General features: G+C 41.4%; 54 protein-coding genes. 20 read left to right on the forward strand and 34 right to left on the reverse strand.

What is annotated here, in order from left to right; translation table 11 throughout:
• Positions 1-311 precede the first annotated feature (311 nt).
• Genes AC3WVG_RS02770 through AC3WVG_RS02785 form a run of 4 tightly spaced genes read left to right on the forward strand, consistent with a single transcriptional unit; the run spans position 312 to position 1,348 of the window.
• Positions 312-695: a thermonuclease family protein gene (locus tag AC3WVG_RS02770; protein ID WP_488796652.1), complete on the forward strand. Its 384-nt coding sequence runs from the start codon at positions 312-314 to the stop codon at positions 693-695.
• On the forward strand, positions 628-792 hold the full coding sequence (locus AC3WVG_RS02775; RefSeq protein ID WP_488796653.1) for a thermonuclease family protein: 165 nt from the start codon (positions 628-630) through the stop codon (positions 790-792). Before AC3WVG_RS02770 ends, AC3WVG_RS02775 begins: the two co-directional genes overlap by 68 nt.
• Positions 793-809: 17 nt before the next feature.
• Entirely contained in the window at positions 810-1,025 is a 216-nt protein-coding gene (locus tag AC3WVG_RS02780) for a hypothetical protein (RefSeq protein ID WP_488796654.1), read from the forward strand.
• Between the two features lie 38 nt (positions 1,026-1,063).
• Positions 1,064-1,348, forward strand: a complete 285-nt coding sequence (locus tag AC3WVG_RS02785) for a hypothetical protein (RefSeq protein WP_488796655.1) — start codon at positions 1,064-1,066, stop codon at positions 1,346-1,348.
• 226 nt (positions 1,349-1,574) lie between these two features.
• Here the strand turns inward: AC3WVG_RS02785 and AC3WVG_RS02790 are convergent, their stop codons facing one another.
• Positions 1,575-2,975, reverse strand: a complete 1,401-nt coding sequence (locus tag AC3WVG_RS02790) for an ATP-binding protein (RefSeq protein ID WP_488796656.1) — start codon at positions 2,973-2,975, stop codon at positions 1,575-1,577.
• Positions 2,976-3,187: 212 nt separating this feature from the next.
• Between AC3WVG_RS02790 and AC3WVG_RS02795 the strand changes: the two genes are divergently transcribed.
• From AC3WVG_RS02795 to AC3WVG_RS02825, 7 genes are all read left to right on the forward strand, one after another.
• Positions 3,188-3,376 carry a hypothetical protein gene (locus AC3WVG_RS02795; RefSeq protein WP_488796657.1) on the forward strand — a complete coding sequence of 63 codons (189 nt, stop codon included), beginning with the start codon at positions 3,188-3,190 and terminating at the stop codon, positions 3,374-3,376.
• Between the two features lie 323 nt (positions 3,377-3,699).
• Positions 3,700-3,819, forward strand: a complete 120-nt coding sequence (locus AC3WVG_RS02800) for an ATP-binding protein (protein ID WP_488796658.1) — start codon at positions 3,700-3,702, stop codon at positions 3,817-3,819.
• Positions 3,820-4,002: 183 nt separating this feature from the next.
• A complete protein-coding gene (locus AC3WVG_RS02805) occupies positions 4,003-4,506 on the forward strand; it encodes a hypothetical protein (RefSeq protein WP_488796659.1) in 504 nt (167 codons plus the stop codon).
• Positions 4,460-4,744 (forward strand): hypothetical protein, encoded by a 285-nt coding sequence (locus AC3WVG_RS02810; RefSeq protein ID WP_488796660.1) that lies wholly within the window; start codon positions 4,460-4,462, stop codon positions 4,742-4,744. The genes AC3WVG_RS02805 and AC3WVG_RS02810 overlap by 47 nt, the downstream gene beginning before the upstream one ends.
• 734 nt (positions 4,745-5,478) lie before the next feature.
• Positions 5,479-6,444: an ABC transporter substrate-binding protein gene (locus tag AC3WVG_RS02815; RefSeq protein ID WP_488796661.1), complete on the forward strand. Its 966-nt coding sequence runs from the start codon at positions 5,479-5,481 to the stop codon at positions 6,442-6,444.
• 118 nt (positions 6,445-6,562) lie between these two features.
• Positions 6,563-7,450: an ABC transporter permease gene (locus AC3WVG_RS02820; protein ID WP_488796662.1), complete on the forward strand. Its 888-nt coding sequence runs from the start codon at positions 6,563-6,565 to the stop codon at positions 7,448-7,450.
• Entirely contained in the window at positions 7,447-8,241 is a 795-nt protein-coding gene (locus AC3WVG_RS02825) for an ABC transporter ATP-binding protein (protein ID WP_488796663.1), read from the forward strand. Before AC3WVG_RS02820 ends, AC3WVG_RS02825 begins: the two co-directional genes overlap by 4 nt.
• Positions 8,242-8,484: 243 nt before the next feature.
• Here AC3WVG_RS02825 and AC3WVG_RS02830 read toward each other — a convergent pair whose 3' ends face one another.
• From AC3WVG_RS02830 to AC3WVG_RS02870, 9 genes are all read right to left on the reverse strand, one after another.
• Positions 8,485-8,652: a hypothetical protein gene (locus tag AC3WVG_RS02830; protein WP_488796664.1), complete on the reverse strand. Its 168-nt coding sequence runs from the start codon at positions 8,650-8,652 to the stop codon at positions 8,485-8,487.
• A gap of 203 nt (positions 8,653-8,855) precedes the next feature.
• Positions 8,856-9,701: a putative beta-lysine N-acetyltransferase gene (ablB, locus tag AC3WVG_RS02835; protein ID WP_488796665.1), complete on the reverse strand. Its 846-nt coding sequence runs from the start codon at positions 9,699-9,701 to the stop codon at positions 8,856-8,858.
• Positions 9,691-11,010, reverse strand: coding sequence for a lysine 2,3-aminomutase (gene kamA, locus AC3WVG_RS02840; protein ID WP_488796666.1), 1,320 nt, complete (start codon positions 11,008-11,010; stop codon positions 9,691-9,693). Before kamA ends, ablB begins: the two co-directional genes overlap by 11 nt.
• Positions 11,011-11,033: 23 nt before the next feature.
• Positions 11,034-11,756, reverse strand: a complete 723-nt coding sequence (locus tag AC3WVG_RS02845) for an amino acid ABC transporter ATP-binding protein (protein WP_488796667.1) — start codon at positions 11,754-11,756, stop codon at positions 11,034-11,036.
• A 183-nt stretch (positions 11,757-11,939) separates the two neighbouring features.
• Positions 11,940-12,593: an amino acid ABC transporter permease gene (locus AC3WVG_RS02850; RefSeq protein ID WP_488796668.1), complete on the reverse strand. Its 654-nt coding sequence runs from the start codon at positions 12,591-12,593 to the stop codon at positions 11,940-11,942.
• Positions 12,594-12,858: 265 nt separating this feature from the next.
• Entirely contained in the window at positions 12,859-13,656 is a 798-nt protein-coding gene (locus AC3WVG_RS02855) for an ABC transporter substrate-binding protein (protein WP_488796669.1), read from the reverse strand.
• 1,642 nt (positions 13,657-15,298) lie between these two features.
• Positions 15,299-17,107, reverse strand: coding sequence for an excinuclease ABC subunit UvrC (gene uvrC / locus AC3WVG_RS02860; RefSeq protein ID WP_488796670.1), 1,809 nt, complete (start codon positions 17,105-17,107; stop codon positions 15,299-15,301).
• Positions 17,085-17,858: a hypothetical protein gene (locus AC3WVG_RS02865; protein ID WP_488796671.1), complete on the reverse strand. Its 774-nt coding sequence runs from the start codon at positions 17,856-17,858 to the stop codon at positions 17,085-17,087. The genes uvrC and AC3WVG_RS02865 overlap by 23 nt, the downstream gene beginning before the upstream one ends.
• 226 nt (positions 17,859-18,084) lie before the next feature.
• Positions 18,085-18,294, reverse strand: coding sequence for a hypothetical protein (locus AC3WVG_RS02870; protein WP_488796672.1), 210 nt, complete (start codon positions 18,292-18,294; stop codon positions 18,085-18,087).
• Positions 18,295-18,392: 98 nt separating this feature from the next.
• Here AC3WVG_RS02870 and AC3WVG_RS02875 point away from each other — a divergent pair, with 98 nt between their 5' ends.
• Positions 18,393-19,034: a site-2 protease family protein gene (locus AC3WVG_RS02875; protein WP_488796673.1), complete on the forward strand. Its 642-nt coding sequence runs from the start codon at positions 18,393-18,395 to the stop codon at positions 19,032-19,034.
• A gap of 92 nt (positions 19,035-19,126) precedes the next feature.
• The gene (trpS, locus tag AC3WVG_RS02880; RefSeq protein WP_488796674.1) at positions 19,127-20,116 is read left to right on the forward strand and encodes a tryptophan--tRNA ligase; all 990 of its coding nucleotides are present in this window, start codon (positions 19,127-19,129) and stop codon (positions 20,114-20,116) included.
• Between the two features lie 133 nt (positions 20,117-20,249).
• Here the strand turns inward: trpS and AC3WVG_RS02885 are convergent, their stop codons facing one another.
• The 6 genes from AC3WVG_RS02885 to AC3WVG_RS02910 form a co-directional block, all read right to left on the reverse strand.
• Positions 20,250-20,921 carry a M48 family metallopeptidase gene (locus AC3WVG_RS02885; protein ID WP_488796675.1) on the reverse strand — a complete coding sequence of 224 codons (672 nt, stop codon included), beginning with the start codon at positions 20,919-20,921 and terminating at the stop codon, positions 20,250-20,252.
• Between the two features lie 82 nt (positions 20,922-21,003).
• Positions 21,004-23,412 carry a DNA internalization-related competence protein ComEC/Rec2 gene (locus AC3WVG_RS02890; protein WP_488796676.1) on the reverse strand — a complete coding sequence of 803 codons (2,409 nt, stop codon included), beginning with the start codon at positions 23,410-23,412 and terminating at the stop codon, positions 21,004-21,006.
• 209 nt (positions 23,413-23,621) lie between these two features.
• Positions 23,622-25,784, reverse strand: coding sequence for a DNA translocase FtsK (locus AC3WVG_RS02895; protein WP_488796677.1), 2,163 nt, complete (start codon positions 25,782-25,784; stop codon positions 23,622-23,624).
• Positions 25,785-25,864: 80 nt separating this feature from the next.
• Positions 25,865-26,425, reverse strand: coding sequence for an elongation factor P (efp, locus tag AC3WVG_RS02900; RefSeq protein ID WP_488796678.1), 561 nt, complete (start codon positions 26,423-26,425; stop codon positions 25,865-25,867).
• A gap of 134 nt (positions 26,426-26,559) precedes the next feature.
• Positions 26,560-27,015, reverse strand: coding sequence for a type II 3-dehydroquinate dehydratase (locus tag AC3WVG_RS02905; protein ID WP_488796679.1), 456 nt, complete (start codon positions 27,013-27,015; stop codon positions 26,560-26,562).
• A 29-nt stretch (positions 27,016-27,044) separates the two neighbouring features.
• Positions 27,045-27,863 carry a hypothetical protein gene (locus tag AC3WVG_RS02910; RefSeq protein WP_488796680.1) on the reverse strand — a complete coding sequence of 273 codons (819 nt, stop codon included), beginning with the start codon at positions 27,861-27,863 and terminating at the stop codon, positions 27,045-27,047.
• Positions 27,864-28,074: 211 nt separating this feature from the next.
• Between AC3WVG_RS02910 and yihA the strand changes: the two genes are divergently transcribed.
• A complete protein-coding gene (gene yihA, locus AC3WVG_RS02915; protein ID WP_488796681.1) occupies positions 28,075-28,662 on the forward strand; it encodes a ribosome biogenesis GTP-binding protein YihA/YsxC in 588 nt (195 codons plus the stop codon).
• A 70-nt stretch (positions 28,663-28,732) separates the two neighbouring features.
• On the opposite strand, the gene AC3WVG_RS02920 is transcribed toward yihA, so the two are convergent.
• From AC3WVG_RS02920 to AC3WVG_RS02930, 3 genes are all read right to left on the reverse strand, one after another.
• Positions 28,733-29,800, reverse strand: a complete 1,068-nt coding sequence (locus AC3WVG_RS02920) for an LptF/LptG family permease (RefSeq protein ID WP_488796682.1) — start codon at positions 29,798-29,800, stop codon at positions 28,733-28,735.
• Positions 29,801-30,033: 233 nt separating this feature from the next.
• Positions 30,034-31,179 carry an LPS export ABC transporter permease LptF gene (gene lptF, locus AC3WVG_RS02925; RefSeq protein ID WP_488796683.1) on the reverse strand — a complete coding sequence of 382 codons (1,146 nt, stop codon included), beginning with the start codon at positions 31,177-31,179 and terminating at the stop codon, positions 30,034-30,036.
• A gap of 5 nt (positions 31,180-31,184) precedes the next feature.
• Positions 31,185-31,367, reverse strand: coding sequence for a hypothetical protein (locus AC3WVG_RS02930; protein WP_252379511.1), 183 nt, complete (start codon positions 31,365-31,367; stop codon positions 31,185-31,187).
• A gap of 181 nt (positions 31,368-31,548) precedes the next feature.
• Between AC3WVG_RS02930 and AC3WVG_RS02935 the strand changes: the two genes are divergently transcribed.
• The 4 genes from AC3WVG_RS02935 to AC3WVG_RS02950 are packed head-to-tail and all read left to right on the forward strand — an operon-like array spanning position 31,549 to position 34,974.
• Positions 31,549-32,346 carry an amino acid ABC transporter substrate-binding protein gene (locus tag AC3WVG_RS02935; protein ID WP_488796684.1) on the forward strand — a complete coding sequence of 266 codons (798 nt, stop codon included), beginning with the start codon at positions 31,549-31,551 and terminating at the stop codon, positions 32,344-32,346.
• On the forward strand, positions 32,346-33,392 hold the full coding sequence (locus tag AC3WVG_RS02940) for an ABC transporter permease subunit (RefSeq protein ID WP_488796685.1): 1,047 nt from the start codon (positions 32,346-32,348) through the stop codon (positions 33,390-33,392). The genes AC3WVG_RS02935 and AC3WVG_RS02940 overlap by 1 nt, the downstream gene beginning before the upstream one ends.
• Before the next feature lie 2 nt (positions 33,393-33,394).
• On the forward strand, positions 33,395-34,162 hold the full coding sequence (locus AC3WVG_RS02945) for an amino acid ABC transporter ATP-binding protein (RefSeq protein WP_488796686.1): 768 nt from the start codon (positions 33,395-33,397) through the stop codon (positions 34,160-34,162).
• Positions 34,163-34,176: 14 nt separating this feature from the next.
• The gene (locus AC3WVG_RS02950) at positions 34,177-34,974 is read left to right on the forward strand and encodes an undecaprenyl-diphosphate phosphatase (RefSeq protein WP_488796687.1); all 798 of its coding nucleotides are present in this window, start codon (positions 34,177-34,179) and stop codon (positions 34,972-34,974) included.
• A 151-nt stretch (positions 34,975-35,125) separates the two neighbouring features.
• Here AC3WVG_RS02950 and AC3WVG_RS02955 read toward each other — a convergent pair whose 3' ends face one another.
• Positions 35,126-37,594 (reverse strand): heavy metal translocating P-type ATPase, encoded by a 2,469-nt coding sequence (locus tag AC3WVG_RS02955; protein ID WP_488796688.1) that lies wholly within the window; start codon positions 37,592-37,594, stop codon positions 35,126-35,128.
• Between the two features lie 393 nt (positions 37,595-37,987).
• Here AC3WVG_RS02955 and AC3WVG_RS02960 point away from each other — a divergent pair, with 393 nt between their 5' ends.
• Positions 37,988-38,437 carry a CBS domain-containing protein gene (locus AC3WVG_RS02960; RefSeq protein WP_488796689.1) on the forward strand — a complete coding sequence of 150 codons (450 nt, stop codon included), beginning with the start codon at positions 37,988-37,990 and terminating at the stop codon, positions 38,435-38,437.
• A gap of 34 nt (positions 38,438-38,471) precedes the next feature.
• Positions 38,472-39,533 carry an RNA 3'-terminal phosphate cyclase gene (gene rtcA / locus AC3WVG_RS02965; protein ID WP_488796690.1) on the forward strand — a complete coding sequence of 354 codons (1,062 nt, stop codon included), beginning with the start codon at positions 38,472-38,474 and terminating at the stop codon, positions 39,531-39,533.
• A gap of 49 nt (positions 39,534-39,582) precedes the next feature.
• On the opposite strand, the gene AC3WVG_RS02970 is transcribed toward rtcA, so the two are convergent.
• The 14 genes from AC3WVG_RS02970 to AC3WVG_RS03035 form a co-directional block, all read right to left on the reverse strand.
• Positions 39,583-41,535, reverse strand: a complete 1,953-nt coding sequence (locus AC3WVG_RS02970; protein ID WP_488796691.1) for a site-specific DNA-methyltransferase — start codon at positions 41,533-41,535, stop codon at positions 39,583-39,585.
• A 66-nt stretch (positions 41,536-41,601) separates the two neighbouring features.
• A complete protein-coding gene (locus AC3WVG_RS02975) occupies positions 41,602-43,038 on the reverse strand; it encodes a cobyrinic acid a,c-diamide synthase CobB (protein ID WP_488796692.1) in 1,437 nt (478 codons plus the stop codon).
• Positions 43,039-43,189: 151 nt separating this feature from the next.
• Positions 43,190-43,432 (reverse strand): dissimilatory sulfite reductase D family protein, encoded by a 243-nt coding sequence (locus AC3WVG_RS02980; RefSeq protein ID WP_488796703.1) that lies wholly within the window; start codon positions 43,430-43,432, stop codon positions 43,190-43,192.
• 67 nt (positions 43,433-43,499) lie between these two features.
• The gene (gene dsrB, locus AC3WVG_RS02985; RefSeq protein WP_488796693.1) at positions 43,500-44,663 is read right to left on the reverse strand and encodes a dissimilatory-type sulfite reductase subunit beta; all 1,164 of its coding nucleotides are present in this window, start codon (positions 44,661-44,663) and stop codon (positions 43,500-43,502) included.
• A 12-nt stretch (positions 44,664-44,675) separates the two neighbouring features.
• Positions 44,676-45,989, reverse strand: coding sequence for a dissimilatory-type sulfite reductase subunit alpha (dsrA, locus tag AC3WVG_RS02990; protein ID WP_488796694.1), 1,314 nt, complete (start codon positions 45,987-45,989; stop codon positions 44,676-44,678).
• A 378-nt stretch (positions 45,990-46,367) separates the two neighbouring features.
• The gene (locus tag AC3WVG_RS02995) at positions 46,368-46,997 is read right to left on the reverse strand and encodes a tetratricopeptide repeat protein (protein WP_488796695.1); all 630 of its coding nucleotides are present in this window, start codon (positions 46,995-46,997) and stop codon (positions 46,368-46,370) included.
• 482 nt (positions 46,998-47,479) lie between these two features.
• Entirely contained in the window at positions 47,480-47,839 is a 360-nt protein-coding gene (locus tag AC3WVG_RS03000; RefSeq protein WP_488796696.1) for a hypothetical protein, read from the reverse strand.
• On the reverse strand, positions 47,840-48,550 hold the full coding sequence (locus AC3WVG_RS03005; RefSeq protein ID WP_488796697.1) for a YkgJ family cysteine cluster protein: 711 nt from the start codon (positions 48,548-48,550) through the stop codon (positions 47,840-47,842).
• A 163-nt stretch (positions 48,551-48,713) separates the two neighbouring features.
• A complete protein-coding gene (locus tag AC3WVG_RS03010) occupies positions 48,714-48,902 on the reverse strand; it encodes a ferredoxin (protein WP_252379495.1) in 189 nt (62 codons plus the stop codon).
• A gap of 332 nt (positions 48,903-49,234) precedes the next feature.
• Positions 49,235-50,392, reverse strand: a complete 1,158-nt coding sequence (gene dsrP / locus AC3WVG_RS03015) for a sulfate reduction electron transfer complex DsrMKJOP subunit DsrP (protein ID WP_488796698.1) — start codon at positions 50,390-50,392, stop codon at positions 49,235-49,237.
• A gap of 10 nt (positions 50,393-50,402) precedes the next feature.
• Positions 50,403-51,152 (reverse strand): sulfate reduction electron transfer complex DsrMKJOP subunit DsrO, encoded by a 750-nt coding sequence (dsrO, locus tag AC3WVG_RS03020; protein ID WP_488796699.1) that lies wholly within the window; start codon positions 51,150-51,152, stop codon positions 50,403-50,405.
• Positions 51,152-51,535, reverse strand: a complete 384-nt coding sequence (gene dsrJ, locus AC3WVG_RS03025; protein WP_488796700.1) for a sulfate reduction electron transfer complex DsrMKJOP subunit DsrJ — start codon at positions 51,533-51,535, stop codon at positions 51,152-51,154. The genes dsrO and dsrJ overlap by 1 nt, the downstream gene beginning before the upstream one ends.
• Positions 51,536-53,167, reverse strand: coding sequence for a sulfate reduction electron transfer complex DsrMKJOP subunit DsrK (gene dsrK, locus AC3WVG_RS03030; RefSeq protein WP_488796701.1), 1,632 nt, complete (start codon positions 53,165-53,167; stop codon positions 51,536-51,538).
• Between the two features lie 5 nt (positions 53,168-53,172).
• On the reverse strand, positions 53,173-53,653 hold a 481-nt coding region (locus AC3WVG_RS03035), incomplete at its 5' end, for a respiratory nitrate reductase subunit gamma (RefSeq protein WP_488796702.1).

The following is a 53,653-nucleotide window of genomic DNA, read 5'->3' on the forward strand; positions in this document are numbered from 1 at the left end:
CCCGGCAGAACCGGTCGTGGTTCCAGTAGCCCCGCTTGAGGGTGCCGTAGACGAATAACGTTGTCATTATCATTAATGTTGTTTCCCCCTCTGTGCCAAGAAAGATGCCGCATTAACTGATTAAGTTTTGACTAAGTTCGTTTGTAATTGCGAACTGCAAGACAAAAAGCAAAATGCACAAAATATTAATGTTCTGCCTAATTTCAACTTTTTTCTTTCCTGATCTACATTTTTCCCCTTTTAAAGGGAATTTTTATTTGATTTTGTAAAAAAAGTAATTTATTTTTAATTTTAAGTCAATTAAATGGAAAATGGTGACTAGAAAGATATTTTTTATACTCATTTTATTGTTATTTTGTTTTACAAATCTGGCCTTTGCCTGGCCTGGTAAAGTAGTTCGTGTGCTGGATGGCGATAGGATAGTTGTCCTGAATAACAAGAAGCAGCAAGTCAAAATTCGCCTCTATGGTATAGATACCCCCGAAAAGCGGCAGGCTTTTGGCAAGGCAGCCAAGATGTTCACGGCCAGTCTTGTAGGCAATAAAGAACTTGAAGTTAAATCTATCACCCAAGATAGATATAACCGGACAGTAGCAATTTTATATTTCGGGAATAAATGTCTGAACCATGAACTGGTATCAAAACAATTACGCCTGGGTTTATCGGCGTTACTGTACTTCCAGAAGGCTCTGTAAGAGATGGTTGCAGGCTGAATCTGAGGCCAGGAAATTAAGGCGGGGCCTTTGGAGTGATCCTAATCCAGTGCCGCCGTGGAAATGGAGGCGAAAATAAAGATTTGGGAGATAAAAATGGAAAGCTTAATTCCTTTGCTATTTTTTTTATTCTTATTTTTAGGTGTTATGTTCATATCTATAAAAAGCTATAAAAAACAAGCAGAAGCATTAAAAGCAGTAGATAAGTCCTTTGAATATCAAAAGAAAATGATAAAGCTTTTGGAAGAAAATAATAATCTTTTGAAAGAGCTACTAGAGATTTTTAAAAAAGCTAAAATAAAAAAAGGTTAATACTCTTTATTTTTATGAAATTTTTATTGACGTTCTTTTTGTTTTGCCTTTTGGCCTGCACCCAATCCGCAACAGATGAGATCAACTACTGCCACGATCCTGAAGCAAATGCTGAGTGGGATAGACTGTTAGCCAAACATCCAGATGACATGGAGATACAGGCTCTCCATGCACTCAGGGTTGGTCTTTGTCAGAAGGTAGATGAAGGACATCTGTCTATTGAACAGGCGACAAATATCTTTGAGGCCATGAGGATGGCTTTGGTCAAAAAAAGAGAACTCGAGCGCCAGATGGATGCAATGAACAAAAAAAAGGCACTGTAAACAGGTTGGGAAAAGGGTTGGAAAAGGCATTAAGAAGTGAGGAATTTTAAAAAGGTTCGCTTCGGCTCTTTTGGATAACTATTGGAAATGTTAAGCTTTTTCCTTTCAATCTTTTGTAATATTATGCCTTTTTCCTGTATTCATTCTTCCTCTCCATATTCGATTCCCAGTTTTTCAAAAAAAATAAGGCGAAATTAGGCCGCCTTATTCTTGCCTTATTTTTGCCTTATTCAGCCCTTCTTTTCATGCACCAAACGGCTCCCCGTCCGAATCCTTTTAATTCTATCAAGCCCAAACGTTTGAGATGAATAAGGTCTTCCCGTAAGGTTCTGTCTGGCGGAGGATTATTAATAGCTTCACGTATTTCGCGAAATGCAAGATAAGGCGATGTGGCAAGCACCTGCAGGATAGTCCGCTGCCGTTCTGTCAGATCATGGGCTATCCTATGCGGCGCAATGTAGCCGCTTGGCAGAAATCTCACCCACACCGCTCCTGCTTGCTCTCCAAATTCAGGTTCAGGGTGTCCGGCTTTGACACAAAGTTCAACGATTTTCTGAGTGCCACGGCCCCAGCGCTCAATAATGCCTCGAAGATAAAAAATTTTGGCAATCAGCGGATTGCGTGGCCTGGATGGATGCTCCCTCTTCAAATCTTCAGGCTTCAAGCCAAACGGCAAAGTTCCGTCGCTCCATATTTCCAAACGATCATCAAAAATGGCCAGACTGACCGCACCGCCAATAGAAGTGTAGTCGCGATGACAAAAGGCATTAACCAATGCCTCTCTCAATGCTTCCAATGGGAAAAGAGGTTCATCTTCTCGTTCAAAAAGGCCGGGCACGATACGGCCAGCCACAGGCAGATGACGGCGAAGAAACAACATTGCTTCTTTAAGCAGAAAAAAAGCATGACCTTCTATTTGACGCTGATCTAAAAATTCCGATTTATCGATACCCCGAAATCTGGCCATACGCAGCTGACATTGGGGATAATCAGGCATGAACCTTGTACCAAACAGAACAACAGCAGCATTATTGAGTCTGGTTTCTCTCAACAATCCTAATCGCCGCAAAATATCAGCAACATTCTTTTCGCTGGATTCAGGCAGGCGGCCAGCAGCAATACCAAGTCGCACTGTACGAAGAATTTCTTCATGATCCAGGTCAGAAATAGCATAGTCTTCTGCTGACTGATTTTCCCAGCGGGTTCGGCTGTGTGTCCGTTCAATTAGGAGTTGTTGATAGCTTTCTTGAGGCATAACAGAAGTTGTTGAACTCACCCGTTGATAGGGACGACCATCAAATACATACGGACGCGACTCTGGATTGGGAATAGCTTTTAATACCAGAACTTCTTTTCCAGCCCCAATATTAATGCGATTTTGTAAAATAGTAGCGGGAGGTTCAAAATGACTCTGTATTTCTGCCACCTCTCGCATGGTTTTATCTGAAATCTCCTGTCCGAGAATACGACCGTTCGGAGTAACGCCAATCAGGACACAGCCACCATTGCCGTTAAGCATCCCACAAAGAGTTTCAGCCGCTCTACGTAGTTGAGCCGTGGATTTCTTGAATTCTAGAATATCAGATTCACCTGCCCGAACAAGTTTTTCTATTTCTTTAACTGTCATAAACTTAGAAATAAATTACTCTTTTCACAAAATCAAATACTAATGCCTTTACAAAAAAGAAAATATATAAGTAAAAAGAGAATAAGTTGAAATTGAGCAGGATGATACTTAGTGAATTTTGCTTCTTGAGCCACATCCAACAGCCCCAGACAGATGAGGTCAACCAATCCCATAATCCCGAAACAAATGCTAAATAGGATAATCTTCTGGCAATGCATCCTGATGACATGAAAATTCAGGCTCTTCACGCATTGCGAATTGGTCTATGCCAAAAATTTGATGAAGAACATCTAACCATTGAGCAGACAACTAAAATCTTTGAGGCCATGAGGATGGCTTTGGTCAAAAAAAGAGAGCTTGAGCGAAAACTGGACGATATGGATAAGGAGAAAATATTGTGAAATTTAGGTTGGAAAAAGGTTGGAAACGAGGTGAAAAAGACGTTGAGAAGTGTAAAATTTTAGAGAAGGTTCACTTCGGCTCTTTCAGTTAACCATCGGAAATGTTAGACTTTTTCCTTTTAATCTTTTATAATATCATGCCTTTCACGCCGGTAACGGGGGTTCAAATCCCCCTGGGGACGCCAAAAAAGACGATAAAAGGGTTTAGGTAAAATTACCTAAACCCTTTTTTATTACCTCAAGCTTCTACAAACTTATCCCAAGCTACTTTTTTATCCTTCTATTTTTAAAGACAAAAAATGATGCGAATTTGCACATAATTTTTGTCCCCCCTATCGAATTGGCATAGCCATTACAAATATCCAACCATGGCTGATGCAGTCCTGGATGGCATGGTCCATGACTCATACCGCATAAAGCTGAAAGAAGAATCTATGCTTTAAAAAACTTCTCCCTTGACCTAGTCCGGACACCTTGACAAACTAATCTAATCCAGCGCCGCTTCCACCAAAAATGGCTGTTTAAAATTGTATCCGGTACCCAAAAAAAGTAAATTACATCCAGATAGTTATGCAACCTGGATGTAATTCAAAGGGCTGAGTCTCCAACCATAGAAAGGGGGTAAGATGCAAGAAGAATTTTCTCTTCTCATTGATGAATCCATTCAACTTGAGCATAATGTTGCTAAACTATACAGTATATTCCATGCTACATTCCCAGAGGATGCTGATTTCTGGTGGCAATTGGTGATCGAAGAAAAGACCCATGCTGCCTTAATACGGGCAGGGAAAGAAAGTTTTGCCCCTATAGGCAAATTTCCTGTAGAATTGCTGTCTTCATCACTTCAAAAACTGAGGGAAGCTAACAAGAAAGCAGTTACACTTACCAGAAAATATCTAGACACTCCTCCATCAAGAGAAGAAGCTTTTAATATAGCTCTTGAATTTGAACAATCAGCTGGAGAAATCCATTTTCAGCACTTCATGGAGAAAAAAGCAGATACACAAGTTATTAAAATTTTTCAGAAGTTGAATAAAGATGACAAAGATCATGCTATAAGACTTCGTTCTTATATGGAAAAGCATGGTATTCGAATTAGAAAAATTAATGATGGAGCTTTTAGGCAGTAAGCATGCCGGTTACGGCTACCGCAAGAATTTGCTAAGGCACTCCAGCTTGCATGCAGTTGCTGAATACTTGAAATTGAGCGGTCAAGATATTATTTGGGCGACAGGTATTGCAGTCTGGCGGTTACAAAATCTTGGGCACATAACCAAGCAAAACGCAACAGTACTTCAATACGAAAGAAGAGATAGCGGCTTAGCCTCGGCTTCTGAGCCTGTGGCCAAACCCTATCTTAAGCGCTGATTGAAAGTCTTGGTTTCTGAAATGCATTACAAACGGCTTTTGATTAGTACCTACAAGGTCGCTAGATCGAAGCCTTGGCCAAACATATAGTTATGGGAGCAGTCCCAAGCGAAAAACCTGATGAAAAGCAAAAGGAAGTCAGGTGGACACATCCGCAACACAGATTTTTGAGAAGCCTTAATTTTGGCACTGCAGCTGTTGATTGTTTTCTTTTTTTTGTTCCTTTTAGCAAAATTTTGTCATGATTAAGGAATCAAACCTGGCAGATACTTGTGCTGTGATAATAATCGAGAATCCGGCGACAATCAGGGAAAAATTCTACTACGGAATCCCATATCCGCTGACCATCCTACCTAGTCAACCACTCACCTATTCAACTACTCAACCAAAGTGTAGCCATCGGATGCACCCAGTCAAGCTCCATTTAAACCTAAAAGCTGCTAAAAAAATAAACGTAAAAGCGCCTGGAGAAATCTTGAAACCGGCTGATAAGGTCTACGAGTAAGAGAGTCCGTAAAGAATCATAAAAAACTACTTGGGACGAACAGCACTTCGCTTCTACGTTGCCACCAGATAAAAATGTTAAAATTACAAGCTGTTAATCACTTAAACCATTTATATCCCCCCTAATTTAACAGGTTTACGCTTTTAAAAATCTGTTGTAGATATTGCTAGTTCGCTCGCTTGAGGAAGCGAACTAGCAAGTCAACTTTTTCATAATAAAGGAGATAGATATGAAAAAAATACTGGTATTACTCACTTTAGTCTTAATTCTTGCCTCACCATCCCTGGCCCAGGCCAGAACGTACACTATTTCTGTTAACCAGTTCGTGGAACACCCCGCCCTGGATGCCGTTCTCAAAGGGTTTCAAGACTACCTCAAGGAACAAAATATCAAGGTAAAATATAATATCCATAATGCCCAGGGCAACATGGCGACAGCCAATCAGATTGCTCAGCAGATTGCAGATGAAGATCCGGATTTGGTTTTGGCCATTGCCACTCCGTCTGCCCAGGCCTGTGCACAAGCCATCAAAAAATCTCCCAAGCTGCAAAACACCCCACTCTTGTTCTCGGCCATAACAGACCCTGTAGGAGCAGGACTGGTAAAAGACCTGAACCGGCCAGGCAAAAACATCACCGGTGTTTCGGATCTATTACCTATAGACCAACATCTGAAAATGGTTAAGATATTCTACCCTAATCTTAAGCGACTCGGGGTTATTTATAATTCCGGTGAAGCCAACTCCAAAACCCTCGTTCGTCTCATCCACGAACAAGCCCAAAAAATGGGTTTCAAGGTAGAGGAAGCCACTGCCTCTAAAACCAGTGAGGTCTACCAGGCAGCCAAAGGGCTTGTTGGTCGCGTAGATGCTATTTATATCCCCACAGACAATACAGTTATCTCCGCAATAGAATCAGTTGTCAAAGTCTGCATCGAGAACAAAATCCCTCTGTTTGCCGGTGATGTGGATTCCGTGGCCCGGGGTGCTGTTGCAGCCATGGGTTTTGATTATTATCAACATGGTCGCCAGACCGGTGCCATGGCCAAGCGTATCTTTATGGGGGCTATCCCAGGTGAAACACCTGTTGAAACACAAAAGGAGCTCAAGCTTCATTTAAACCTAAAAGCTGCTAAAAAAATGAACGTAAAAGTGCCAGAAGAAATATTGAAAGCAGCTGATAAGATTTACGAGTAAGAGAGTCCATAAAAAATCATAAAAAACACTAGGGGCGAACAGCACTTCGCCCCTTTATAGTTTTTACCATAATTTAGGGAACCTAACATTAACCACAACCACCCAACACTAATTTAATATGACCTGGTACGCATTTATCGGAGCCATTGAACAAGGCTTTGTTTATGGAATAATGGTCCTGGGGGTCTACCTGACCTTTAGGATTCTGGACTTTCCGGATCTGACAGTTGACGGGAGCCTCCCCCTGGGAGCTTCGATCTCTGCTGTTGCTATTACCCATGGAGTAAACCCTTTTTTCTCCCTGGCTCTAGCAATGGGTGCAGGGTTTCTCGCCGGAATGGTCACAGCCATCCTGAACACCAAGCTGAAAATTCTGCACCTTTTGGCATCTATCCTGACAATGATTTCCCTCTATTCCATAAATATCCGTATTATGGATGGTCCCAATGTTTCCTTACTTGGAGTAAACACTATCCTGGATCCGTTTATCTCCATGGGAATCCCCGGATATCTGGCCGCCCCTATAATCTTTGGGGTAATTTCCATCTCAATCACTCTGCTTATCATCCTATTCATGTATACCGAACTCGGCCAAACCATGCTCGCTACCGGAGACAACCCGAAGATGATCACCAGCCAGGGAGTGAACACGCATTCGATCATAATCCTTGGTGTAGGACTTTCCAACGCCCTCGTTGCTCTAAGCGGGGCTCTCATAGCTCAAAACCAGGGTGCAGCCGATGTTAATATGGGGGTTGGCACCATTGTAGCTGGTCTTGCCTCGGTCATAGTCGGAGAAACCGTGTTTGGAAGCAAATCCATTCCACGAGCCTGTTTTGCGGCCCTGATCGGTTCAATTATCTACCGTTTGGCCATTGCCCTTGCCTTGGGACTTAAATTGGGCAATTTTTCCTTTGCCCCAAGTGATCTCAACCTGATCACAGCTATCTTAGTCGTACTGTCTCTGACCACCCCACAGCTCAAAAAAAGATTAATCAAAAAATGATAGTCCTTAAAAACATCACCAAATACTTTCATCGGGGAAGCATCAATCAAGTTCTGGCCCTGAACAATATAGACCTACAGATAAACAAAGGGGATTTTATCACTATTATCGGCTCCAATGGAGCCGGGAAATCCACCCTGCTCAACTGCCTAGCAGGAAGTTTTTTTCCGGACCATGGAAAGATAGTTCTCGATAATCAAGACATCACCCAATGGCCAGAATACAAGCGAGCCAAATTTATTGGTCGTGTCTTTCAAGATCCCTTACTTGGGACCTGTGCATCCATGAGTATTGAACAAAACATGGCCCTTGCCCTTAGAAGGGGCAAGCCACGTACACTAAGCCTTGGCGTAAAGGATAGGGACAGAGAACTGTTCCGGGAACAACTGAAGAAAATTGGACTCGGTCTGGAAGAAAGATTGCAGGACAAAGTTGGGCTACTGTCAGGCGGCCAACGACAGGCACTGACCATGCTCATGGCCACCATGGTCAGGCCTGAGTTACTTCTCCTGGACGAGCATACAGCAGCCCTGGATCCTAAAACCGCGCAACAGATCCTGGAACTGACAGAAGAAATTGTTAACACCCAGCACCTGACGACCCTGATGGTCACCCACAATATGAACCAGGCCTTACGCCTTGGAAACCGCTTGATTATGCTCCACAGAGGAGAAATCATCCTGGACATTCAGGGAGAAGAGAAACAAAATCTCACGGTGAACGATCTTTTAGCAAGGTTCTATGATCTAAGGGGTGAAGAATTCTCTTCGGACAAGATGCTACTGGTTTAGTTCCAATAAAGACACTTCCACACAATAGACTCTCTACTAAGTTACAAAACAATTACACGTTTATTTGGAAAATTGAAGAATTTACTAATAGGCAGATAACTAAAGACTTACAGAAAATGTCAGAGCGACTTTGAGCATTAGAGCAGCATAATAGTGTACATACTATAACTTCGAAATAAATCGGCTACTTTAATAACGTCAATCCTATTTGCTCCAAAAGTTCAAAAAGTATTTCCTAATTTTTTAGTCTTTTCCAGTCAGAGCTGATCTTTTGAAGAAGTAATACCAATCATCCTTGTATTCTTGATTATATGCAGCAAGACGTTTTTGAATAAACTTCCAGGATCTTGTAACTATACTAAAGAAACAAGAAGTTAAAATAAGTCCTGTGAAAAATAACCCTATTTCCATTTTACCCTCCCTCCGTACTTCACTTAAAATTTACTCTTAACCTTGAGTGTGTATTTTCATAATAAACCTCTTTCACAAAAAATCAACCCTAAACCTTTAGTTATTTATTTCACATAACCTTCATCGCCTATTGAAATTTTCTCTCCAAATATAAAGTCCAATATTCTTGTTTTCAGCAAAGGAAGGAGTGTAATAAAATAGTTTCATACTGATGCAAGATGTTTATACCACACATTCATGCTCTCCAGGGTACCGGCAATATTAGTATTGTTCACCAATGTACCCCCAAAATCATAACCTGATTTGGCAAAGGCTATATTCATCCCAAAGGACACAGACCTGGCAATAGTAAATGCTGTCTTTATATCAAACTTGTGTATTTCTCTTTCCATATATTGAAGGAGAAACCGGGCAAAGCCCTTGCCCCGATATTGTGGAAGTGTAGCAAAATCCGTCATCTCAGCATTTTTGCCAGACATATCCATTTCAGCAGAGGATAGTGCAACAAGCTTCTGGCCGTCTCTTATCCCATAATAACGCACATTGCTGTGCATTGTCTCCCGAATATAATTTGGGTCAAAAATGGGAAATGGATATGTGGCAAAGACTTGTTTGTACAGCTTAGACATCTCATCAGCATCTTTTTCTCGCATCAAAGTACAGTAGAACTTAGAGGGAATAGGTTTACCATGAGCCTCTCTTGATCTAGCCTGTGCCGTTTTCAAAACTTCGTTTATCCTTTCCTCATCCCGAGGTATTTTTCTATGTTTGGCAAAATACTTACCCATAAAGTAAATATCTTTCTGGCCACAATAAAAACGTGGCACAAAGGCCTCCGCTAGAAAGCCAAATTCTAAAAAAGTATCTTTCGCATAATCTGGTACTTTGGCAATAATTTTTGTGTATCCTCTCTTCTTGGCAAGTCTGTCTATCTCATCAACTATCCAAGGAAGATCCTCTTGAGTTAGCTTGATAAGATAGACTCGGTTGCTCAAAGGACCATGATGAACAAGTGACTTTCCAATAGTTGATATTTGATCAACCGTCATGGCTTCTCCGCATTATTCTTTCATTATTTTCCGGAATGAGGCTACATGTCTCGTCCCAATCAGAGATAAGCTTTTCAATCCCAATAGCCTTATGTTCCTTAGCGTCATCAAACTTAAGCTGCAGATTACAGCTTTCACAATCCAGGTTGCAATCTGTTGTTTTGAAATGTTTTGGCTCCGTGTAGGTGGTAATAACACCTTCATAATTACGTAAGACCACCGTATTGATCCCCCAGGAGATAATGTAATTGGGCATGATCGGAATTTTACCTCCGCCACCTGGTGCATCAATAACATAGGTTGGCACTGCAAAACCGCTGGTATGCCCCACAAGACTCTCAATAATTTCTATTCCTTTGCCCACGGGGGTACGAAAATGGGAAAGTCCTTCAGACAGGTCGCATTGATACATATAATAAGGCCTTACTCGATTTTGAACCAACTTGTGAACGAGTTTCTTTATCAATCGAGGGCAATCGTTTACACCTGCCAAAAGTACGGTCTGATTACCTAGCGGTATACCTGCGTCAGCAAGTTTTGCCAGGGCCCGCCTGGATGATTGGGTAATTTCTCGCGGGTGGTTAAAGTGAGTATTAATCCACACCGGAGTGTGTTTTTTTAATATATCCACCAAATCGTCCGTAATCCTATAGGGTAACACCACAGGTATTCTGGTCCCAATTCGAACAACTTCCACATGTGGAATTCGCTGGATCTCTGTCAGAAGCCAGTCGATTTGCTTATCAGGGAGCATCAATGGATCTCCACCGGAGAGAAGCACGTCCCTCACCTCTGGTGTATTTGCAATATAATCTATCCCCTTTTGCAACTCTTTTCGTCCGGGCACGTAATCGCTATCTCCCACCTTGCGTTTTCTGGTACAATGACGGCAATACATAGCACAGGTATTGCTTACATGAAAAAGCACTCTGTCCGGATAGCGATGGGTAATTCCTTGCACCGGGCTATCCTTATCCTCGTGCAAAGGGTCGGCCATGTCATATTTTCCAATTTCCAACTCCCGTGGGGATGGAAAAGCCTGCCTGAAAATAGGGTCATTGGCATAGTCCTCCACATCGATAAGAGAAAGGTAATAAGGAGTTATCGAAAGAGGAAATTTCTCAACTGTTTTTTCGTACTGTTTCTTTTCATCTTCGCCAAAGGAAATCTCCAAAAGTTTTTCGACTGTATCAATATCTTTGATTGAATGAGTCAGATGCCATTTCCAATCTGTCCAATTAGATTTATTACTCTCCTTATTAATCTTCTCTGCAATTTTTTGTTGTTGATCTGTATATATTTTTCTCATTTTTCCTTCTCCATTGCTTATAATTATAAGATTTGGCTTAAAAACTCCCGGGTGCGTTTTTCCTTGGGTGATTCAAAGATTTCAGAGGGAGGGCCCTGTTCCACGATTTCACCTTCGTCGATAAAGATCACTGTATCAGCAACTTCACGGGCAAAACCCATTTCATGTGTAACCACGATCATTGTCATCCCCTCTTCAGCAAGGTCACGCATGACCTTCAACACCTCACCCACAAGCTCCGGGTCCAAAGCGGATGTGGGTTCGTCAAAAAGCATAACAGCAGGCTCCATAGCCAAGGATCTTGCTATGGCTACTCGCTGCTTCTGTCCTCCAGAAAGCTTACTTGGGTATACTTTTTCCTTCTCGCTGAGGCCAACTTTATCCAAATAATACCTCCCTAGCTCTATTGCCTGGGCCTTAGGTATTTTTTTTACTTGGGTAGGCCCTTCTATAACATTACCAAGTACGGTCATGTGAGGGAATAGATTAAAATGCTGAAAAACCATTCCGACTTTTGTACGCATGGCATTAATCATTTTCTCATCATTCTCGATAACCTGACCATTTATTTCAACAATACCTTTTTGGAAAGGCTCCAAAAAATTAATGCAACGCAAAAAAGTGCTTTTTCCAGAGCCACTTGGACCGATTATAACCACAACATCAGACTTCTCGACCTCCAGGTCTAAGCCTTTTAATACATGGTGTTTTCCAAACCATTTATGTAAATTTTGTACCCTAATCATTTTCTTCCTCCTTGACTTGATGCGAACGTAAAAAATCGCATCTCTAACTTTCTGACTATATTAATTCCTGGATTTTCACTAATGATGACATAACGAGTCACAACTAAGATAGGTCTCAAAGCATGTAATAATAATTGGAGCGTCTATTCACAAAAAATTTACTTTTTGCATAGGCATCATGATTTAGTTACTTACGTTCAGACGAGTTTCTATCTTGTGAAAAAGCCAAGAAAAAAGTCCAGTGTACAAGAGATAAAAGAATGCAGCTATAGACAACATTTCCATCATCATGAAATTCGATGATGCCAACTGCTGTGATTTGAGCAAAAGTTCATTAATGGTGATTGTACTGGCCAAAGAGGAATCTTTCAAAGCGATAATGAATTGATTTCCAAGCGGAGGTACGGCCCTTTTAAAGGCTTGAGGTAAAATTATACGTACCATCGCCCTGGCGTGAGTCATACCTAAAGAACGAGCTGCTTCCATTTGTCCATTTGAAATGGATAAGATGGCACCCCGAAAAATCTCCGCAATATACGCTCCGTTGTGAATACCTAAAGCTAGAACTGCAGATGTAATAGCTTCAAGACCAAGCACTCTTCTCATTCCATAATATATAAACAATAATTGAAGTAAAAGAGGAGTACCTCGAATAAGGTAAATATATGCTTTGGCGGGCATGCTGAAAATTATACTTTTTGATATACGGGCAAAAGCAGTGCCAAGTCCAAGAATTAAACCAAGTAAAATACCTAGTACAGTCACTTCAAGGGTCATTAGTGCTGCAGGTAAAAAGTAAGGAAAGTATTTAAAGAATACTGAAAAGTCAAAATACATAATGACTAGCCTTTATTTTGATAATTTTTACAGATTGAAAGACGAATAAATATATTCTTACAAGGATGGAAATGTGGTTTGGCTTAAAAAATACGCCAAGATGAGACCCCTTCGGGGTATGTATGGGGGAAATCCCTCGCATTCAGGCGAAGGCTTTAGAGGGCCCTGAAGGGGCCTATAGCGGCGTGTATGCCGAACAAACTCGGTTTTCATTACTGCTGTTAACAGACCATGCCGCCCAGCGGCATGGTCAGCGTCAAAAACTTTACTTGGTAGTAACATCAACATTAAGCCACTTTTTACTTATTTTGGACAAGGTACCATCTTTATGCATTTCTGAAATAATTTCATCAACGGCCGACAGGAGCGCCTTATCATCTTTACGAAAAGCTACCGCAATATCTTCGCTGCGTAATGGACTTCCCAAAAGCCTGATATTGAATTTTCCACTATTCATGGCCGTAACCCCAACAACTCTGTCAGTTATAACCGCATCGATAACACCATTATTCAACTCTAACAATGTCTGAGTGTCATCTTTGTAAAGCTTAACATCTGCGGCTCCTAACTTTTTGGCATCGTTCTCGAATGTCGTTCCGGTTACTACTCCAATAATCTTCCCTTTCAATTCCTGAGGTGAAGTAAAAGTAGAGTCCTTTCTTACCAAAAGCTGTGCCCCGGAATAATAATATGGAGTAGAAAAATTCACTACTTTTAGACGTTCCTCTGTAATAGCCATGCTTCCAAGAATACCATCAAAAGCACCTGACCGAAGACCTTCTATAATACCGCTCCACTCAGTAGTTACTGGCTTGAGTTTTACTCCCAGACGATTAGCAACTTCTCTTGCTACATCAACATCAAAGCCAACTAATTCATTTTTATCATTAAAAAAATTAAATGGTGGATATCCACCACTCATTGCAAAACTAATTTCTCCCTTTTCTTTAACTCGACTTAGCGAGTCTTTTTTCTTTTCTGTACAACCATAAAAAAAGAAACTCGAGACTAGAAACGAAGCTAGCAACAAATAAACCAATTTATTATGAATAATCTTATTCATAGTACACCCTTCTTCTATTTTAAATTTATTTAAAATAAATAATTCTACGATCTTTATTCAAAAATGAAATCATGACTGACTCATGACAGCATCAACAAAAAAATCTCATGATTTTTGTTTATACCACTCCAATAGCAATCACCTCCCTTTTTACAAAAACAAACAACATTATTACAAAGACAAACAACAATTATCATAGCTATAACCATTTTTGCTGCCTGCCCAGGAATGACACTCCTTAAATTTGACAACATGAGAAAGGTCATGCCTGTAAAGAATCTGACTCAACTTATTGTTTTTTATGTGCAAATACTAACTTCAACCCCATTAGACACAGACAAAACCGCTGTGAAAGATTCAACCAAAAGTAAAGCTAAACTTAAACTGATATTTTTAAAAACAAAAAAAGTAAAACCAAAACTATTAACGGTATTTTCTATATAATTTTAGAAAATTAATATTCTTAATATAAAAACTACAAAATAAAAAATATTTTAGATAACAAACATTACAACCTAATTTTCATAGTCAGTTTATTTTATCTTATTTTATTTGGTTATTTAAAAAAAGCTTAACATTTACCCCCTTTTCGGGAGATAAAACTATATTCCACAAACCATAAATTTTGTCAAGCCTTCCTCATTTTATGTAATAAATGTATTAGATATTGTTAATTCAAGAGTGTTATTTAAAACTTTTAATTTAAAAATAAATTACTATATCGAGTTTAATGCAACAATTAATTTTAAAAATATTTTACTATGCATTAAAAATAAATTACCTATATTTAGGCGGAGCATTTTAAGACAAAAAATCATATTATTTCAACTGGTTACCTCAAAAAACAGCGAGATATGTAGTAACTTTATATACTAGAGTCTGTGGCCAAACCTTACGGATGCATCCGATGGCTGCACTTGGGTTGAGTAGTTGAGCAGTTGAGTGATTGACTAGGGTAGGATGGTCAGTGGATATGGGATTCCGCAGTAGAATTTTCCCCTGATTACCGCCAGATTCTTGATTATTACTGCTGCACAGAGAAGCTGCACAGGTTTGATTACTTAATTACGACAGTGCTAAATATGAACGAAAAAATAAAACAGATACAATGCCAAAATTTAGGCTCCTCAAAAATCAGTACTAATAGCGGATGCGCCCCTTGTTCACATTTATTGAAAACCTGGGATATTTTTTTCTGCTAAATACTCCAATCCAAAAACATTTTTCACTACTCGTCATTCTGAGGGAGCGAAACGACCGAAGAATCTCCAACGTAGCGAACCAGATTCTTCGCTTCGCTCAGAATGACGTAATTAGAGGGGCGCATTCGCTAGCTGCACCTACCACGTCAAATGTGGGAAAATTGTGAAATAATATGATAAAATTTTAGCATAAAAAGCTAAGCCGGGCTCATCTAACAGAAAATAATAAGGCTCATGTGGGAGAAAATTTGGTGGCGGTGCAGACTGCGAATGCACGCTAATTAGAATAACTGGCGGGTGCATCCCATACTTGCTTCAGAAACGAAATTTCGGCGTATAGACGATTTTTTTCAAAAAATATAACATGATACAGGGGTTGAAGAAGCTAATGATAAGGAACTCTGATAAATCTAGAAACTGATTTTACACGAATCTTAAAATCACGAAACATGACTCTGAAGTGCTGAAAATATTTTCCGGGCCTTTTTTGGGCCAAACCCGGGCAGCTTGGCTAGTTCATCCTCACTGGCTGCATAAATAGCCTCCAGACTCTGAAAATGGGTCCATAACAGTCTGGCTGTTTTAGGACCTATACCTGGTAAATTTTCCAGCTCGCTTTTAAGCATATTTTTTTTGCCCGCCCGCCGTAAGCTGGATAAAACAAAACGGTGTGCTTCATCTCTGATTTGTTGTAAAAATAATAGCTCTCTACTTCCCGGGGAAAGAGCCAAAGGATTTTTGCGACCAGGAACAAAAATCTGGTCAAAGAGTTCTCCTGCTCTGCGGGTTGGTCCTTTGGCAATAGCGGCAATACTGAACAACCCATCACTGTCATGTTTTTGCAGGGCAGTTAGCACTGCTTTTAATTGTCCCTTTCCCCCATCAATAAGCAAAAGATCAGGCCAAGGAGGTCCGGAGTTTATTCTTCGTTCTATAAATCTGGCCAGGGCGAGATAGTCATCATTGGTCCCTTCCAGTTCCGGAAATTTGTATACCCGGTATTCATCTCTTTTGGGGCGACCATATTCAAAGACAACCATACCGACGCGCATGCCCTGCCCGGATAGATGAGATGCATCAATGCATTCTATACGTTCAGGCTCAAATCTTAACCCAAAAATTTCGGCCAGCCCGGGAGATAACTCAGCTGCTTTTTTCCTGTCCACGGCCTCGATACAATTCTGCCTGGCCATGTTTATAAGTTGTTTAAGTTTTTTATCTTTAGCACTTACTAAGCGTACTTCTTTCCCTTTAAGTTCAGTCAACAGTTTTTTTATGGATTTATCCTTAACTACTACAGGCAAAACAATTTTATCGGGAATAAACCTTGTGGGCCCATAAAACTGGATTAAAAAACTAGTTAAAACGGCCTCTATCTCCTCCTGCTCAAACTCAAAATCCGGCCAATAAAAACTTCTGCTGTCCAAAACCCGGCCCTGACGAACAAACAGCACGCCTATCCCCAGGCCTGTTTCATGAGGAACCAAGGCAAAAACATCAAAATCTCCTCCCTCAGGCAGAACGACCACCTGCTGCTCAATAGTCTTCTGAACAGCGCGGATCTGGTCTCGTAGCTCAGCTGCCTTCTCAAAATTTAACTCTTCAGCCGCCTTATGCATCTCCAATTCCAGGCTCTTAAGTAAGTCATGTGACTTTCCAAACAAAAATAGCTCTACCTGACGAACAGCCCGGGCATATTTTTCAGGAGATACTGGCAAACAACAAGGGGCCAAACAACGGCCGATATGATATTGCAGGCAGGGTCTAACCCTATTTTTAAAAGTCCTGTCCGCGCATTTGCGCAGCTTAAATAATTTATTGATAACATTTAGAGTCTGGCGGGCTGAACGGGCAGAAGTAAACGGGCCAAAGTATGTTGCACCATCCCGGCCTACCTTGCGCGTCAACCTGAGGGTGGGAAAAGCGTGTTCTTTATCCAGTTTAAAGAGGATATATTGTTTGTCGTCACGTAAAACAATATTGTACCGAGGCCGATGCTTTTTGATAAGGCTTGCCTCAAGCAGCAAGGCCTCCTTTTCCGTATTGGTACATAAAAAATCAATGTTTTTGAGCTTGGCCATCATAACCCTGGTCTTAATAGGCAATTGCTCAGGGTCTCTAAAGTATGAACTCAATCTTTTACGGATATTTTTGGCCTTGCCTACATATATAATTTTGTTCCGGGCATCCTTCATCAAATAGACACCCGGACAGGCGGGAAAATCATTATTTTGAAAACTCTCGGGCATATTTGCTTATTTCTTCTAATATCCTCTTTATTTCCTGTTTATTTCTTTTAACAAGATCACGGGCAAATCTCTTTACCAGCTTAATAGTTTTATCATCACGTGCGAGATCCGGATATCTTTTTAGTTTATAATCTGAAAAAATCAGTTTATCTAAGAGCAGGTCTTTATCAAGACTGTATTTCATTGGGGCCCCAGCAATCCTTTCCTTTTCTATTTCCTCTACATGCAACTTCTTGACAAATTGTAGTACATCACTGGGCTTTTGATAATAATTAATTTTCTCTATCTTTTCATTTATTTCACTGGCCCATCTTTGTAAAAAATTATAATTGACGGTCACCAATTTTCGGCCTTTAATCACGGTATCTTCCACATGCCTTCCATAAGTGTACTCTTCAATCGCCTTCGCCAAAGTTTGGTACACGTACACCAAAAGTTTTGCATATCTGGACTTGATGGTCAGGCCGGCAGGAATGGTAATCCCTAATCGCCAGTCCGGGTCATAGTCCAAAGGGAATTCAATGTTTAAATACCTCCAAAAATTTTCTACTTCTTTTCCTTTTAAAAGAAGGAAGTTTAAACTCTTGGCTGCCTGCTCAATCCTTTGAGCCAACGGCCTTAGTTCACGGACCTTTTGTTCAAATAGACTGATCTCATGCTCTATACCCTTTCTACGCCCAAAAAAGGTGTCTGCGGCTTCCTTTAAGGTATCTTCAATAAGTTCGTCTGCTAACCGACTGATTTTTTTCATAAAATTACAAGGGTTGAAAATTAAGGCTTTTCATGTTTGACACATATTTTTTGTTAATGACATTGCCTGAGCAAGTATGTCTACAAATAAGTAAAAACAAGTCAGGGGACAAGCTAAATGCCCTGATATCCAGCACACAATTTTAAAAGAAAATTGGTACCAAAAACTTTTTGCCAGTCACAACCAGAATACTAACGACATAAAATTTTGAAGTGTAAGCCAATGTTTAAGTCATCTTTTTTAAGTCCACAAACAAAGATAAAATGTAAAGCCTGTCACCAGCCCCTAATCGTCCGCCATACCTGACAGGAAATAATTCTCTATTGCAGGTCATGCAATAAAAAATTTTCCATCCAGGAATACAGTGATGAACTGGATGATTTTTTTGAAGAATATCTGGCCAATATCCCCTGCAACAGGATTTAATCTTTTTCATCCAAAGATGCCTCAGCTTGAACAAGGATGGACGCGTAAAAAGTAAAAGTCAACAAATTTTCTTGCCCAAATCAAAGGATGATGATAGCTCCGTAAACCATGTTTGATATATCTATTATAATTAAAGAATTAGCGATTTTCTCTGTCCCACTGCTTTTGGGGATAACGTGTCATGAAGTGGCTCATGGGTACGTGGCCTATCTATTAGGTGACCCTACAGCTAAAAATGCCGGGAGGCTCACTCTCAATCCCTTAAAGCATCTGGACCCCATTGGCACATTAGTTTTGATTTTGACCAGAAGAATCGGTTGGGCCAAGCCAGTGCCTATAAATCCCGCTTACTTCAAAAATCTTCGACGGGATATTCTTTTAGTCTCCCTGGCCGGACCGGCGGCCAACCTTGTTTTAGCCGTAATATTTTTTCTTTTATTCAAACTGGTTAACTTTTTGTCCCCATTCTTTTCTACACAGCTTAACCAGGTTGTGTTTGCTCCCATGGGATTTATTTTCAGCGCTGGCACTCTGGTAAATGTTATCCTGGCCGCCTTCAATCTTATTCCTATCCCCCCGTTAGATGGAAGTAAAATTATTGCTTCGTTTCTTCCCTCATCCATAGCTGATAAATATATGGGTTTGGAAAAATTTGGTTTTCTCATTTTAATTATTCTTGTTTTCACAGGTGTTTTCCAAAAAATGTTCAGTGTAATCGTCACCTTCGTTTATACCCTGATTTTTTCATAAAGTTTGAATTTTTGAGTTATGAGCTGTGATCGGTTGAAACAGCCTATTCCATTTACTTCTCAGCCACTCAAACAAGGTAAGGACAAAGTACTATGGAAAAGAAAAGAATAGTTTCAGGAATGAGACCCACAGGGCCTTTACACCTCGGACATTATTTTGGGGTGCTCAAAAATTGGGTCAAGTTGCAAGAAGAGTTTCATTGTTACTTTTTTGTAGCCGACTGGCATGCCCTGACCAGCGAATATGCTGATCCGAAAAAAATTAAAGGATTTGTCCCGGAATTAATCAAGGACTGGTTTGCTTCCGGACTCGACCCTGATAAATGTACCATATTTCTTCAGTCTCAAATCAAAGAACATGCCGAGCTGCACCTGATCCTCTCCATGATCACTCCCCTGGGCTGGCTTGAGAGAAACCCCACTTATAAAGAAGTAAAACAAGAACTGATTAGTAAGGATCTAAATACCTATGGATTTTTAGGTTATCCTGTTCTCATGGCCGCAGACATACTCATGTACAGACCCCATTTTGTCCCTGTCGGTCAAGATCAGCTACCCCACCTGGAATTAACAAGGGAAATTGCCCGCAGGTTCAACTTTCTCTACGGTGACTTTTTCCCCGAACCCCAGGCCAAATTGACCGAAGCTGCCAAACTGCCAGGACTAGACGGTCGCAAGATGAGTAAAAGCTATGGGAATTCTATCTATTTAAGTGAAGATATGGACTCTATCACCAAAAAAGTCATGTCCATGCTTACAGACACCAACCGCAAGCGCAAAAAAGATCCCGGCGATCCTAATGTATGCAACCTCTATCCTTACCACCGATTAATGACACCGGAAGATACACGTGCGGAAATCAAGGAAAATTGCACCAAAGCTTTGTGGGGTTGTGTCGACTGTAAAAAGGTTCTTTTAAAATATCTGCAAGAGTTTCTGGAACCCATTCAAAAACGCAGGCAGGAACTGGATAAAAACCCGGAAATGGTCACTGAAATTTTAGACAAGGGCTATGCCCAGGCTAAAATGGCCGCGCAGGAAAATATAGGCCTTATTCGAGAAAAATTAAACCTCAATTATTAAGCTATTTATCCTTTTTTTAACAGCAATTTTAACCCCACCGAAAATTAAATTCCGTATCAATGGACAGGCTCTAAGCCGTCGGTTTAGAGCCTGTCACCTCTATGCCACAAACTGCAAAATCGACCTGTTGCAATCACAACCTCAAAAGATAAGAATTTTTCTTTAGCCAGTCTTTATGCTTCTCATAACCTGGCATGATAACTTTTACTTTATCCCAAAATTTCTTTGAATGATTTCTCTCCTCCAAATGAACCAACTCATGCACCACTACATAATCAATAACAGGAAGCGGGGCCATGACCAACCGCCATGAAAAATTTAAATTCCCTATAGAACTACATGACCCCCACCTTTGTTGAGCATTGGTGATGTTTACTTTATTATATTTGAACCCTTGCTTAGGAGCATACCATTCAACTCGCTCACTGATTTTCTGGTATGCCTGTTGCTTATACCACTCGATAAATACCTTTCTGGCAACTGGCAGGTATTTTCCGGACAAAAAAAATCCACTTTTGAACACGAGAGGAGGATGGGGCTCATCAACTATCGTTAATTTATAAGACCGCCCCAGATAGAAAAATTCTTCACCGTCGACAAATTTTTTGGGAGTGAAATTAAGATTCCTGGCCTCAATTTCCTTTTTCTTCTTCTCAATCCATTTTTTATGCTTTTCTACTACCTTTTGAAGGACCTCTTCCCCTACTCCATAAGGCGCCCTCACTACCAGAGTTGCATCCTCTGTTACTTGCAGGGCAATGGTTTTTCGCCGGCTACGGATTATTTTCTTAATGTGGATAGGCATCAATTCCTCTTTTTTGTTATATCCAGCATTGTAGGGACACGATGCATCGTGCCCCCACGGTCTTTACCAATCAACCATTTAACTACTTAGCCAAACGCAACCAGGAGACTTGCGCCGGTTTATTCCAGCCTGACCATAAAATCTGGATTTCACCATGCGTTGCCGTATTCAAAACGCGACAACCCATTCTTTTTAAATAGTTGACCACCTTTTTATGCGGCAGGTGAAACCTGTTCAAAAAACCAGCAGAAACCAGGACAATTTCAGGATTGACCCGTCTGTAAAATTCCGCTGAAAAACTGGCCCGGCTGCCATGATGAGGCCAAATCAGCACCTCTGACTGTAACGCGTCATTATGGCGTAAAAGGTGCTTAATACCTTTCCGTTCAATATCTCCTGGAATCAAGGCCAACCTCCTATTTTTCCAGGTTAGAAGCAAAACCAAAGAACGATTATTGTTCTTTGAATCAACAAAGTCTTTAGTCGGGTGTAAAATATGTAATTTTATATCCCGACCCAAATCCCAGACATCACCACGGGCTGTCACCCTAACCTTTTCCCCTCCATGGGCTAAAGCCCTCGTCAAAAGCTCTTTATCCTGCCCCCGAGGCCATACGCCGTTAAAAATAAACTCATCCACCATTAAATTGCTAAGCGGATAATAAAGACCGCGCAAATGATCTGCATCAGAATGGGTCAGAAATACCTTGTCGATCTGCGGCCATGCTTTCCAGGTTATGGCCGGAGTAATAATATATTTTCCCAGATCAAATCTGAGACTCCATGAGCCTCCCCCATCAATCAAAACACGCTTACCCCCGGGCAATTCACACAGTATGCTCTGTCCCTGGCCCACATCCAGCAACCTCAACTTTACCCCGTTAAAATTATTAAAGGTCACAGGGATAAAATTGATGATAAGAATTAAAGCCATCCCCAGATAAAGATTCATCCTGCGCTGCCAAAGCTTAGTCCAGTAAATAAAAGCCAGGAAGACAAAGCAATAGGTAAGCATATGCTCCCATCCGGGCCTGAAAGTAACTATTGGATGAAGTAAATCGTGAGCATCAAGAAAATCCAAGACAACAATCAGCCCTTTTAAAACAAGGCCCATTAAATAAAATAAATATGGTCCCAAATTTTCCAGCAAGGGAAAGAATAAAAATAAAACTCCAACAAATCCCAAAGGCAAAACTAAAAAGCCTAAGACAGGCAACCAGAGCAAATTCAGATAAATATGCGGGGTAAGATAACCAAAGGCCCAAGTTTGCGCTGGGAGCAAGGTTAGATTGGCTATCAAGGTTACTGAGGTTAACATTAGGAAATATTTAACTATTTTTATCCAACCGGTAGACAAAAAAGATCTGTCAAAAATAGTTTTTAAATAAGGATATGTCAGGCCAAGGCCTAGGACAGCTATAAAAGAAAGCTGCAAGCTTAGATCAAATATGGATAGTGGATCTACAAGGAGGATAACCAACAAGGCGTAAAAAAGGCCATCAATAATGAAGCGGTTTCTATTTTTTAGGTATAGAAAGGCCCAACAAAAAAACATTATGGAGGCTCGCACGAGCGAGACCGGAGCCTGACCAAGCCAAAGATAGATAATGACCAGAGGTATAGATAAAATTATACTTAGCTTTGGCCGAGGAATATAAAGATAAATATTGGGACAGACAAAACCTGCAGCATAACTCAAAACCCAACCCAAAAAAACAACCAGGCCAAGATGCAAACCAGAAAGGGCAAGGGTATGTCCCAATGAACTTAACCGGATTTTATCGACAAATTCGCTGCTTAAAAAATACCTGTCATTCATGAGCAGGGCCAGGACAAGTCCTTTAATCCGTGGCTCATCTCCAAAATATTTGTCCAGAACATGGATAACTTTCTGCCGCAAGTTAAGACGTAGGTGAAACAAAAAATTCCGTGGACAAGGGTCCATGCTTAACTGCCTGTCCCGAGCATAAGCCCGAAAAAACACTTTTTGCCTATGCCAGTAAAACTCGCTATCCCAGCCCCCCTCATTAACTGTCCCGTGCACGGGTTTAATTCTTAATTTGCCTTTAATGTATTGCTCAGGCCAAGGTATGGAGGGGGGATTTTCCCAGGTCAAGAGCAGATACCCGGGCAAAGTCCAGGTCCTGCCTTTATCCTCAATCTGAACATTTTCAATAAACAGTTTTAGTTTATGATTAGGAGCAGTTCTTATCTTCTCAATTTTTCCATGAAAATCGACCTTGTGCGCATGTGAAACAGGCCGGGGAACTTTTGAAGGAGATAGATGGGGAGTAAAAATAAACCCGATACCGAGTCCTGAGAGAAAAAATAATATTAAAAGAAAGCTGTTAAATAACTTTCTGGGGGCTAAAAAGATAAATGCGAGGCAAAAAGTACTCAGGCCGGGGACAAAAAATTTATAAGTCCATAGTCCCAGAACAAGGGCCAGAAGGCATCTTTGCCAGAATAAAAGTGGCGTTTCCTGTTTCACACATCTTGTTTAAGATTTAGGGTTTGAGGTAAAAAAGATTAAGAGGCAAAAAGTTTAAGAAAGTTGTAAAGAGATAAAAACCAGTTAATCCTTTTAGCCTTTTTGAGTCTGTGGCCAAACCCCATTTTGACCACCAGAATTGAAAAAAATTATGAAAAATTTGTCCCCTGAGTAGGGTTTGGCCACAGACTCTTTTACCTCTTTACCTTCTACCCCTTTCTTAAGACCCGCCTTGGCTTGCTGCCCTCTGCAGGCCCTAAAATCCCGTCGCGCTCCATCTGTTCAACAAACAAGGCCGCTTTGTTATAGCCAATACGGAATCTGCGCTGGATCATGGAAATAGAAGCTTTGCCTTGTTCAAGGACAAATTCAACTGCCTGAGCATATTTGGGGTCATCGATAATTGGATCATCCCCGTTTCCAGGGCCAGAACTATTTTCTTTCTGGGATTTCCACTCGGAAAAATCCAGTTCAAAGCTGGGAGTTGATCTGGTTTTCCAAAAATCAACCACATCCGATATCTCCTGGTCACCAACATACGCACCGTGTATGCGCATTAGCTGACCTCCGCTGGCTTTAAAAAGCATGTCGCCCTGGCCCAGGAGATACTCTGCTCCTATCGCATCCAGAATAGTCCGGGAATCGTGTTTGGAACTAACCTGAAAAGCTATCCTGGAAGGAAAGTTAGCTTTAATAATGCCTGTAACCACATCCACGGAAGGTCTTTGAGTAGCTAAAATAAGATGAACGCCAGCAGCTCTGGCCAACTGGGCCAGACGAACAATACTTACTTCTACCTCTTTGGCAGCGGTAAGCATCAGATCAGCCAGTTCATCAATAATTACTACCAGGTACGGTATTGGTTTAAGATCCTTGAATTGCTCGGGAAGACCTTGCCCGAAAGAAGCCAACTTCTGGTTATATCCTTCGATATTGCGCACTCCTAAAGTAGCCATGGCCTCATAACGCCTTTCCATTTCATATACAGCCCAGTCCAGAGCGGTTTTGGCCAAACTCATGTCTGTAACCACAGGGTGCACCAGATGAGGCAGATCATTATAGACTGATAGTTCTATCCGTTTAGGATCAACCAATAATAATTGGACTTCGTCAGGAGCATATTTAAATAGCAGGCTTAAAATCAGGCTATTCAGGCAAACGCTTTTTCCAGCCCCGGTTGCACCGGCAACTAGAAGGTGGGGCATTTTGGCCAGATCCGCCACCTTGGGTTGTCCCTGAATATCCTTACCAAGAGCCAGAGGGAGCTTGGCTCTACCCTGAGTATAAACCTTTGACTCAATGATTTCGCGCAAAAAAACAGTTTGACGATGAACATTGGGGATTTCTATTCCCACAGTATCTCTACCCGGCAAAGGAGCAACAATACGGACCGATGACGCCTTAAGGGCTAAAGCCAAATCATCATTTAGACTGGCAATCCTGCTTATTTTTATCCCGGGAGCCGGCTTAAACTCCAGCATGGTAATCACGGGCCCGGGCTGAACTTTTTGCACCTCTCCCTGGATAGAGAAGTCAGCTAAACAGGACTGAACCTTCTCTGCGAGATCTTTCAGATAAGACTCATCAACATTTATTTCTTGCTCTTCAGGTAAACTGAGAAGATCAACAGGAGGCAAGGAATGGCATTTAAAATCTTTTGGTTTAGGTGAAGATTTTTTGCTTGAATGGGCTTTTTTTTGCTTAACCTTTACATCAGTCTCTTTTTCTTTCACTTCCAGCACAGAAGAGTTATTTTGTTTTTTATGCTCTTTACGCTTTCGAAAAAACGATTTGATTTTCTTTTTTCTAGACCTTCTCTCTTTAATCTTAGTCCAAAAATCTGCGCACTTAAAAAGCAATTTTTGACCCACAACTTCCCAAGAAAAGCCAAAAGTCAACTGAAAACTGAGTAAAGAGGTAAACAGGGTAACCAGGATTGTTCCCCATAAACGCAAATATTTATAGGTTAAACTAAATATTATTTTTCCTAGGAATCCCCCACCACAAACTTTTAAAAAACTAACCTGCTTAAACCAGGGAAACTCCAGCCAGGTCAGAAGAGAAAGATAGAGTAAAATTATTCCCAGCCAGTTCCACCACTTAAGCTTGGGCCTAGACCTGAACAAGATAAGAGCCAGATACAAAAAAAGAAAAATCCATAAAAAGGAGCCCAAACCAAAAAGGTCCACGAAGAGGCCGGCCAGATAAGCTCCAATCAGGCCAGCCTGATTATGGACCTTTGCGCCAGGACCAGGAAAGCTGTTAAAACCTGGATCACTGGGCCAAAAAGTAAATAGGCTGATACTTAAAAGGAGGGTAAGAAACAGAAAAAAAAAGGCCAGGATTTCTCGGAATAATTTGTTACCGTTCAATTTATATCTCGTAAAATGTTCAATGTTTTCTGCTTCTCTTCTTATCCTCTTATTTTCTTATCTTGCAATCTTCTTTCAACCTAGCTCTCTCTTCCAAGATATTCTTTAGTTCGTGTGTCTACCTTTATTTTATCACCAGTATTTATAAAAAGTGGCACATTGACCACAAGACCTGTTTCAAGGGTAGCCGGCTTAGTCGCTCCTGACACTGTATCGCCTTTTAATCCTGGTTCGGTCTCTGTTACCTCCAAAATAACCGCTGCCGGCAAATCCATATCAATGGGTTGACCATTATAAACCAGGACTCTTACTTCTTGACCATCCTTTAAAAATCCACCTTTCTCCTTTAAGGTTTCATCAGGAACATTTATTTGCTCATAGGTAGTAAGATCCATAAACACATAACCAGAACCATCATGATAAAGATACTGCATTTCTCTGGTTTCCAAATCTGGCTTGCTTACTTTTTCTCCGGAGCGAAATGTCTGGTCAACTACTCCCCCGGTAAGCAAATTTCTAAGCTTGGTACGAACAAATGCACCACCTTTACCGGGTTTGACGTGGAGAAAATCAACAATTTCATAAGGGGTACCATCAATTTCAATTTTTAATCCTCGACGAAAATCTGTTGTGGAAAGCATCTAACCTCCCTTATAGCCTTGGAATCACGCTCGGGCGAGATTACAAGACGTTTTCAGTTTTAAATCTTATTTCAACAAATTGGACCAAATACCTCATCGAGAAAATTGCAAATTCTGTTTTTTTACACAACCATCTATTTTTTTTGTAAATGTTCCAACAAAGCCTCAATGGCAAGAACATAGCTCATAAGTCCAAAACCAGCAATAACCCCAAGACTGTTCTGGGCGAGTAAACTCTGATGTCTAAAACTCTCGCGAGCCAGAATATTACTTAAATGCACTTCCACGTAAGGAATTTTAATCCAGGCCAGACAATCAGCAATGGCCAGGCTGGTATGTGTATATGCCCCGGCATTGACCACCAACCCGTCCACCTTATCTTTCCATGCCTGTTCCAGGCGGTCAATAATCTGTCCTTCGCCATTAGCCTGAAATATGCTTAACTCAACCAACTGTTTAAAGTCCGGGTGTTTTTTCTCAAGCATCGCTTCCAATGAAGACATGCCTTGAGACCCATAGATCTCAGGTTGTCTTTGCCCCAGGTAACCAAGATTTGGGCCGTTGACGATCAAAAATTTAAATTCGGGCATAACCTCTCCTTATAGTATACGATTTCAAGCTACTTACTCTCCAGAGGCAGAGGTTCCTCTTCAATGAACTTAGGCTCAACCACAACCTCATTAGTATCATTTGTTATCTGTTTTTTTGTCTGAGGTTCAGGTTTAGCCCAAGCCTTGACCGTAACTAAAAATATCAAATCCCCCGGTAAAACTTCTTGAGTTGTCTCCAAGATTTTCCCCTGGGCCAAAGTTCCACTATGTTTATCATCTATTTTGGCTCTGGCCACAGATCCCAAGGCCTGAATCAGTTTGCCCGTCCCAATAATGCTGACCAAATGGTTATTCTCTTCTTCAACCCTCTTACCAATTAAAAAATAGGCCGGGGTTTTTAAAGGATAATAGTCAAACAAAACCACCAAAACTCTGTCCGAATTTCCGGCAATATATCTATCTTCTTCTATTTTCTTGATCTGACCGCCCAATTTCCAGTCAGGAATAAATGAAAGTTCAAAGCTAAAGTTTTGGATTAAATCGTTTGTTACAGGCAGCTTGGAAGGAGAAACCTGTCCTATTTTCTGAAAAAAATGAATATCCTCCGGAGGGGGCACCTGTCCGATTGACCCTTTGACCAGGATATGTTTTTGTATAAGCTTACGCATAAGCAATTCGATGCCTTTGTGAGTGGCTTTATCCCAAAAAGCAGTTTTCACATCCTCGTAACTGGCAATTTCCTGCTCTGTAAGAGTGACTTCGAAATTAACCTTCTCAATTATAGGATTAGACCCAAGGTTTGGATCAAAAAAATTACCAACAGGCTTGACCTGAATACAGGAAATAAGAAAAAAAAGACATGTTGATACACATAAATACCTAAACATGGCCCTCTCCGTTTAAAAATTAAAGGTTTAAATTATAGCGCAAAGTATCGCTGCAAACCAAAAAACAGTAAGTACATTTTTCTGGGCGGATCCGCTCGCTTACACTTTACACTTTGTATTTACACATATAAACTCAAAGCTCAATCATCTCAAGAAAGCAAGAGACAATTTTTTTTTTCACAACAACTTACAACACTTAAAACTCAAAACAATGCACACTCAACTTAGTCTCATAAAAACCATTTATACTCTTGATCAGCTTGAAGTCATGCCTAAGCCCCAAATTGCCCTGGCTGGAAGGTCTAACGTGGGCAAATCATCCTTGATCAATTGCCTCGCTGGCAGAAAAGGACTGGCCAAAACCAGCTCCACCCCAGGGAAAACGCGCAGTTTAAATTTTTATCTGGTCCAACCCGAAGAGTTCTATCTAGTAGATTTACCTGGATATGGTTATGCTCGCTGCTCAAAAAAGGAGCGAGAAAAATGGGCCAGATTAATTGAGCAATACTTCAAAAATAATGAATGGCTTAAAGCTGTTGTAATTATTATTGATGCCAGGCTTAGTCCACAAGCCATGGACATGGAACTTGCCTCTTATGTTCAAAATATAGGTTTTAAACTTATCCCTGTTTTAACCAAGGCTGATAAGTGCAAACAAAAACAAAAAAACAGCATCCAGAAAACCTGGCAGGAATTACTTGGTCTGGCAGATCCACCTTTACTTTTTTCCAGTAAAACCGGGCAAGGCAAAAAGCAATTGTGGCAAACCTTAAAATCTACTGCTCTGCAACGCTTATAGGATTCTCTGAATCCAAAACAAGTTCTGCTAAACAGATATAGCTCACTCCGCTCAATCCTAAGCTTAGGCCTCACTTTCGCCAAACAATCTTTAAAGACCCAAGGAGAATAAACAGGATATTACCCAACCAAGCACCTGCGAATGGGGGTAATATCCCCTTTTGAGCAAGGCTTATTCCCAGAACAAATAGCGCATAGTAAAAAAAAGTTATGACGAGTCCTGAAAGTATTAACAAATAAATATTTTTGATAAATGTGGACAGGGCCAAAGCTAAAATGGTCATGACCAAAATAGAAAAGGCATATGACCATTTACTGTAGAGTGTTGTCTGCAAAACTTCAACATTAGAACCACTTTGTTTAAGCTTGTTTATCAAGGCCTTCAATTCCCACAAGGATAGGGATTCGGGTGGCAGACCGGTACTTGTAGCCAAAAAGGCTTTCATGTCCGCTTTAATGGCAAGTTGTAATCGCTCTTTTTTTGCTCTGGTAAATGTTTCTGGGTTTATTAACTCTACACCCTCCAGTATCCATTGTCCGTTCTGAACAGTGAAGGTCTTGGCCTTGATTATTGATTTTATTTTATTCGCCTCAAGATCCACTTCATATATTTTAACGTGCTCACCTCTTCCTTGAGCTGGCCAGGATTTGCCCGCATGAATAAAATAGGCTCCATCTTTAAACCATAAATTATTTAGACTCCTTTTGGCTATCTGTTTTTTACGTACCTGTTCTTTCCATATTAGACTTGTAGATCTAAGACCTTTGACCCCCACTCCTTCTGCAAAAAAAAGTTGAAAAAAGCACACGACCAAGGCGTAGGCGAGAAAAAAAACTAATAGTTCTTTCAAAGAAATAGAACATGCTTCCAGGGCCAGGATCTCTCTGTTTCGATGCATAAGAGCCAGTTGTAGGAGCAAGGCCAACAAAAACACAGCTGGCAGAATCTGAGAAATAATCAGTGGAAGTTTTAAAATATAGTATTTTAAAACAACACCGAATCCTACCTTGGCATCAATAAAATCATCAATCCTATCCAGAACATCAATTAAAAGATAAATAGAAATACCGGAAAATAAAATAACAAAGTTATAATAAATATTTTGGCGAAAAAGATATTTATGTAAAGTCTTGATCATCGAAATGCCTATGTAAAAAGTCCGGTTTACTTTTTGGAACCTAAATTGAGCGATCTTTTTGCAGCTCAAACTTTGAGATTGCTTCGCTCCACTTTGTTCCTCTCGCAATGACAGAGGCGAGATTGTCATTGCGAGGGCAGCGAAGCTGCCCGTGGCAATGTCACCCTTTGGGTGAAAACCGCTGGTTCAAAATCTAATCGTCCACTCTTTTAACCTCACTGCAAGACAATACTCTATACTTTAAATTTTATACAAAAACGAAATTTTTGCAAAAGAGCCATCTCCCGCCCCTTGCTACAAATGTAATATCCAAGGATAGCAAAAAAGGTAAAAATAAAATTGGGAATCCAGAGACAGATCTGGGCAGGAAGTTTTCCTGTCTCCCCTAAACTAAAAGCAATGGAAAACATAGCATAATAAACCAGAAAAAAAAACAAAGCCAGTACAACCCCATATTGACGTCCAACTCCTTCCAGAGACATACCAAGTGGCAGGGCAAACAGACCTAAAACAAGGCAGGCTAATGGTAAGACAAATCTCTTATGCATTTCCATTATAATTCTTCGATAATCCTTTTTCTTATGGGCAAATTTTTTCCGGGCCTGTTTTAGTTCTTGCCAAGACATCTCCCCTGGTCTTTTATCATCAAGTTCAAAACTCCCCAAAATCTTAGACAGATTAAGACGGAGATTATATTTGGAAAAACTAATTACTGAAAAATCCTCCTTGGTTTGCTGGTAGATTCGTCCGTTGTATAGAGTAAAATACATTTCTCCTTTTTGGGAGTCAGTAACCAAGCTTCCTTCTGGGGCCAAGATATTGACAATAGCCTCTTTTTTAGTGGCATCTTCTACAAAAACATTTGTTAGTTTTCCCTGCCTAGGATCAACCTTTTGGGCAAAAAGAGTGAGCCCGGGGAAATCCCTGTTAAAAACCCCGGGCTTTAGAACAAGCTGAGTTTTGGTTCTAATAATCTCCATGGTTACCTGGCGGAACTTCTCCATGCCAGTTGGCAGGGCATAAAACGAGACAAAGGCCGTTAAACCGGCACAAAAAACAGAAAAGCATAACGGAGACAATATAAAATCTTTTATTGAAAGCCCTGCACTCTGGAGGGCTATAAGTTCTCTGTCTGTGGCCATGCGTAAATAACAGAGAAAAATGCTCAACATGCAGGAAATAGGAATAAGTAAAATCAAAAAAGCCGGGCTCAAGAAAATAAATATTTTTAGCAAATCAAAGATCGTTACGCTCTGACCAATAAAAAGATCTTTGAGCTGTAAAACCCTGCCTATGAGCAGAAGAGATAAAATGGAAAAGATACAGATACAAAAGATAACAAAAATTTCTTTTGTATTTTCTCTTATCAGGATTTTCATAAAATTTATCTACTTTTATTCTCTTTTTTATAAAAATCATACAGAAATTGCTCGTCTTTTGGACCCAAGTTAAAATGCATACCCACTTCTCTTAACAACTGTTCTATGTCTTTACCTTCTTTTAGCCCACTGTCTATCCATTTAATGGCTCGTTCCACCTTCTTTTTATCCGGAATAATTGTAGTCATATCTCCCTCTTTAGATTAAAGTGTAAGTTTAAATATAGTCAATGTTCCTTTTACTCCTCCCCGCTCCCCTTCAAAAAAAATGTTACACCATCCATTTCGCACTTGCAACTTAAGCTGGCTTGGACTAAAAATCTTTTTTTGTTTAGTTTTCTAACATTAAAGCATGTAACTTTAGGAGGTTATGTTCGTGAGAAGTCTCTTTAAATTCTTGGCCACGGTCTTGATTTTAGGCATGGCTTGTTCAGCTTTTGCTGAAGACAATTCATGGCAACGAGTCAAAACCAAAGGAAAGTTGGTAATCGGTTTAGATGATGCGTTTCCCCCTATGGGATTTCGCAAAGATGATGGCACGCTGACTGGTTTCGACATTGAAGCGGCAGAGGAACTGGGGCGTAGGCTGGGCATCAAAATTGTGTGGCAGCCCACTGCCTGGGACGGGGTTATTCACTCCCTGTACGCCAAAAAGTTTGACTGCATCTGGAATGGAATGACAATCACAACCGAGCGGGCCAAAAAAGTCAACTTTACTAAACCATATATTATGGACGGTCAGGTTGTTGTAGTCCGTATCAATGAAGATAAAATCAAAACTTTTAAAGATCTAAAAGGGAAAACCATCGGGGTACAAAAAGGCTCTTCCGCCCTTGAAGCTGTTAAAAAGCTACCAGTAAAGCCAGGGTTAGTTAAAGAATATGAGAACAACCCCAAAGCCTTCTTGGATCTGGAGGCTGGGAGACTTGATGCCATGGTTGTCGATAACGTATCAGGGCGCTATTATATTTCAGTTCGGCCCGGAAAGTATAAAATCTTGCCTGGATTCATCACTAAAGAGCCATTTGGGGTAGCTTTTCGTAAAGAAGATAAAAAATTATTGGAGGTTATCCAAAAAGGTATCGACCTGATGGTTGCTGATGGAACTTTGGGTGAAATCTCTAAAAAATGGTTTGGTGAAGATATCACTGATCCAAATAAATGGTAATGGACTATAATAATTTGTTGAACAAAACAAATAATAGTTTGCAAAGCAGGGCCCTAGTCTTAGCCCTGCTTTGCTTATTTTTCCTCAAAATCAACCTTGCCTTTGCCGCGACTAACAGCCAATTATTTATTCAGGCCCAAAACGCCTTGGCCATTGGAGACTTAAAAAAGGCTGAAGAGCTTTTCCTCGCCATCCCAGAACCTGAAAATATTTCCAAAGACGACGGCATATTCGTTAAAAGCAGAATGACTTTGGCCCGCTTATATTATGGGCAAAAAAAATATGACCAGGCCCAAAAAATGTGCGAGGAGATCTTGCGCGTTTATCCACAAAACACAGAAGCGCAAAACTTTCTTGAATCCATAAAAAGGTTGCAGAAACCAGCCTACGTCCAATTTCTTACTGACAGCGTTCGTTTTTTGCCCCCCCTGCTTAAAGGATGCTTAATGACTTTGACCCTGGTCATATTTACCATGCTTGTCTCTCCCCTTGGCGGATTAATTGTCGCCCTGGGCAGGATAAGTCGGTTTTTACCCATCTCGGCCCTGTGCTGGTTTTTCATCTGGATATTTAGAGGCACGCCATTGCTATTACAACTATTTTTTATCTATTACGGGCTTCCAGCATTGGGCATCACCTTCAAACCAATCACCGCTGCCTTTTTAGGACTCGGCTTAAATTATTCTGCTTACCTTGCTGAAATTATCCGCGGAGGAATTCAAAGTATCGAGCCCGGACAAATGGAAGCCGCTAAAGCTCTGGGGATGACCTATGCTCAAGCCATGCGCAGGGTCATCATCCCTCAAACTTACAAAAGGCTTATGCCCCCCATCGGCAATGAGTTTATCGCCTTGATCAAGGATACAGCACTGGTCTCAACAATTGCCATGGTGGAACTCATGCGGGCTGCGGACCAATTATTCAATACCTATTTCAATGTGAGTGTCCTTATTCTTGCAGCGATTATTTATCTCTTCCTTACCTCTATTTTCACAATAACCTTTGAAAAAATTGAGAAAAAAGTCGGAGCATATGAGAACAGATAGCTATGCACCATCTAATTGAGTTAAAAAATATTCGTAAAACTTACGGCAAACTTGTAGCCATAAATAATGTGAGTTTAACAATCCGCAAAGGGGAAAAAGTTGCCATTATTGGTCCCTCAGGATCAGGCAAGTCAACTTTACTTAGATCCATTAATTTTTTGGAAGAGATAGACGAAGGGCAAATTTTTTTTGAAGGCAAGGAAGTTGGCTACGTATACAAAAGGGGACGACGGGTTCTAGACAAACCCAAAAATATCTGTGCCCTGCGCTCAGAAATCGGCATGGTTTTTCAACATTTCCATCTTTTCCCACATATGACAGTACTAGAAAATGTCATGGAAGGCCCATTTACCGTTCAAAAAAAGACTAAATCTGAGGCCAGGGAAATCGCCATGGACATGCTCCAGAAAGTCGGGCTTATTGATAAAAAAGATGTTTATCCGGCCCGCCTTTCCGGTGGACAAAAACAGAGGGTTGCCATTGCCAGGGCTTTGGCCATGCGCCCCAAACTCATGCTTTTTGATGAACCAACTTCGGCCTTGGATCCAGAATTGGTCGGCGAAGTCTTTGAGGCCATCCGTTCATTGGCCAAAGACGGAATGACCATGATCATTGTTACCCATCAAATGGGCTTTGCCCGAGAAATGGCCGACCGAGTTATATTTATGGAACACGGTGAATTTATTGCTCAGGGTACAGCAGACGAATTCTTCCAGGATCAACTAAATAACGAACGTATCCGTTCTTTTTTGGAAAAAATTCTTGATTGAGGTTTAACTTTGCCATGCACGAAATCATAACTGCTATTATCTTAGGTGTTGTTGAAGGCCTAACCGAATTCCTTCCAGTCTCATCTACCGGCCACTTAATTATTGCCGGCCATTTACTCTCTTTTACCGGTGAAAAGGCCGAAACGTTTGAAATTGTCATTCAACTGGGAGCAATTTTGGCTGTTGTGGTCCTTTATTGGCCAATCTTTTGGGGATTGGTTAAGCCAGACAAACAGAAAAAATTTACCGGCATTTATGGCCTGTGGCTTTTGTTTCTAACCTCTCTTCCAGCCTCAATCCTTGGGCTTTTGGTCCATAAACAAATCAAGACCTATTTGTTCAATCCCATTACTGTGGCTTGGGCGTTAGGGGTCGGGGCTGTAGCCATTATTTTAGTAGAAAGATTCAACAGGAGAAAAAAATACTTTCATCTTGATGAGTTGACTCCAATGACTGCCTTGGGCATTGGCCTGTTTCAATGTCTGGCCCTGTGGCCTGGATTTTCCAGGTCCGCCTCAACAATTATGGGAGGAATGATTTTAGGCGCAAAACGCAAGCTTGCTGCTGAATACTCATTTATTGCCGCGGTGCCCATTATGTTTGCAGCCACCGGCTTTGACCTGTTAAAAAGCTGGGACAATTTAAACAGCTCAGATATCCAGATTCTGGCAGTAGGTTTTGTAGTTTCTTTTTTGTCTGCCTGGGCAGCAGTAAAGTTTTTTATTCACCTTTTAGGTAAAGTTACTCTAAAACCTTTTGCATATTACCGCTTATGCCTGGCTCCACTGATTCTGCTTTTTTGGAGTCATTAATTTTTCCCATCTTCACAACTTCCTTAAACTTCTTTTCTTCCAACCCCTAATTTCCAGGGCGAACACAGAGGTTCGCCCCTACTAGAACCTTTATAACATCTTTCAACTCGTCTCGCCTCCTTACCATCCTCCCAACCACTTTCTCTCAATCTCAAATCCTTGGCTTGAAACGCTTAAGTCTTAAAGCATTGGAAACAACAGAAACCGAGCTCATGGCCATGGCCGCTCCGGCTATCATGGGATTTAACACCGGGCCACCAAAGAGCTTGAGTAAACCTGCTGCTATAGGAATACCCAAGACATTGTAAAAAAAGGCCCAGAACAAATTCTGTTTTATATTTTTGACCGTAGCCCTGCTCAGCTCAATAGCGGTAACCACGCCTCTCAAATGTCCATGCATGAGAACTATATCTGCTGACTCCACGGCCACATCAATACCCGTACCCATAGATATGCCAATATCCGCTTTGGCTAAAGCAGGGGCATCATTTATGCCGTCGCCAACCATGGCCACCTTAAAACCCTGTCTTTGTAATTCATCAATTTTTAAAGCTTTGTGCTCTGGCAAGACCTGAGCCATTATTTCCTCAATTCCGGCCTGTCCGGCAATAGCCTTGGCCGTGTTCCAGTTATCTCCGGTAATCATAATTATTTTTATGCCAATGGATTTAAGTTTCCTCACAACTTCAGGTGCTTCTGGCTTTAATTTGTCAGCCAACCCCATGACCAGAACTGCTTTTCCGTCTACGGCCATAAACAATAAACTTTTCCCCTGCCCACTTAACTTGTCTATTAGTAATTTTATTTGAGGCCCATCCAAGCCTGAAACCGAATTCTCCTGCATTAAGGAAAGCGAGCCCACTAAAATAATACTGGCATCTTTTTTAGCCCAAATACCCTTACCTGGTATAGATTTAAATTCATCAGGATAAGTAAACTCATCAACTTGCGTTTTTAAACCATTGACAACAGCCTTGGCCAAGGGATGCTCGGACTCGTTTTCCACTCCGCCCAAAAGGGACAGAATGTTCTCCCGGTCCATTTCCTGATCAAGAATATGCACATCTGTCAGCTCGGGTTTACCTTTTGTTAATGTCCCTGTTTTATCAAAGACAATAACCTGGACATCCTTGGCCTTTTCAAGGGTTTCACCCCCCTTAATGAGTACTCCCAACCTTGCTCCACGCCCCGTAGCGACCATTATAGCCGTGGGCGTAGCCAGACCAAGAGCACAAGGGCAGGCAATGACCATGACCGCAACAAAAATTCGCAGTGCAAAACTAAACTCCGCCCCGGCTAAATACCAGCTCAGGCCAGAGACAAGAGCAATTCCCATGACCACCGGCACAAAATAACGACTTACACTGTCGGCCAGATTAGCAATGGGGGCTTTAGATCCTTGCGCCTCTTCAATCAGGGCAATGATCCGGGCCAAAGCAGTATCCTTGCCCACGTTTTCGGCCCTAAACTGAATCGAGCCAGTTGTATTTAGAGTACCGGCAAAAACTTTATCCCCGATATTCTTGGCCCTGGGCAGACTCTCGCCAGTGAGCATTGATTCATCCACGAAAGATTCGCCTTTGATAACTATGCCATCGACCGGTATTCTTTCGCCCGGTCTAACCAGCAAAACATCCCCTTTTTGAACCATGTCCACCGGGACTTCTGTAAACTCATCTCCTTTGACCAAAGTGGTTTTGTCCGGACGAAGTTTTACTAGCTGGCGGATGGCATCTGATGTTTTGACCTTTGCCCTGGCTTCCAAAAATTTCCCTAAAGAAACCAGAGCAATTATCACTGCTGCAGACTCAAAATAAAGATCCTTGGCTTTAATATAGGGAGAATGGCCAAACATGATTTCCAATAAATTCCATGTACTATAGAGAAAAGCAGCGCCAGTGCCCACGGCAATCAACGAGTCCATATTAGGAGCCAAACGGTATAAATTGGGGAAACCATGGAGGTAAAAATTTCTTCCAGACCAGATTATAGGGAGAGTCAAAAAAAATTGGATCAGGGCAAAGTTTAGAGGATTTTGATCAGGGCTTAAAAAAGAAGGTAAGGTGAGGCCCACCATTTCGCCCATAGAAATAACAAGCAGTGGCAGGGCAAAACAAATAGCCATAATTACCTTCTTGCGCATCCGGATCAATTTGGCCTTTTCTGCATCAACATCTTGTCTTTTTTCAGGTGAATAAAGTTCTGCGGCATAACCTGCATTTTCTACGTTCTTGATTAAATCGACAACATTAACTAGCTCTGGATCATACTCAATGTACGCTAGTTCCGAAGCTAAATTTACATTCGCGACCTTGACACCCTTAACTTTTTGTAAAGCCCTTTCCACCCGGCCTACACAGGCAGCACAGGTCATCCCTTTGATTCGTAAACGAACTCTTTGTAAGCTCGCTTCCTCCAAATCAAATCCGGCTTTCCGCACGACCTCTTTAATTTTTTGCCCTGCCCCTTTATCGACAAGCTCAACATACATCTTACCAGTAGCCAGATTGACACTGACATCTTCAACCCCATCCAGTTTGCGCACAGCTCTTTCCACCCGGGCTACACATGCCGCACAGCTCATCCCTTTAACCTGAAAAACCTTTTTTACATTTGCCATGACATCATCCTAATCTATCTTTTTTGGAAAACATCCTTTAGAATTCAGAAACCTAAAAGACATTATGAAGAAATTTGAAAAAGGGGTAAAGTATTTTATTTCCAGCCCTTGAACCCTAACGAAATGATGACTATATTTAATAATCTGGGAGAATTTTATGTTGATTGGAATAAACGGGAAAACCATGAAAACTTCGTGAAAAAAACATGAGTTAAATTCCGAATTTGCCGTGGGCGCACTAAATGCTTGTCTTTCGAAAAAACCTTCCAAACTCCATGAAAACAAGGTTAGAATATTAATTTTGAGGAATGATCAACATGAAATTGGAGGAGAAGGAAAAAAACGTATTGCCGCGCATTTTCCAACAGAGAAGACAACAAACAGGAGGTTCTTATGGCAGTCAAAGAATTTTGCAACCGTGAAGTCGTGATCGCAAACAAGGAAACCAGCATTACTGGACTGGCGCAACTCATGCGGCAATACCACGTAGGTGACGTCGTGATCGTCGAATCAAAGAACGGATATTCGGAACCGATCGGTATTGTCACTGACCGCGACATCGTGATGGAGGTAATTGCCAAGGGAAAGCAGGTCGACTCCATCACAGCGGACGACATAATGTCTCGCGAACTACTGGTGGCCAAAGAGCAGGATGGCATATGGACGATGTTGCAGCGCATGCGCGCCAAAGGAGTCCGCCGGATGCCGATAGTCAATGAAGAAGGCGGCCTGGAAGGCATCATAACAGCAGATGATTTACTTGAATTGCTGTCCGAGGAACTAAGCTCGCTCTGTATGGTACACCTTCGCGGCCAAAAGCGGGAACGAGAGGCCAGAGCCTAGCCAGAAAGTAGGGTCTCTCCGGCATAAAAAAAATATGGTCAAGACTCTCCGCATAGACGGAAGCCGGGGCGAAGGAGGCGGCCAGATCCTGCGTACATCCCTGGCCCTGGCCGCCTTGCTGCGGCAACCGGTAGAAATCTATAATATACGGAGGAACCGAAGAAAACCTGGTCTACGCCCTCAACACCTAGTGGCGGTACATGCCCTAGCCGCCATCACCGGGGGCGAGCTAAGAGGTGCCCATGAAAATTCAACCCGCCTGTATTTTGCGCCACAGACCATAAAAGGCGGAAACTACCGTTTCAAGATAAGAACGGCCGGCTCCACCGGGCTAGTGCTGGCCGCTGTCTTGCCCCCCTTACTCTTTGCCTCCACGCCCTCAGAAGTGAATATTACCGGTGGCACACACGTTCCTTTCAGCCCACCGTTCCATTACCTGGAAAAGGTCTTCCTGCCTGCTCTAAAAAGGATGGAAGGCCATGTGGAACTCTCTTTGCTTCGCTGGGGCTGGTATCCGAAAGGATGCGGAGAGATCATGACCAAAATCGACCCCTGCGCCTGTTTGCACCCTATTGAGTTGCGCTGGCGGGGCCGATTACTGGGACTGCATCTGACAATGGGCTTGGCAGATCTGCCGATGCATATTGCCGAAAGAGCGGCAACGCATGTCGCTGAAAGACTGGCGGACGAGGACTGTAAGGTTGAAACCCGGATCGTGACAGCGCAATCAACCGGTCCCGGTGTAATAGTGTTCCTATACGCTATTTTTGAGCGAACTATTGCCGGTTTCAGCGCTCTGGGACGCAGGGGTAAACCGGTCGAACAGGTAGCCGATGAGGTCTGCCAAGGCTGGTTTGATTTTAAGTCAAGTCCAGCTACTGTTGATTCGCATCTTGCCGACCAGCTTATCCCCTATATGGCCTTGGCCAAGGGAAAATCATGTATTATTACTGAAAAGTTTACCAGCCACCTAGAGACCAATATCCGGGTCGTTGAGCAGTTTTTACCGGTGCAATTTCACCTTGACTCGGGCACAGGCGAAGTCAGTGTGCAGGGTATTGGCCACGGTCAGCAAATCACATTAATAGAAACATAACACTCTGGCCTGTTGAATCCCGCATTGTAGTAGCGGTTCCTAGCAGTTTTCAACAAGGTGGGCATCGGTGTTCGGACAAAAAAAACTCTGTTTCCTGAGCAAAAATATCCACCACCTTCACTCGAACATTATATGCATGGGCGTCCTTAAGTGTACACGGCTGAGTAATCAAAGGTAGCCTACGCTCATTCCGGGTCCTAAACCCCACCCAGAAGGGAGAAAATGTCTCCTGCTTATAATCCAGGCTCACTGCCCAATAATCTATATAATCAGACCATTTTTCTATTTTCGTTTTTATAGCTTCAGGAATTAATTCTGGATGCGGATAAAAGAAATTTTTTAATTCAAGTTCAATACTCATATCGCTTTTCTTAACCACCCGAACATCAACAACTGGCAACTCATAAAAATGGATATCCTTGTTTTTCAAAGCCGCATTTTCCATGATTTCCCTGGGAATGGTTCTTAAATAGAGTTCAACTTTCTTCTTCACGGCACAATCTCTGGATAAAAAAACATCGTTAGTCCACTCCCAGGCCAGAACATGCAAAACACTTTCCCCGACCCTTCTACAGATATCTATAAGTAATTTAACCTCATTAAAAGATATTACTTCATGGATCGCAGACACATATATTAAAGCTTTTCGGACTTGTTCCAAGGAGCTCTTAGAGTGTTCAAAATATTTTCCCGGGATTAACATTAAACTTCCTCTTAATGATAATGAAGAAATTACCCGGGAGATATTTTGAAATTCATCTATGCCAAGACAATCTAAAATTTGTCGTAAATCTGAAGGTATAAAATTCACTGACCTTTGACTATCGACTCTTGCCTTTCGAGCACTAACGACGTTTTTTTTCTTCCCTTCTGTTTCTGCTAACTTATTCTTTTGCCAAAAACTTCTCTCTAAGCTTCCAAAACTCAAGACCTCAAAAGGAGCACACCCCTCTATCTGAAGTAACCTTTTTTTTGTTACATGAACGGCCCATCGCCCAAGGTCACTGCCAAGCCAGCGCCGTCCTAACTTTTCCGCAACACAAAGTGTTGTCCCGGACCCACAGAAAAAATCAGCTACCAGATCCCCTGGATTAGTTGATGCCTTGATAATTCTTTCCAACAAGGCTTCTGGCTTCTGGGTAGGATAATCAACTCTTTCAGGCTGATTGCCTCTCAAGGCAGAAATATCAAATACATCTCGACAATTGACGAGGGTATATTTCCCACGCTCATCTTTAAAAACCTCTATATTTGCAAAACCATATTTGTGCATGAGATAAGACTTTTCCTTCTGCGGATTCCAAGTGGCCTTTGTCCTGTCTTTTACATAAAATAAAATATTGTCATGCTTACGGCCAAAGCCTAACTTTTCAGGCATGCCACCGGTCTTATAAAACCAGATAATCTCATTAATAAAATTCTCAGGTCCAAAGATTTCATCTAGAATAAGGCGCAAGTAAGCACTTACACGATAATCCACATGCACATAGAGACTCCCACTGTCACTTAAAAGCTTGTACATTAACCTTAAGCGTTCCTGGATCATACTCAAATAAGAAGGAAGCCCCTTGTCCCAGGAATCTCGATAGGCTGTATCGATGATTTGATAATGTTTATCCCGATAAGTCTTTTCTCCGATTGGTCTTTGAAAGGAAAAGTTAGTGCCGGTAGCAAAGGGGGGATCAATGTAAATGAGATCAATTTTTCCAGCGAATTTGTCTGCCAGGGCATGTAGGATCAGAAGATTTTCACCCCAAAAAAGTTTATTGTTCCAGGGAGAGGCAGAAGTTTCATTGGAGATAGGTTTAGGGGTTAAACTAACCCAGGAAGGAAAATTTTTGGCAGGAAAAAAACGTTCGCGCACTTGCCAGGATAAGTCAAAAGATTCATTTTGATTTTGGCTAGCTGTATGAGTTTTTTTACCTGGCCAGGTTAATTTAACTAAACTATCTTTTTTAGTTCGAAGTTCGAGGTCCGCAATTCGACATTTTTTTCTGTTCACTGTTCAACGTATCCAATCACAGGGTAGTAAGCAGGCACAAAAATGGTGAGTGATTACAAAAAAAAGCTACTCAACAACAATCCTGGGACATTCTTTAAGACCTGAGTCCATAGCTTGCTTAAATTTTTCCGCAGCCAAGACAAAATTTTTAGCCCAATCAGGAGACCCTAATGCATGAATATGCGCATAACTGGCAAAAACATTTTTATAAAGAAGTCCATCCATTCCATCACACATACCAACACCACGCTTTAAACGCAAAGCAAAGTCCAAGTCCTTATTAATGTCCTGACAATCTGAGTAATGAAACTCATGACCTACTATCTTTTGACCTTTTTTATAAAACGGATTGGGCAAAATAATTTCTGCTTTTACATATCCATGACCTTGAGGTTTTTTATGGACCTTGGTCTGAACAGGCAAAACCCCGGTCATAGGGTAGGTCAGTCCCTCATAAAATAAATTTTGGCATAGATACATGAAGCCGCCACATTCTGCATAAATGGGCATACCCTTTTCTGCCAGATTCTTGACAAGAGTCCTCTTTCTAGCGTTAGCTTCAAGCTGCCCGGCCATGGTCTCCGGGAAGCCACCTCCAAGATATAGAGCATGTATTTCTGGCCAGTCAGAGTCATCTAAAATACTCAAGTTTACAACCTTGGCTCCTTGTACCTCCAAGGCCTTGATATTTTCTTCATAATAAAACCAAAGAGAGGCATCTCTAACTACCCCAATAACAACATCACTAGAGCTCTTTTCTGGCCAGACTGGATCAAATGATGATATCTCTACTTCTTTTGCATTACGAGCAATTTTTAATATTTTATCTATATCAACATAATCTTTTACTATCTTGGCTAGCTTATTAAATATAGTATCTAAATCTTGATACTCTTGATCAGAAATTAAGCCCATGTGTCGCTCAGGGATAGGATTCTGACGCATCCTTGGCAAAGCCCCAAGGACGGGAATGTCAGTATACTTTTCAATCGACTGGCATAAAATTTTGCGGTGCCTATCACCAGCGGTCTGATTAAGGATAATCCCGGCCAAGTTTAAATCCGGCTCAAACAGTTTGCAGCCCAGGACAATGGCCGCCATGGTTCTGGTCACCTTAGTACAATCTGCAACCAATATAATGGGCGCGTCTAACAAGCGTGCAAGCTCAGCCGTAGAATATGATCCGGCAACATCTTTGCCATCAAATAGGCCACGATTACCTTCTATCAAAGCCAAATCAAAATCGGATGAATAAGACCAGAAAAGTGACTGAACTTTAGAGGAGGGAAAAATAAAAGGGTCCAGATTTGATGCCGCCTGACCCGCAGCCAGGCTCAGCCATTTGGCATCTATATAATCTGGGCCCTTTTTGAAAGGCTTGATTTTGAGTTCTTGATCTCTATAAGCCCTAGCTAGGCCTAAACTAACTAAAGTCTTGCCTGAGCCCCCTTTGAGGCCAGCAAGAATAACTCGGGGAAAGGAAAATTTTTGGTTTCTAACCACTATGAGATAGCGCCTAAAGTGCTTTATTTAAAATGCACTAAAGTGTCTAAGGTTCAAAAAGGCCAAAAGGCTAAAAAAAACTTTCTTCTCTCATTTGTCAAGAAACTTTAGGCTCTTTCAACTTTAGTGCACTTTAGGCACAATCATCAAATTACTCCTCACCCTCAGTGGCATGCTGCTTTCCAGCTCCAGCCAAGCCATACATGGTGGTACTACCGCTGGACCAGAACTCCAGTACGCCTTCATTTATTAACTGAGTCAAAAGTTTCTTAACTTCTCTGGTTTTCATATCTGGCAAAAGCTTAGTGAAATCATTGAAATAAAATTTACTTTTGCTTTTGGACTTGGATTTAATAAAGTTTATAATTTCTTGTTTTGCAGCTTCTTTATCCATGTCTAAAACCTCTCTAAATGTTTGAGGGCGCAAGAAGTTCATGCGCCCTCTATTTCATTGTTTAATCCTAAAACTTAAATTGTGTGGTTTGTCTCCATGTGTAGTAAGCAGGATCACGGAAGTCATCGATGAGGTGGTGGGTGAATTCGAGGTCACAAATCTCAAAGAAGCGCTCCCAGCCAATACGCTCTGCCCAATCGCCAAGACGTTCGTATTTACGTGCGTTTTTAGCGTAAGCCTCAACGATTTTGCGCATTACTTTAGCCAGTGTTGGCCAACGTGGAGGCTCATTAGGAATAAAAGCAACTACTACTTTGGAGAACTTAGGCTGGCTAATACGGTTTGAAATCTTACCACCGGCCATAATTACCAAACCATCACCTTCTTTATCTGCCAAGGGCAATGCAGGACACATGGTGTAACAGTTACCGCAGAACATACACCTTTCCTGCTTGATGGCTACAGTCTTTACCTCTTTTTCCTCTCCAGACTCGGTGGTAATCTTTGTCTTAGTCGGACGAATAGCGCCTGTAGGACAAGCTGCTACAGCCAATGGAATTTCACACAAGTTTTCCAGCCATTCATGGTCAATAATTGGAGGCTTGCGGTGATAACCAAGGATAGCAATATCAGAACAATGTACAGCACCGCACATGTTCAAGCAGCATGCCATTGCGATTCTTAACTTGGCAGGCATCTTCATCTGCTGGAACTCTTCGAAAAGCTCATCCATAACGACCTTAACAGTACCAGAAGCATCGGATGCAGGAGTGTGACAGTGGATCCAACCCTGAGTATGAACTATGTTGGTTATACCTGCACCAGTTCCACCAATGGGGAACTTGTAACTTCCACCGGGATGCTTGCGGCTGGACAGGTCTTCTTTCAGAGCATCCAGCTTGTCTTTGCTATCCACCATAAACTCAATATTGTTTCTGGTGGTAAAACGGACGTAACCATCGCAATGCTTGTCAGCAATTTCGCAGATCTCACGAATAGTCTCAACACTCAAGAGCCTTGGAGAACCGCAACGTACAGTGTAAACTTCGTCGCCGCTCTCAGCCTTGTGCATTAATACGCCTGGCTCCAAAATTTCATGCCAGAGCCACTTACCCTTGTTATTCTTAATAACAGGTGGAAGAAATTCTTCATAGTACCTAGGGCCAATATCAGTAATCCTGTTTTCCATTGGTTTGTCAGGATTGTAATATCCAGAAGGAATAAAAGCCATTTTTTACCTCCCCTATCTCTGATGGAGTTTTCTGAATTCTTTAATATCACGCTGCCATCCGCCAGGAACCTCTTCCTCTTTCCAGAAAATATAAGGATTGTGTCTTGGTTCCTGTACATGCTGAGGCATTGGCTTGATGCCAGTAACTTCCAAAAGCTTCTGAAAACTCAAGCGTTTGATTGTCTCACCCAAACGCTCACGGTTTTTACCTTCTTCCATCCACCAATCCCAAACATTTTCAATAACTTCCTTAATTTCATCATAAGGAGGCTCAACCTTAATGAAAGGTACAAGCAGAGAACTCATTTGAGCTCCGTCAAGGATTGGGGCCTTAGCGCCAACCAGAATGGACAAACCACGATCATTACCAATACGCAAAGCCCTTGGCATTGTATTGATACAATGCATACAGCGTACACACTCTTTGTTATCAATAACTAATTTTCCATCCTCTAAACTCATGCATTGAGATGGACAAAGATCAATAACTTCTTTCTTGATATCAAATGGGCCCCATTCACCATCAGCATGAGCCCCAGCATTCGGTTTCAGTTCTCCACCAATATAGGCAGCAACTGCTTCCTGATCAATGCGGATCTCATCACGCCAGGTTCCGATAAAAGACATATCAGAACGGGCGATAGAAGCTACGCAGCCATTCGGACAACCGTCAAATTTGAACTTGAACTTATAGGGGAAGGCTGGCCTGTGCAACTCATCCTGGTATTCCATGGTCAATTGGTAGCAAAGCTCTTGAGTGTCATAACAGGCAAACTCGCAACGAGATTCACCCAAGCAACAGGCAGGTGTACGCAGGTTTGAACCAGAACCACCCAAGTCCTGATTCAACTCATGAGTCAATACACCGAAAATTTCTTCCAACTGCTCTGTCCTGGTACCCAAAAGTACGATATCACCAGTAGACCCATGCATATTGGTTAAACCAGAACCGCGAAAATCCCAAAGGTCGCAAAGCTGGCGCAGATATTCAGTAGTATAGTACTTGCCAGCAGGCTGGTTAACGCGAACGGTGTGAAAATGAGCAACGCCAGGAAATTTATCTGGCTGGTCACAATAACGACCAATTACACCACCACCATAACCGAAAACTCCAACTATCCCACCGTGCTTCCAATGACATGTTCCATCATTGTAGGACATCTCCAAGATTCCCAACACGTCATCACAGACATCGACAGGAATTTGATATTCCACTTCATTCTGCTTCTGATGCCTGGCCTCAGACTGCCTCTTAATCTCAGACACGAAACTTGGCCATGGACCACTTTCAAGCTGGTCCAACAAAGGGGTTTCATGTTTAGGCATTGCAATTCCTCCTTAAATAATAGTTACGCCCTTATTAAAAAAAAACCGTCCTACCCAAAACCATACAAGTAGGCAAACGGTTTAAACCACGAATTTACTACAGGCTAGATTCTTTTGTGAATTTTCACACAACAAAAAGTTCTTGTCAACCGAAAATTAAATTTCTGTCTCTCTCTTTCTTAATCAAAACCCATGGCCCAAGATTAACTTCTTTGGATGATTGGAGAAGTTCTGTTTATTCCCTGAATAGCGAACTCACATAGCCTTTACTCCTCAAGTTAATTCACAATAACAGGCTGGCCAGGAAAATCATGAGCCATTACCCATATTCATTCGATCAATCAGTCAGCTGGATATGCTTCTAGATACAAATGATCATTAGCGATATTTTTCAATTTCCTGAAGTATCTCCGGGGCAACCTCATACCCAGTTTCTATTGCTTTATCAAAGCACTCAACCGCCTTCTTATACTCTCCCTTTTCCAAGTAAGCTAAGCCCATGTTATTGTAAGCTGGTCCAAATTTGGGTTCAAGTTCAATGGCTTTCCTTGATTGTTCAATGCACCCATCTAAATCTCCTTCCATAAGATAGGCACTGCCTAAGGTAGCATGGGCTTGAACAAACTTTGGATCAAAAGAAATGGCCCTTCTTAAACTTGCGATGGCTTTATCAACTTCATTTTTCTGTAAATAAACAAAACCCATATTCCCATGAGGGACTGCAAAACGTGGCCGTATTTTGGAGGCCATCTGATTATAGCTGAAGCAGGCATCAATATCTCCCTCGTACATAGCTATTCCGCCCAATTGAACATAGGCTTCAGCAAGATCTGGAGAACATTGTACCGCTTTTTTGAAGGCATCTTTTGCCTTTTCAAATTCCCGTTTAGCCAGATAAGCAACTCCCAAATTATATTGAGTTATTCCGCATTCAGGATTGGCTGCTAATTTGGACTTTAACTCTTCAATTTGTTCTTCAATAGTCTTTTTTTGCTGTTCTTGAGTCATATTCCTTCCTTCTCTATGTTTAGAGTTTAAAGCGTCAATACCTAGGATACAATGAGTCTGAGGCCAAACCCCATTTTGACTACAAGATTAGAAGTTCTGATTTCTTGAAAGCATTACAAAGGGCTGGGTAAGACATCTTGGCGAAGCTTGCAGATAAGCAGAGCATCGGGGGTGCCAAAGCTAAATATCCGGGAGTATTTGCCATAACTATCGACAATAAAAAGAATATTCATTTATCTCAAATGTACCATTATGCTCTGCCTGCAAGCAAGCTATAGATGGCTCCAGACATTTGCACCAGCATGGAAGAAATCAGGATTGAAAAAAATTATGTAAAATTGTCCTCTTAAGTAAGGTTTGGCCCCTGACTCACATTGTTACAGGATAGAACTATATAAAATTAAAAGTCATTCATAAAATGATTTTTTACAATCCTTAACACTAACATGATTACCTTATTTAAAACTTCTGTTGACTTTTACTTATAAACTTTTTTTAAACTCTTTATTTTCTCTTTTTAATAGCTCATGATACCATAATGAAAATTCATACATAGCCCGATACCTATCATCACCATTAACAATCCCTAAGCAAATCTCTAACACTCCCTGTCCATAGGCATTACTATAATCATCTGGCTGACACTCAGATAAAAAATCCCTCACTAACTGCTTTGTTGTACGGTTTGTTGTATCAGTTTTTACCTTGCGAGGATCATTTGGCTCTTGAAAAGGATCCCATTTTTCATAACCTATGCGGTCAATAAACTTCTTCCGCCTTGGAGACAGAGAGTCATAAATCGCTCTTTTTTGCCTTTCCTGTTCATCGACCAGAATTTTCATTTAGTCCCCCTCACCTAACACCCATTCATTCGTCACTTTTTTTTCTTCATCAGACACAGGCAGATTCTCTCTTATGCCAAGATATTCATTATCATATTCTGTAAGCAAAGCCATTGAGACCGGCACCAAAACTGTATGTAGTTGAACATATTTAGTATTTAAACTTTGGACTAGATCATAGCTTATCAAAAATAACTTCTCATAAATCTTATCCATATTAACAGTAGGATAAGAGCGTCCAGGCTCAAACCCAGACAGACCACAAGAACGGCTCTTTTGATTAATAGCCATAGGCAAACCATATAAACGGCATGTAACGGGCCTTACATCATACAACTCACATTTATTATCTTCTCCAAGTAAAGGACAACGGACTCTTTTTTTGGCTATTTCAGCTAAAATTTTTTCTTCTTCTTCACCTTTTTGTTGAGCCTTGAAAGCTTGTCTCTTAATCTTATATATTTGTCGATCTGCTTTATCAGCACGAATCAGGATTTCATTGCGCCTTTCTTTATCTAATTCTTTAAAATGATGATTTAAGTAAAGAGCCTCAATGAGGGGCAAATCAAATAGTGCATAACAGCAATCGCTGCAACCAAGGGTACATTTGACCCTATCAGGATACTCTTCTTTAACCTTTGAGAATATATTATCTACACTTTTTAAAAGCTCTTCGTATTGTTTAAAATAGTAGCTAAAATCTAAATCCATTCATTAACTCCTTTTATTTGGCACTATGATCCATATTCTAAGATTAGCACCTTAGAATATAGATCATTTTACCAAAAACTATTTTGGATAAAGTTTATTGAGAGGATTGTAAGATGGGACTACAAAGTGATAGGGGGGCAAGGTTATTGCCCCCCATTTTAAGCTAAATCTCTTCTAAAGTGATGGCATCCTGTTCGCAAACTTCAATACAGGACTCACAACCAAGGCATTCTTCTTCATTAACAGGTACGGCTTTGCCATCTTGAAGTTCATAAACTTCGACAGGGCAAACATCTACGCATTCACCATCGCCTGTACACTTATCCACATCAACTGTAATTTTATAAGCCATAGCAAACCTCCAAAAAAATTAATAGGTTAAAAAATTTAGTTACAAAAACTTGGTCAGTTTTTGCCTAAAAATAATTTGTGTTAAGCGCATTAGTCATAATAAGTAATTATTGTCAAGATACGAGATAAGAAAATTGTGACTTTAAACAACAGGCTCAATGTGTAACCTATTAAAATGATTTAATTTTATAAAACTGACAGGATAATTAATCGGTTCTATATAATATCACATTCTTTCAAGGATCTAGTCTTTTAAAATAAAAATTTTCTGAAAAATAAAAATTTCGCAAGTTCAATATAAAAAGCCTCGCCAGTAGACGAGGCTTTTGTTCATTAGGCATCAACCTCTTTTTTAACTCCTACAGCAACTTTGTATAGAATTGTCAAAATAAAAAATCCAGCAGCATAGACTCCAAGTGTTACCATCAACTCAAGTTTTGTTGGTATATATTCAGTAATTTCCTCTAAAGGATTGGGGACAAAACCACCTGAAATCATACCCAGGCCCTTGTCAATCCAACAACTCAAAAATACCAACACGCAGGCAAAAGCCAGGACATTGTCCGCTTGCCTGTTTTTCGGATTTAAAAGGATAGCCACGGCAGCAAGTCCAGCTATAACAGAAGCCCACATCCAGGGAACATAAGTACTATAGCCGTGTAAGCCAAAAAAGAGGTATTTAAAGTGCAACAAATGATCTGGTATCTGGCTATAGCCAACTGTAAAGACTTCCAATCCTAGGAAAAATAGGTTGGTGATAATGGCGTAGGTAACGATCTTGGCCAAACTCTGAATGGCCTCTTTGCCTGGATCCCATTTTGTGAATATTTTTACAATATAGCATAACAGGATAAGAAAAGCAGGCCCTGATGCAAAGGCTGAGGCCAGAAATCTTGGTGCCAAGATAGCTGTCAACCAGAAACCGCGACCTGGCAGGCCACAATAAAGAAAGGCTGTAACAGTGTGAATACTCACTGCCCATGGAATAGACAGGTAAATAAAAGGCTTAATCCAGCCTGGTGGGGGAACCTGTTTGCGCTCTGCTTCCAGTGTTACCCAACCAATTAAAATATTTAAAAACAAATAACCGTTCAAGACAACCATATCCCAAAACAGGATTGAATTAGGTGTTGGGTGTAAAAGAACATTAAAAAGTCTTTGCGGCTGGCCCAGATCGACCACAATAAAAAGCAGGCACATAGAGACTGCCGCAACAGCCAAAAATTCTCCCAGAATCAAGACCCTCCCAAAGGCCTGGTAATGATGCAGGTATTTAGGAATAACCATCATTACAGCAGATGCTGCTACACCGACTAAAAAAGTAAACTGGGCAATATAAAATCCCCAAGAGACATCACGGCTCATACCGGTGATGCTCAAACCTTGATTGAGCTGCACCAAATACGCTCCAAAGCCAACACCTATTATGGCCAGGAGAAGGCCCAGCCATCCCCAATATATCTTACTTCCTTTTATTGCCTTTTCCAGCATTTTCCACCCCTTAGATTAAGTAATACACACTGGGATCAGTTCCCAGGCCTGGTTTACGGCGGATCGAATACCTTTCTTTCAAGACCTGCCTTACCTCGGAATGTGGATCATTAAGATCCCCAAAGTAAATTGCTCCCTTAGCCGCCTCTACACATGCAGGCCTTTTACCCTCGTCCAACCTTTCTGCACAGAAGGTACACTTTTCAACCACACCCTTGGTGCGGGTAGGAAAGTCTGGATTCTGTTCTTTTAAAAACCTTCTGGGGTCAGCAAAGTTAAAACTCCTGGACCCGTAAGGACATGCAGCCATGCAGTAACGGCAACCTATACACCTGTGGAAATCCATCATAACGATTCCGTCAGGGCGCTTAAACGTGGCCTTGGTAGGACACACGCGCACACATGATGGATTCCCACAATGGTTACATAAAGCAAGTGTATGTTCCTCAGGGACTTCTTTCAAAAACTTGTGCATCTGACCCGGAAACAGTTTTTCAAATGGAGCACTCCAAATCCATTTTATGTTCTGTTTGGAATTTATCTTGGGCACGTTGTGAATGCTATGACAGGCATGGACACACTCTTCCATCAATTTGTCATCCAACTTACGAGTATCAATAGCCATTGCCCAGCGAACACCTTGACCATGCCCTCCTTCTCCGCCTCCATGGCCGGATGCCTGTAAAAGTGAAGGACATATGCTCCAACCCAGGGCAGAAAGGCCAGCTATCTGTAAAAATTTTCTTCTACTGCTTTTCATTACTTTTCCCCCTTTGGAGCCACATGGCAGTCCCAACAATAGGGTTTAACTGCCAATGAGTTATGACACCTATCGCAAAACTTCTCCTTATTATCGTGACACTTCATGCAGGTCTTGGTCAGGCTCTTATTAAAAGTCTTCCCTGCGACCATACTTTTGTATTCCCGATGCCCTTCACGTACCACTTCATCTCGCCAGTGATTTAAGAGCTGCATATGCTCAGCGCGCATCCATTCAGTCTTTTCCACACACTCTTTAGCTTCCTTGGGCAGTTCCAATTTTGGCCTGGTATAAGCAGCATTTCCTACATTATACCAAAATGGAAAGGTAAACAGGAGCACAAACACGGCCAGCCCTGCAATGATCTTACCGCCATCGTACATTTATATATCCTCCTTTCCTGGTAAGGGTTCACCGCGCAAGTTGGTCTCCCTCTCCTGTTCCCCAGGCAAGACAAGGGCATTACCAACTAATTCATGAAGACCGGTTACCTGCACACCAGGAACCCAGTAGTTCATCGAGTTGGGAAGTACGGCCCTATCAATGGCGCAAATACATCCAAGCATATTCACACCGTACTTCTCATGCACATACTTGACTGCGTTAGCTCTTGGCAGTCCTCCCATCATCCTCAATTCTTCATTTTCACCCGCATTGAGACCAGCTCCGCCGCCACAGCAGAAAGTCTGCTCGCGGATTGTATTTTCGGGCATGTCATAGAAATGGTTACAGGTATTTTTTATGATATATCTTGGCTCTTCATGAAAACCCATCCCGCGAGAAGGATTACAGGAATCATGAAAGGTCATAATCAGATTGTCATTGCGGCTCTTATCCAATTTGAGCTTGCCGTGCTTAATAAGATCAGCTGTAAACTCAACAATGTGGACCATCTTGGTTGCTTTGGCATTCTCAAACTTGGTGCCAGTGATAGGAGATACAGGCTCTTCTAGAAAATCTAAATCGCCGACCATATCCTGTTGCATAGTGGCCATATACTGATGAATGACACGCCACATATGGCCGCACTCACCACCAAGGATCCATTTCACGCCCAGTCTCTTGGCTTCCAAATACATCTTGGCATTAAGCCTTTTCATCATTTCATGGGATGTAAAAAAGCCAAAGTTACCACCCTCAGAAGCATAGGTGCTCCAGGTAACTTCTAATCCATACTCTTCCTTCAGATAATGGAAAAGCATCAGGTAGCCCATACAAGTGTATGTACCTGGATCGGCAAAGACATCACCAGAAGGTGTGATAAATAAAATATCAGCTCCCTTCTTATTGAAGGAAGGCTCTGGACGGATACCTGTGATTTCTTCAATGTCATCACAGAAGAAATCAATCATGTCTTTAAAGGCATGGGGCTGAATACCCAGGTGGTTACCTGTCCGGTAACAATTAGCCACAGGAGTTGCAATCCAGTCGATATTTAGACCTAAAAGGTTAAGCAGTTCGCGGCCTAAAATTGTTATTTCAGCCGTATCAATACCGTAAGGACAGAAGACAGAGCAACGGCGACACTCAGAACATTGAAAAAAGTAATACCACCATTCTTTGATTACTTCGGGAGTAAGCTTGCGCGCTCCGGCAAACCTGCCCAGAATCTTGCCCGCTTTGGTAAACTCACCGCGATAAATGGAGCGAAGTAATTCAGCGCGTAAAACTGGCATATTCTTTGGGTCACCAGAACCAATAAAGTAATGACATTTATCAGCACACGCGCCACAACGTACACAAATATCCATGAAGACTTTAAATGATCTAAACTTCTCAAGCCGCTCTCTGATACCTTGGATTATAATTTCCTTCCAGTTTTCAGGAAGCTTCCAGTCATCATCTAAAGGGTTCCAGTCCCTGGCATGTGGCATACCAACCGCCTCCAGGCTCTTGGGGTTGGCAGCATAACAGTACCTACCAGGCTTAATCTCCACAGGCACATCCATCCAATCCTTTTTGGGCGGCCTGTGGTTTATACTTGCGAATAATTCTTGTGGTTTTGGTGTAGCCATACTCTCTACTCCTTATTCTCAACTGGCTGTTCTAAGGGCTTTTCCACTGGTAATCCAGCCTCTACCATTCTTTCTCTAAACTCATCCTCATAGGCCTCGTAAGTATGAATCTTTACAGGATAATTCCACGGATTAATATGTGTTTTCATCCTGCTATTATTAGCTAGATTTCTGGTTGGGCTTAAAAATACTCCGCCCATGTGCATAAGTTTACTCAGAGGGAAATAGATGAGGAGCACAGAAACTAAAAAGATATGGATGTAAAAAATAGTTCCCACACCTTCTGGGACCTTGGGATTGAAGGTAACCAGGCCCATGGTCAATTCTTTTACAGCAACTATATCTGTTTTGATAAAGTAGCGCATGAAAATTCCAGAAAGAACTATACCTAAAATAAGGAACAAGGGGAAATAATCAGCAGGCAGGGAAACATACCTGACCTGAGGGTTAACCAGTCTTCTCAGGAAAAGATAAGATACCGCGACC

The sequence above is a fragment of the Desulfovulcanus sp. genome (assembly GCF_982781345.1).

What these genes read in the sequence shown, in the direction of transcription:
- AC3WVG_RS02930 (WP_252379511.1), bottom strand. Translation starts at nt 31,367, where the DNA reads ATGACTACAATTATTCCGGATAAAAAGAAGGTGGAACGAGCCATTAAA.
- lptF (WP_488796683.1), bottom strand. Translation starts at nt 31,179, where the DNA reads ATGAAAATCCTGATAAGAGAAAATACAAAAGAAATTTTTGTTATCTTT.
- AC3WVG_RS03005 (WP_488796697.1), bottom strand. Translation starts at nt 48,550, where the DNA reads ATGGATTTAGATTTTAGCTACTATTTTAAACAATACGAAGAGCTTTTA.
- ablB (WP_488796665.1), bottom strand. Translation starts at nt 9,701, where the DNA reads ATGACGGTTGATCAAATATCAACTATTGGAAAGTCACTTGTTCATCAT.
- AC3WVG_RS02770 (WP_488796652.1), top strand. Translation starts at nt 312, where the DNA reads ATGGTGACTAGAAAGATATTTTTTATACTCATTTTATTGTTATTTTGT.
- AC3WVG_RS02875 (WP_488796673.1), top strand. Translation starts at nt 18,393, where the DNA reads ATGTTTGATATATCTATTATAATTAAAGAATTAGCGATTTTCTCTGTC.
- kamA (WP_488796666.1), bottom strand. Translation starts at nt 11,010, where the DNA reads ATGAGAAAAATATATACAGATCAACAACAAAAAATTGCAGAGAAGATT.
- trpS (WP_488796674.1), top strand. Translation starts at nt 19,127, where the DNA reads ATGGAAAAGAAAAGAATAGTTTCAGGAATGAGACCCACAGGGCCTTTA.
- AC3WVG_RS02980 (WP_488796703.1), bottom strand. Translation starts at nt 43,432, where the DNA reads ATGGATAAAGAAGCTGCAAAACAAGAAATTATAAACTTTATTAAATCC.
- AC3WVG_RS03010 (WP_252379495.1), bottom strand. Translation starts at nt 48,902, where the DNA reads ATGGCTTATAAAATTACAGTTGATGTGGATAAGTGTACAGGCGATGGT.
- AC3WVG_RS02870 (WP_488796672.1), bottom strand. Translation starts at nt 18,294, where the DNA reads ATGAAAAAGATTAAATCCTGTTGCAGGGGATATTGGCCAGATATTCTT.
- dsrB (WP_488796693.1), bottom strand. Translation starts at nt 44,663, where the DNA reads ATGGCTTTTATTCCTTCTGGATATTACAATCCTGACAAACCAATGGAA.
- AC3WVG_RS02845 (WP_488796667.1), bottom strand. Translation starts at nt 11,756, where the DNA reads ATGATTAGGGTACAAAATTTACATAAATGGTTTGGAAAACACCATGTA.
- dsrJ (WP_488796700.1), bottom strand. Translation starts at nt 51,535, where the DNA reads ATGTACGATGGCGGTAAGATCATTGCAGGGCTGGCCGTGTTTGTGCTC.
- AC3WVG_RS02865 (WP_488796671.1), bottom strand. Translation starts at nt 17,858, where the DNA reads ATGAAAAAAATCAGTCGGTTAGCAGACGAACTTATTGAAGATACCTTA.
- uvrC (WP_488796670.1), bottom strand. Translation starts at nt 17,107, where the DNA reads ATGCCCGAGAGTTTTCAAAATAATGATTTTCCCGCCTGTCCGGGTGTC.
- dsrA (WP_488796694.1), bottom strand. Translation starts at nt 45,989, where the DNA reads ATGCCTAAACATGAAACCCCTTTGTTGGACCAGCTTGAAAGTGGTCCA.
- AC3WVG_RS02940 (WP_488796685.1), top strand. Translation starts at nt 32,346, where the DNA reads ATGGACTATAATAATTTGTTGAACAAAACAAATAATAGTTTGCAAAGC.
- dsrO (WP_488796699.1), bottom strand. Translation starts at nt 51,152, where the DNA reads ATGAAAAGCAGTAGAAGAAAATTTTTACAGATAGCTGGCCTTTCTGCC.
- AC3WVG_RS02945 (WP_488796686.1), top strand. Translation starts at nt 33,395, where the DNA reads ATGCACCATCTAATTGAGTTAAAAAATATTCGTAAAACTTACGGCAAA.
- efp (WP_488796678.1), bottom strand. Translation starts at nt 26,425, where the DNA reads ATGCTTTCCACAACAGATTTTCGTCGAGGATTAAAAATTGAAATTGAT.
- AC3WVG_RS02810 (WP_488796660.1), top strand. Translation starts at nt 4,460, where the DNA reads ATGGTATTCGAATTAGAAAAATTAATGATGGAGCTTTTAGGCAGTAAG.
- AC3WVG_RS02920 (WP_488796682.1), bottom strand. Translation starts at nt 29,800, where the DNA reads ATGATCAAGACTTTACATAAATATCTTTTTCGCCAAAATATTTATTAT.
- AC3WVG_RS02855 (WP_488796669.1), bottom strand. Translation starts at nt 13,656, where the DNA reads ATGAATAAGATTATTCATAATAAATTGGTTTATTTGTTGCTAGCTTCG.
- AC3WVG_RS02795 (WP_488796657.1), top strand. Translation starts at nt 3,188, where the DNA reads ATGCATCCTGATGACATGAAAATTCAGGCTCTTCACGCATTGCGAATT.
- AC3WVG_RS02955 (WP_488796688.1), bottom strand. Translation starts at nt 37,594, where the DNA reads ATGGCAAATGTAAAAAAGGTTTTTCAGGTTAAAGGGATGAGCTGTGCG.
- AC3WVG_RS02935 (WP_488796684.1), top strand. Translation starts at nt 31,549, where the DNA reads ATGTTCGTGAGAAGTCTCTTTAAATTCTTGGCCACGGTCTTGATTTTA.
- dsrK (WP_488796701.1), bottom strand. Translation starts at nt 53,167, where the DNA reads ATGGCTACACCAAAACCACAAGAATTATTCGCAAGTATAAACCACAGG.
- AC3WVG_RS02775 (WP_488796653.1), top strand. Translation starts at nt 628, where the DNA reads ATGAACTGGTATCAAAACAATTACGCCTGGGTTTATCGGCGTTACTGT.
- AC3WVG_RS02885 (WP_488796675.1), bottom strand. Translation starts at nt 20,921, where the DNA reads ATGCCTATCCACATTAAGAAAATAATCCGTAGCCGGCGAAAAACCATT.
- AC3WVG_RS02830 (WP_488796664.1), bottom strand. Translation starts at nt 8,652, where the DNA reads ATGGAAATAGGGTTATTTTTCACAGGACTTATTTTAACTTCTTGTTTC.
- AC3WVG_RS02790 (WP_488796656.1), bottom strand. Translation starts at nt 2,975, where the DNA reads ATGACAGTTAAAGAAATAGAAAAACTTGTTCGGGCAGGTGAATCTGAT.
- AC3WVG_RS02960 (WP_488796689.1), top strand. Translation starts at nt 37,988, where the DNA reads ATGGCAGTCAAAGAATTTTGCAACCGTGAAGTCGTGATCGCAAACAAG.
- AC3WVG_RS02780 (WP_488796654.1), top strand. Translation starts at nt 810, where the DNA reads ATGGAAAGCTTAATTCCTTTGCTATTTTTTTTATTCTTATTTTTAGGT.
- AC3WVG_RS03000 (WP_488796696.1), bottom strand. Translation starts at nt 47,839, where the DNA reads ATGAAAATTCTGGTCGATGAACAGGAAAGGCAAAAAAGAGCGATTTAT.
- AC3WVG_RS02905 (WP_488796679.1), bottom strand. Translation starts at nt 27,015, where the DNA reads ATGCCCGAATTTAAATTTTTGATCGTCAACGGCCCAAATCTTGGTTAC.
- AC3WVG_RS02950 (WP_488796687.1), top strand. Translation starts at nt 34,177, where the DNA reads ATGCACGAAATCATAACTGCTATTATCTTAGGTGTTGTTGAAGGCCTA.
- AC3WVG_RS02910 (WP_488796680.1), bottom strand. Translation starts at nt 27,863, where the DNA reads ATGTTTAGGTATTTATGTGTATCAACATGTCTTTTTTTTCTTATTTCC.
- AC3WVG_RS02825 (WP_488796663.1), top strand. Translation starts at nt 7,447, where the DNA reads ATGATAGTCCTTAAAAACATCACCAAATACTTTCATCGGGGAAGCATC.
- yihA (WP_488796681.1), top strand. Translation starts at nt 28,075, where the DNA reads ATGCACACTCAACTTAGTCTCATAAAAACCATTTATACTCTTGATCAG.
- AC3WVG_RS02815 (WP_488796661.1), top strand. Translation starts at nt 5,479, where the DNA reads ATGAAAAAAATACTGGTATTACTCACTTTAGTCTTAATTCTTGCCTCA.
- rtcA (WP_488796690.1), top strand. Translation starts at nt 38,472, where the DNA reads ATGGTCAAGACTCTCCGCATAGACGGAAGCCGGGGCGAAGGAGGCGGC.
- AC3WVG_RS02850 (WP_488796668.1), bottom strand. Translation starts at nt 12,593, where the DNA reads ATGTATTTTGACTTTTCAGTATTCTTTAAATACTTTCCTTACTTTTTA.
- AC3WVG_RS02995 (WP_488796695.1), bottom strand. Translation starts at nt 46,997, where the DNA reads ATGACTCAAGAACAGCAAAAAAAGACTATTGAAGAACAAATTGAAGAG.
- AC3WVG_RS02820 (WP_488796662.1), top strand. Translation starts at nt 6,563, where the DNA reads ATGACCTGGTACGCATTTATCGGAGCCATTGAACAAGGCTTTGTTTAT.
- dsrP (WP_488796698.1), bottom strand. Translation starts at nt 50,392, where the DNA reads ATGCTGGAAAAGGCAATAAAAGGAAGTAAGATATATTGGGGATGGCTG.
- AC3WVG_RS02805 (WP_488796659.1), top strand. Translation starts at nt 4,003, where the DNA reads ATGCAAGAAGAATTTTCTCTTCTCATTGATGAATCCATTCAACTTGAG.